This window comes from Citrobacter sp. MGH 55, assembly GCF_016906145.1.
Lineage (GTDB): Bacteria > Pseudomonadota > Gammaproteobacteria > Enterobacterales > Enterobacteriaceae > Citrobacter_A > Citrobacter_A amalonaticus.
The window spans coordinates 2,502,142-2,544,825 of the sequence record NZ_CP070239.1; the positions used below are offsets into that span (position 1 = coordinate 2,502,142).

General features: G+C 55.1%; 33 protein-coding genes, 1 other RNA gene and 1 other annotated feature. Of the genes, 15 read left to right on the forward strand and 19 right to left on the reverse strand.

Features of this window, described 5'->3' with window-relative positions; all coding sequences use genetic code 11:
- Position 1: 1 nt before the first annotated feature.
- The 6 genes from ssrA to smpB all read right to left on the reverse strand — a co-directional run bounded on the left by ssrA (position 2) and on the right by smpB (position 17,111).
- Positions 2–364: a transfer-messenger RNA gene (gene ssrA / locus JTI98_RS09985) on the reverse strand.
- A gap of 62 nt (positions 365–426) precedes the next feature.
- A complete protein-coding gene (locus JTI98_RS09990; RefSeq protein ID WP_044328264.1) occupies positions 427–1,617 on the reverse strand; it encodes an HlyD family efflux transporter periplasmic adaptor subunit in 1,191 nt (396 codons plus the stop codon).
- Positions 1,598–3,784: a type I secretion system permease/ATPase gene (locus tag JTI98_RS09995; RefSeq protein WP_216082209.1), complete on the reverse strand. Its 2,187-nt coding sequence runs from the start codon at positions 3,782–3,784 to the stop codon at positions 1,598–1,600. The genes JTI98_RS09990 and JTI98_RS09995 overlap by 20 nt, the downstream gene beginning before the upstream one ends.
- Positions 3,781–5,187, reverse strand: a complete 1,407-nt coding sequence (locus JTI98_RS10000; RefSeq protein ID WP_216082210.1) for a TolC family outer membrane protein — start codon at positions 5,185–5,187, stop codon at positions 3,781–3,783. The genes JTI98_RS09995 and JTI98_RS10000 overlap by 4 nt, the downstream gene beginning before the upstream one ends.
- A gap of 82 nt (positions 5,188–5,269) precedes the next feature.
- Positions 5,270–16,012, reverse strand: a complete 10,743-nt coding sequence (locus tag JTI98_RS10005) for a BapA/Bap/LapF family large adhesin (RefSeq protein ID WP_216082211.1) — start codon at positions 16,010–16,012, stop codon at positions 5,270–5,272.
- A 616-nt stretch (positions 16,013–16,628) separates the two neighbouring features.
- The gene (gene smpB / locus JTI98_RS10010; RefSeq protein WP_216082212.1) at positions 16,629–17,111 is read right to left on the reverse strand and encodes an SsrA-binding protein SmpB; all 483 of its coding nucleotides are present in this window, start codon (positions 17,109–17,111) and stop codon (positions 16,629–16,631) included.
- A 130-nt stretch (positions 17,112–17,241) separates the two neighbouring features.
- On the opposite strand from smpB, the gene JTI98_RS10015 reads away from it, so the two are divergent.
- A complete protein-coding gene (locus JTI98_RS10015; protein WP_042999680.1) occupies positions 17,242–17,718 on the forward strand; it encodes a type II toxin-antitoxin system RatA family toxin in 477 nt (158 codons plus the stop codon).
- The gene (locus tag JTI98_RS10020) at positions 17,708–17,998 is read left to right on the forward strand and encodes an RnfH family protein (RefSeq protein ID WP_216082213.1); all 291 of its coding nucleotides are present in this window, start codon (positions 17,708–17,710) and stop codon (positions 17,996–17,998) included. Before JTI98_RS10015 ends, JTI98_RS10020 begins: the two co-directional genes overlap by 11 nt.
- Positions 17,999–18,052: 54 nt before the next feature.
- On the opposite strand, the gene bamE is transcribed toward JTI98_RS10020, so the two are convergent.
- From bamE to nadK, 3 genes are all read right to left on the reverse strand, one after another.
- Entirely contained in the window at positions 18,053–18,397 is a 345-nt protein-coding gene (gene bamE, locus JTI98_RS10025; RefSeq protein WP_044255202.1) for an outer membrane protein assembly factor BamE, read from the reverse strand.
- A 149-nt stretch (positions 18,398–18,546) separates the two neighbouring features.
- The gene (recN, locus tag JTI98_RS10030) at positions 18,547–20,208 is read right to left on the reverse strand and encodes a DNA repair protein RecN (RefSeq protein WP_044326706.1); all 1,662 of its coding nucleotides are present in this window, start codon (positions 20,206–20,208) and stop codon (positions 18,547–18,549) included.
- An 85-nt stretch (positions 20,209–20,293) separates the two neighbouring features.
- Positions 20,294–21,172 carry an NAD(+) kinase gene (gene nadK, locus JTI98_RS10035; RefSeq protein ID WP_042325929.1) on the reverse strand — a complete coding sequence of 293 codons (879 nt, stop codon included), beginning with the start codon at positions 21,170–21,172 and terminating at the stop codon, positions 20,294–20,296.
- Positions 21,173–21,294: 122 nt separating this feature from the next.
- Between nadK and grpE the strand changes: the two genes are divergently transcribed.
- Complete coding sequence (gene grpE, locus JTI98_RS10040; RefSeq protein WP_042999685.1) at positions 21,295–21,888, forward strand: nucleotide exchange factor GrpE; 594 nt, start codon at positions 21,295–21,297, stop codon at positions 21,886–21,888.
- 81 nt (positions 21,889–21,969) lie between these two features.
- Here the strand turns inward: grpE and JTI98_RS10045 are convergent, their stop codons facing one another.
- Positions 21,970–23,256 carry an HlyC/CorC family transporter gene (locus JTI98_RS10045; protein WP_042999686.1) on the reverse strand — a complete coding sequence of 429 codons (1,287 nt, stop codon included), beginning with the start codon at positions 23,254–23,256 and terminating at the stop codon, positions 21,970–21,972.
- A 19-nt stretch (positions 23,257–23,275) separates the two neighbouring features.
- A complete protein-coding gene (locus JTI98_RS10050; protein ID WP_042999687.1) occupies positions 23,276–24,067 on the reverse strand; it encodes an inner membrane protein YpjD in 792 nt (263 codons plus the stop codon).
- A gap of 165 nt (positions 24,068–24,232) precedes the next feature.
- Between JTI98_RS10050 and ffh the strand changes: the two genes are divergently transcribed.
- The 7 genes from ffh (at position 24,233) to JTI98_RS10085 (ending at position 29,847) form a co-directional block, all read left to right on the forward strand.
- The gene (gene ffh / locus JTI98_RS10055) at positions 24,233–25,594 is read left to right on the forward strand and encodes a signal recognition particle protein (RefSeq protein WP_042325920.1); all 1,362 of its coding nucleotides are present in this window, start codon (positions 24,233–24,235) and stop codon (positions 25,592–25,594) included.
- Between the two features lie 270 nt (positions 25,595–25,864).
- Positions 25,865–26,113 (forward strand): 30S ribosomal protein S16, encoded by a 249-nt coding sequence (gene rpsP / locus JTI98_RS10060; protein WP_042325918.1) that lies wholly within the window; start codon positions 25,865–25,867, stop codon positions 26,111–26,113.
- Positions 26,114–26,131: 18 nt separating this feature from the next.
- Positions 26,132–26,680: a ribosome maturation factor RimM gene (gene rimM / locus JTI98_RS10065; RefSeq protein ID WP_042325915.1), complete on the forward strand. Its 549-nt coding sequence runs from the start codon at positions 26,132–26,134 to the stop codon at positions 26,678–26,680.
- Positions 26,681–26,724: 44 nt separating this feature from the next.
- Positions 26,725–27,492: a tRNA (guanosine(37)-N1)-methyltransferase TrmD gene (gene trmD / locus JTI98_RS10070; RefSeq protein ID WP_042999689.1), complete on the forward strand. Its 768-nt coding sequence runs from the start codon at positions 26,725–26,727 to the stop codon at positions 27,490–27,492.
- A 40-nt stretch (positions 27,493–27,532) separates the two neighbouring features.
- Positions 27,533–27,880: a 50S ribosomal protein L19 gene (gene rplS / locus JTI98_RS10075; protein ID WP_012134695.1), complete on the forward strand. Its 348-nt coding sequence runs from the start codon at positions 27,533–27,535 to the stop codon at positions 27,878–27,880.
- A gap of 135 nt (positions 27,881–28,015) precedes the next feature.
- Positions 28,016–28,432, forward strand: coding sequence for a DUF2946 domain-containing protein (locus JTI98_RS10080; RefSeq protein WP_058586975.1), 417 nt, complete (start codon positions 28,016–28,018; stop codon positions 28,430–28,432).
- 56 nt (positions 28,433–28,488) lie between these two features.
- The gene (locus JTI98_RS10085) at positions 28,489–29,847 is read left to right on the forward strand and encodes a PepSY domain-containing protein (RefSeq protein ID WP_216082214.1); all 1,359 of its coding nucleotides are present in this window, start codon (positions 28,489–28,491) and stop codon (positions 29,845–29,847) included.
- A 3-nt stretch (positions 29,848–29,850) separates the two neighbouring features.
- On the opposite strand, the gene JTI98_RS10090 is transcribed toward JTI98_RS10085, so the two are convergent.
- The 4 genes from JTI98_RS10090 to JTI98_RS10105 all read right to left on the reverse strand — a co-directional run bounded on the left by JTI98_RS10090 (position 29,851) and on the right by JTI98_RS10105 (position 32,598).
- Entirely contained in the window at positions 29,851–30,333 is a 483-nt protein-coding gene (locus JTI98_RS10090; RefSeq protein WP_042999692.1) for an OmpA family protein, read from the reverse strand.
- Positions 30,334–30,348: 15 nt separating this feature from the next.
- On the reverse strand, positions 30,349–31,572 hold the full coding sequence (dgcN, locus tag JTI98_RS10095; protein ID WP_042999693.1) for a diguanylate cyclase DgcN: 1,224 nt from the start codon (positions 31,570–31,572) through the stop codon (positions 30,349–30,351).
- Positions 31,565–32,083, reverse strand: a complete 519-nt coding sequence (locus tag JTI98_RS10100; RefSeq protein ID WP_044328073.1) for a YfiR family protein — start codon at positions 32,081–32,083, stop codon at positions 31,565–31,567. Before JTI98_RS10100 ends, dgcN begins: the two co-directional genes overlap by 8 nt.
- Before the next feature lie 140 nt (positions 32,084–32,223).
- Positions 32,224–32,598, reverse strand: a complete 375-nt coding sequence (locus tag JTI98_RS10105; RefSeq protein WP_200118870.1) for a DUF2799 domain-containing protein — start codon at positions 32,596–32,598, stop codon at positions 32,224–32,226.
- 213 nt (positions 32,599–32,811) lie between these two features.
- Between JTI98_RS10105 and aroF the strand changes: the two genes are divergently transcribed.
- A complete protein-coding gene (gene aroF / locus JTI98_RS10110) occupies positions 32,812–33,882 on the forward strand; it encodes a 3-deoxy-7-phosphoheptulonate synthase AroF (protein ID WP_042325901.1) in 1,071 nt (356 codons plus the stop codon).
- Positions 33,883–33,892: 10 nt separating this feature from the next.
- The gene (tyrA, locus tag JTI98_RS10115; RefSeq protein WP_044328071.1) at positions 33,893–35,014 is read left to right on the forward strand and encodes a bifunctional chorismate mutase/prephenate dehydrogenase; all 1,122 of its coding nucleotides are present in this window, start codon (positions 33,893–33,895) and stop codon (positions 35,012–35,014) included.
- A gap of 101 nt (positions 35,015–35,115) precedes the next feature.
- Here the strand turns inward: tyrA and pheA are convergent, their stop codons facing one another.
- From pheA to bamD, 4 genes are all read right to left on the reverse strand, one after another.
- Positions 35,116–36,276, reverse strand: a complete 1,161-nt coding sequence (pheA, locus tag JTI98_RS10120) for a bifunctional chorismate mutase/prephenate dehydratase (RefSeq protein ID WP_181627767.1) — start codon at positions 36,274–36,276, stop codon at positions 35,116–35,118.
- A gap of 22 nt (positions 36,277–36,298) precedes the next feature.
- Positions 36,299–36,423 (reverse strand) — a sequence feature (Phe leader region).
- A complete protein-coding gene (gene pheL / locus JTI98_RS10125) occupies positions 36,375–36,422 on the reverse strand; it encodes a pheA operon leader peptide PheL (RefSeq protein ID WP_001386991.1) in 48 nt (15 codons plus the stop codon). Its footprint overlaps the feature before it by 48 nt.
- A gap of 102 nt (positions 36,424–36,525) precedes the next feature.
- A complete protein-coding gene (gene raiA / locus JTI98_RS10130) occupies positions 36,526–36,864 on the reverse strand; it encodes a ribosome-associated translation inhibitor RaiA (protein ID WP_003031244.1) in 339 nt (112 codons plus the stop codon).
- A 270-nt stretch (positions 36,865–37,134) separates the two neighbouring features.
- Entirely contained in the window at positions 37,135–37,872 is a 738-nt protein-coding gene (gene bamD, locus JTI98_RS10135; RefSeq protein WP_216082215.1) for an outer membrane protein assembly factor BamD, read from the reverse strand.
- Between the two features lie 131 nt (positions 37,873–38,003).
- Here bamD and rluD point away from each other — a divergent pair, with 131 nt between their 5' ends.
- From rluD to clpB, 3 genes are all read left to right on the forward strand, one after another.
- A complete protein-coding gene (rluD, locus tag JTI98_RS10140; RefSeq protein WP_042999700.1) occupies positions 38,004–38,984 on the forward strand; it encodes a 23S rRNA pseudouridine(1911/1915/1917) synthase RluD in 981 nt (326 codons plus the stop codon).
- Positions 38,981–39,712: a purine nucleoside phosphorylase YfiH gene (yfiH, locus tag JTI98_RS10145; RefSeq protein WP_042999701.1), complete on the forward strand. Its 732-nt coding sequence runs from the start codon at positions 38,981–38,983 to the stop codon at positions 39,710–39,712. The genes rluD and yfiH overlap by 4 nt, the downstream gene beginning before the upstream one ends.
- 129 nt (positions 39,713–39,841) lie before the next feature.
- Complete coding sequence (gene clpB / locus JTI98_RS10150; RefSeq protein WP_216082216.1) at positions 39,842–42,415, forward strand: ATP-dependent chaperone ClpB; 2,574 nt, start codon at positions 39,842–39,844, stop codon at positions 42,413–42,415.
- The last annotated feature ends 269 nt before the right edge of the window (positions 42,416–42,684 follow it).

A 42,684-nucleotide genomic window follows, 5' to 3' on the forward strand; every position in this document is an offset into this window, starting at 1 on the left:
TTGGTGGAGCTGGCGGGAGTTGAACCCGCGTCCGAAATTCCTACATCCTCGGTACTACATGCTTAGTCAGTCTTTACATTCGCCTGGCACCTGCGGATTGACACGCCACTACCAGACTAGCCTGATTAGTTTTAACGCTTCAACCCCAGGCAGGGCATCCACGCGATCTCTTTTGGGTTTGACCTCTCTTTGATCCCCGTCTTAAGAGCGGAAGCTAGGGAGAGAGGGCTCAGAGCAGGTTATTAAGCTGCTAAAGCGTAGTTTTCGTCGTTTGCGACTATTTTTTGCGGCTTTTTACGAGGCCAACCGCCCCTCGGCATGCACCTTGGGTTTCGCAAATCCCGTCGAATCCAGAATCAGCCCCAATGTGTTAAGACAAGTATAACAGACTTGTGACAGCCCTTGCCACCCCCAATCATCAGGCATTTACCGCTCGCGCAGCGCTTCTTTGGCTCGGTTGAACGGTTTGATTAAATAGTCGACGATGCTTTTTTCACCTGTTTTTATATCCACTGTCGCGATCATGCCCGGTACGATGGAAAAACGGCGTCCCAGCTTGTTTTGCAGATAGTCCTGATGGGTACGAATGAAAACGCGGTAGTAGAAGATTTCCGGCTTCACTTTGTCCTGAATGGTATCCGGCGAAATGGTTTCGACAACGCCTTCCAGTCCGCCGTAAATGGCGTAATCGTAGGCGGTGATTTTCACCAGCGCGCGCTGGCCGGGGTGGATAAAAGCGATGTCGCGCGGCGACAGACGCGTTTCAATCAGCAGATGATCGTCAACCGGTACGATCTCCATCATCTCGCCGTTTGGCGGGATCACACCGCCGATGGTCGTGACCTGAATGTTCTTCACAATGCCGCGAACCGGTGAGCGAACGGTCAGGCGGGTCACCGAATCTTCGCGTCCCTTAATGATCGCGGAGAGCATTGCCACTTCGGCGTTGGCTTTAGACAGCGCCTCGCGCGCCTGGACGTAATATTGCGAGCGCAGATCGGTGAGTTTAAGGCCAATATCGCTTTTTTGCCGTTGCAAACGTAGCACCTCGACGTGGCTCGCAGCACCGCTTTTTGCCAGCCGTTCGGTAATTGCCAGCTCTTTATTCACCAGCGCCAGCGCCTCGTTCAGTTCGGATTGCGCGTCGGCGAGTTGCGCGCGGCGACTGGTATAAAGTCGCGTTTCCGAGGCGACCAGATCTGGCCAGGCGTTCAGTTCGTCAGAGAAGACCAGCGGCTTGTCGCTAACCTCAGCCGTCAGGCGCTGACTGGAGGCCAGCGAGGCGCGATAGCGGGCGGCGCTTTCGCCGACGTTAGACTCCGAGCGCGTCGGGTCCAGTCGCGCCAGTACCTGTCCCGCCTGGACCTGATCGCCTTCATGCACCATCAGTTCGGCGAGGATCCCCCCGTCGAGCGACTGCAATACCTGCTCGCGCGAACTAGGGATCACCTTGCCGGTGCCCGTCGAGACCTCATCAAGAATGCCGAACCACGCCCACACCGCGAGGATCAGACACAAGATCCCGGTGAGCCAGATGATGCGGCTGGCACCTGAGAATTCTCGCTCGCGGCTGTCGTCGAGCGCGTCGTGGGTCGCGTCAGGCTGACTGGTTTTCATTTTTCCACTCCCGTGTGTTGGCCTGCGCGGCCATTCGACTTTGTCCCAGCGCCTGCGCTTTCGGCGCGTCCATCACCAGTTGCCCCTCTTTAAGCACCACCACCCGTTCGACCAGCTCCAGTACCGGTACGCGATGGGTGGCGACGATCAGAGTGCGGTTGCCGAGCCACTGTCCCAGTCGTTGAATAAACTCGCGTTCGGAATGCTCATCCAGCGAGGCGGTGGGCTCATCGAGCAGGACGATATTGGGGGCGCGCAGCAGCATGCGGGCGAGCATGATGGACTGTCGCTGACCGCCGGATAACCCGCTGCCGCCTTCCATAATCGGATGATCGAGCCCTTTCGGCAGCCGTTTCACGAAGTTGGCCGCACCGCAAATCTCCAGCACGGTAAATATCTCGTCGTCGCTGGCGTGCGGGGCGCCGAGCGTCAGGTTCTCGCGCAGGGTGCCAAAAAACAGGCGCGCGTTCTGGCTCAGTAGACCGACGTTGCGGCGCAAATCGGCCATATCGATGTGCGGCAGGCTGAGGTTATCGAGACGGGCGTCGCCCTCGACCAGATCCACGCCGCCTGCCAGCGCCTGCAACAGCGTGGATTTGCCCGCGCCGTTGCGCCCGAGCACTGCGATGCGTTCGCCGGCGGCGATCTCCATTCGGTTAATGCGCAGTGGCACCCGCTGGTCTTCACTGTGATAACGAAACTGTGCGTTCTCGAACAGATAATGACCGTGAAAGATCTCCTGATGCACCCGCGTTTCGTCACGCTGGGTCTCAGTGGGAAGTTCCATAATGCTGTCCAGCCCCTTTTTAGCGGCTTTCACCTGCTGCCAGCGTGCCAGCACGCCGCACAGATTACCCATCGGGGCGATCATCCTTGAGCCAAGCATGGAGGCAGCAACCACCGAGCCGGTCGTCAGCGTGCCTTCAATCACCAGCGGAGCGCCAAACATCACCATTGCCGCATAAACCAGCCCCTGGACGGTCACCCCCCAGTTGATTAGCCCTTGCGACAGTTCGCGGGTGCGCAGTCCGGACTCGGCGGTGATGCGGATATAGCTGTTCCACTGTTGCAGAAACCGGTTCTCCGCCTGCATCAGCTTGATGTCCTCCAGCCCCTGAACGCTTTCGACCAGCACGGCGTTACGCAGCGTGGCCTCGTGCGCTGACTGATTCGCCAGCTCCGCGAGCTTTTTTTGCAACAGTAGACCGGGAAGGATCATCAGCAGCGCGGCGACCGGGGCGATCCAGGCGAGCGGCGGGGCGATGATCGCCAGCACCACGATGAACAGAAAAAAGAAGGGCAGATCCACAATGGTGGAGATCGTGGAAGAGGTCACCATCTCGCGGATCTGTTCCAGCTCGCGTAGCTGCGAAATAAAGCTGCCGGTGGAGCGCGGGATCGCGCTATTACGCAGGCGCAGAGCGTGGCTGAACACGCGATCCGACACCCGCATATCGGCGCGCTTACCCAACAGATCCATCACATGACCACGGGCGAGTCGCAGCAGAAAACCAAACAACATGGCGATCAAAACGCCGACGGCGAGGACATACAGCGACGGCCACGATTGCGCGGGGATCACCCGGTCATACACCTGCATCGAGAAGACGATCCCGGAAAGCGACAGGATGTTGATCAGCAATGCTGCCAGCATCACCGGGCCGTAAGGACGTAGATCTTTCAGCACCAGGCTTTTCAGCCAGTCGGGTTTGAAACGCGAGATATAGGTATCCACCCGGCGGTCTTTCACGGCGGAAAGCGGACGTAACGCGATAATGAAACGGACCGTCGGCAGCAGGTCGCGCAGGGCGATCCGGTTGCGCTGGAGTTCGCCGTTGATAAAACAGACGTCAAGCTGGTCTTCGCCGTCGAACTGTTCAACCAGTACCAGTTCACCCTCCTGGAGCTGGATCACCACCGGCAGACGCCAGCGGGTGAGCGACTGTTCGCTGGGAGCCAGCGGCTGAAAAGAGAGTCCGGCCTGGCGGGCCAGTTGGCTGAGCGCCTGCGGCATCGGTTTATCCTGGAACCACGGGGCGCTGGCCTGCAACGCGCCGGGAGAACAGGCAATACGATAATGGGTGGCGATATGGCTCATTGCCCGCGCCCAGTTGGCCAGCGCCGGTGCGGTGATGCGCTCGTCGCCAGGAATGTCGGCGTGAGTCATGGCTGAATCTCCACTGACTGAATGGTGCGGTTTTCCAGACCAAAGGCCTGGCGCATCTGACCGGTGTTGTACAGGCAGTTAAGCTGCAGTTGATGCAACTGACTCTCTGTCTGTAACTGTGCGAAGCGCGCCTGATAGACCTCCTGTTCAGCGTTAAGCACATCGAGAAGCGGTCGGGAACCAAGGTCGAGATACTGTTGCTGGTACAGCTCGCGCGTCCGTTCACTCAACGTCTCCTGACGCTTCTGGATCTGCAAGGAGGTCACCAGGTTCATCGCTTCACTGCGATCCGCAAGCAGCTTCTTGCGCACGTCCAGCCGGGTGCGCTGGATGGCTGACTGGGCGGATTCCACCGCGTGGCTGGCGGCGTTGCGCCGGGCGGTTAAGCCGCCGCCCTGATAAATGGGCATCTCCACTTTGACCCACGCCGAATACTGAGTGCGGTCAACTGACTCATGCCCGGCATAATTATCATTGAGGTAGTGGCGAACCTCCGGCTCCAGCGAAACCGTCGGCGTCATCTGCGCGTTGGCGTAGTCGAGATTAGCCTGGGCGACGTTGGCCTGCGCCCAGGCGGCAAGAACGGCGGGTACCAGCTTGTCATCCGGTTTTGCCCGTTCGCAACTGCGGCCCAGCTTTTGCGGGAAGTCGTTGCTGATGGTGTTAAGGTTTTTCCAGCCCAGCCAGGTCATGAGCGTCGCCTGCGAGCTCTCAAGATTGGCCTGATACTGTACGAGTTGGGAGCGGGCGCCCTCAATGCGCGCATCGGTCTGCACCACGTCCGACAGCGAGCTGGCGCCTTCATCATTGCGCTGATTCGCCAGCCTGCCAATGGCGCTCAGGGCATCCAGTTGCTCCTTTGCCACCGCCACCATCTGCTGCCAGGTCTGCACTTGTACAATAGCGGTCGCCGTTTCATGGCTGACGGTATCAATGCTGAGCAGTACGTTGGCCTGCTCCTGCGCCACGCCGGCGTTTTCTGCCCGCACCTGGCTTGCGACTTTTCCAAAGTCATAGAGCATTTGCGACAGTGACAGTACCAGTGACGGGCTGAATCCGCTGTCGGAATAGCTGTTGGTATAGCCGTTATTCATCCCGGCGTTAACCTGCGGATAGTATTTGGCTTTTGCAACATCGACCTGCTGAATTTGGGCATACAGTTTACCGACCACTTCCGCGATCGATGGATGCCAGGTGACGGCGCGATTGACCGCCTGAGAGAGAGTCAGTTCGCCGGGCGCGGCGCTGTCGCCGCTCTGCGGCATCGGGCCATCAAGCGCGGGCAGTTCCTGCCGTTCAACCCACAGCTGCGGGGCGATGCGGGGCATTTCCACGGCAGCGATAGCGGGCGCAGCGCACAGATTGCCCGCCAGCCACCAGAATGTAAGCTGTCGTTTTCCCATTTTCTTCCCTAATTGAGCGTTGTTTTTTGCCCCGGGCGAGCGTGCGCCCGGGGTCGTTGTGTTGTCGTGCTACTGGCCTTTATCAGGTCACAATATGGTTTTGTTCGATAAGCTCCGTCAGCGTGGTTTGTACATTCTCCAGGGTTACCAGTTGCGTGGAGTGGTAAGTGCTGCCCGCCCCGTCACGGTCAATAGAGAGAGTGGTATTGCCGCCGCTGGTGCTGACGCTGAGATAGTTGCCCAGCGAGGCGGTTTGCCCGTTCCAGCCCACCAGCAAATCGGCGATGTCAATTTTGTCGCCCTGCGCCAGCGAGAAGTTTCTCCATGTGTCAGTCCCGTTGCCGCCCGTGGCATCGCTGGCGTTGAGTAGGTTGTAGATCAGCGTGTCGCCATATACCGATCCCACCAGCACGTCGCTTTGCACGGTACTGCTTACCTGCGGGGCGATATCCACCGTCAGCGTGGCGGTATCGGTATGACCGTGGGTGTCATTGAGCGTGTAAGTGAATGTCTCCTTCGTGGTGATGGACGAGAGCGCCACACCGTTGTTGAGCGTGTAGGTGTACGAACCGTCGGTGCGAATTTGCAGAGAACCGTAGTGGCCCTGAATGGTTGTAGTGGCGCTGGAGTAAGGATCCAGCGTGGCGGTACTGCCGTTGTAACCGGTAATGGTCAGGCGCGTATCGACGGTATTCAACTGGTCCATCGCACCGCCGGAGTCGCTGCCGTCAAAGATATTGCCGCTGACGGTGTGCGTGCCAGAGGTTTCGAAGTTATCCAGATCGACCGTCGTCCCGGTGATTTTCGGCGTAATGGTCGCTGCGCCCGCCAGGGTGTTATTGCCGGTGAAGTTCAGCGTGTAGGTGCCGCCATCCAGCTCCAGCCCGCTCAGATTGACGGTCACGGTGGCACCGCCGAGCGTGATATTGGCGACCGGCACGGTGCCGGAGCGAACGACCACGCCGTTTTCCAGTATTGACCAGCTAATGGTCAGATTGCCCAGCGTCACCAGCGTCGAGACATCAAAGACGATGGACGCGCCTTTCAGAATGGTGCCTGCCGCGACGTCAAAGGTTCCGCTGCCGCTACCGGTTCTGCCAAGGACTCCCCAACTGGCACTCCCGACGGTGGAATCCAGATAACTCGTGGTGTCCTGTACGGACGGGGCCAACAGGGTATCGCTGACATCGTTCACGGCATACAGCGGACGGGCAGTCGGCTGGATATTGAGCGAGGCGGTATCGGTATCCCCGTTTGGCGCTTTCACCGTGTAGATGAAGCTGTCCGGTGTTTTGGTGCCGTCCGCGCCTACGCCGCTTTTCAGGGTGTAGGTGTAGTTCCCTTTCGCATCAATGGCTAACGTGCCGTAGGTGCCGACAATAGTCGTCGTGCCGGTAGCGGCAACCACCACACCGTTTACCTGGGTGACCAGCGTGCCGGCGGGGGCAATATCGTCGCTCAACACATTGCCCTGGGTGCTGGTGGTCAGGCTGTCAACGCTGTAAACATGATCCTCCAGCACGTTCAGGGTATAGCCGGTTAACGCCGTGACGCCAAATGCCGGGTTCAGCAGGAACAGGTATTCGCCGCCCGGCAGATTCAGCGTCAGCTTGTCGGACTGACCGCCCAGCAGCGGTGCGTTCAACCAGTTTTTCTCCACTCGCCACTGTTCAAACTTCTGGGTGACGTCGTTGAAGCGATAGATGTACAGATCGAAGCTGGACGCCACCGCCACGCCGCCAATGGAGGATTGCAGCGTCATGGTGCGCGTAGAACCCTGCTCAACGTCGAAAATAATCGGGTTGCTCAGTTTGTCCAGTACGCCCAGATCCAGCACGTTGCCCAGACTGACGTTCACCACCGTAAAGCCGCCCTGCGAGGACGCCCCGTTGTTGATCGCCTCCACATGCGTGTCATAGGGCAGGGTGGCGACGTTATCGACGGCGGTCACGCTGCTGACCGGAGCGTCATTGCCCAGAGTAATCACCAGCTTCGCCGAGGCGCTGTTGCCGCCGCCGTTGATGGTGTAAGTGAAGCTCTCCGTGCGGCCAATCACTGAGGCCGGACTGTTCGGGTTCAGCGCATAGCTGTAGCTACCGTCCTGATTAATCGTCAGCGTGCCGTAGACGCCCTGAATGACGTTACTGCCAGCGTTAAGCGTAAAGACTTGTCCGTTGGCGTTAGTGACTGTGGTGACAAGGGTATCCTGCGGCGCGCTGTCGTTATTCAGCACGTTGCCGGTCTGCGGCGTGGTGGTAGTGATGGTACCGGCACTGGTCTCTTCGACGCTGACGTTCAGTGCGGTGTAAGAGCCGGTTGCCAGCAGCGCGGTGTTATAGGTCAGAACCCGATAAGTACCGCCCTCCAGTCCGGACACGTTCACCGTGACGCCGCTGCTGCCGAGCGTCAGTAAATTGGCAAACTGTGCCTGCGCGGTGTCGATGACCGTGGTCCACGAGTTAGTCGCGGCATCATATTTCTGGATCGCCACCTCCTGCGTATTCAGTAACGAGAGCACAACCCCGGTAGCGCTGGCGTCTATCACCAGACTGGCGCTGCCGCCGTCCTGAATGGTGAACTCCACGGCTGCCGTATCGTTACCTAACACGTTCGCCACGTTGCCCAGCGCGCCAACCAGCAGCAAACCATAGTCGCTCAGTTGCTCGGTTGTGACGGTGGCACTGGAGGTTAACTCCAGATTTTCAACGTTATCGCTGGCCGAGATGGGCAGCGTTGGCGCGGTGACCTGAGTCGGGGGCGAGGCGTTGCCGACGGCGTCCGTGGCGCTGACGCTGATGTTCTCGCCGCTGGTCTGTTTGCGATCGAAGGTATAGGTGTAATTGCCGCTGCTGTTGGCGGTTGTGGTCACCGTTAAGCCCGTGCTAAGCGTGATGCTCACCGTACTGCCCGCTTCAGCGGTGCCGCTGATGCTGGCGCCGTCGGCGCTCACGGTGCCCGTTGGCGCGGCCGTGACCGTATCCACCGTGACGGTATAACCGGATGACAGCGTACTGGTGCCGTTGGTGTTAGTGGCTGTGGCGGTGAGGATGTGCGTTCCGTCGGCGATGTTGGCCTGCGGGGTCAGTGACCAGTTACCTTGCGCATCCACGCTGGTGCTGCCAATAGAGACGCCGTCGCTGTACACCGTGATGGTGGAGAACGGCTGACCCGTCCCGTTTAACAACGGTCTGGCGTCATTGGTGGCCTGACCGTTGGCCACCAGGCCGGTGATAGAGCCCACATCGTCCGTCAACGAGGCGATCACCGGGGCACCAGGCAGACCACTGAACGGCGCAATGACGCTGCCGGAGGTCCCGGTATTACCCGCTTTGTCCTGGGCGACTACCTGCAACGTCTCTCCACCGACCTGCGCAGGGGTAATCAGAATGTTAAAGCTGCCAGTGGTGCCGTCCGCAACGCCGGTACCCAGCACCGTGCCATTGCTGCTGGTAATAGTGACTGTGCTGCCGGCCTCTGCCGTACCGGTGACGTGACTGCCGTTGGTGACCACCGCCAGATTGGTCGGCGTGCCGGGCGGCGTGGTATCCACCACGATGGTCGATGTCGCCGACGATGCGCTGACATTGCCCGCGGCGTCGGTGGCTTTGGCGGTAAAGGTATGCGTACCCTCCGTCAGTGCGGTGGTAGGCGTAAAGCTCCACGCGCCGTTGGCATCCGCCTGAATCGGGGTTGGCGTGAGTAACGTTGCGCCGTCATAGAGTGTGATGAATGCGCCCGGCTCGCTGGTGCCACGCAGCTCTGGCAGGGTGTCATTGGTGCTTTGTCCGCTGCCGACGGGACCGATGATATTGCTGACATCATCAAGAATGGTGGTAATCACCGGCGCGGTTGGCGCCAGCGTATCCACCGTGACGGCGAAACTGGCCGCCGGACCGACGTTGCCCGCGGCGTCAGTCGCGGTCACAGCAAGGGTATGCGCGCCGTTAGTCAGGGCGGTGGTTGGTGTGAAGGTCCAGTTGCCGTCCGTACCGACAACGAGGCTGCCAATGACCGTGCCGTTATCGGTAAAGGTTAGCGTGGTGCCTGGCTCTGCCGTGCCGTTAAGCGTTGGGCGAGTGTCATTGGTGCTCTGATTGGGCGACAGATTGCCGGTTTGCGGCGCGCTGTCATCGACCACAGAAGTGATTACCGGTGCCAGCGGCGCGGCGGTATCTACCGTGACGGTGAAGCTGGCAGAAGGACCGACGTTACCAGCGGCATCCGTTGGGGTGAAGGTTAACGGATGATTCCCCTGGCCCAGATCGCTGGTGGGGGTAAAGGTCCAGCTCCCGTTCGCCTCAACCGTCACGCTGGCGAGGGGAACGCCGTTGTCTGCGATGCTGATTGTGGTCCCCGGTTCACCGGTGCCGGTGAAAACAGGACGCGCATCGTTGGTGGTTTGACCGCTGCTCAGACTGCCGGTGACCGGGCCAACGTCATCCTGCACATTACTGATTATTGGCGCGCCAGGCGAAACGGTATCGACCGTCAGCGTAAAATTCGCTGATGCCGGGCCGGTATTGCCCGCGCTGTCGGTGGCGGTGACCCTCAGCGAGTGGGCCCCCTGGGACAATCCGTCCGGTCGGTAGCTCCAGCTCCCGCCTTCGGTCACGGTGGCGGTGCCAAGCAGAACGTTGCCATCGTAGACGTTAATGGTGCTACCGGGTTCACCGGTTCCGGTCATGAGCGGGCGGGTATCATTGGTGCTTTGCCCGCTGGTGAGCGCACCGGTTCCTGGCGTCACGTTATCGGTGACGCTGACGATGGTGGGAGCCGGAGGGGAAACCGTATCGACGACCACAGTAAAGGTAGCGCCAGGGCTGACGTTACCGGCCGCGTCTGTGGCGGTTACGTTGAACGTGTGTGAGCCATTACCCAGTGTGGTTGCGGGCGTAAAGGTCCATGTGCCTGTACCGTTGGCCTGCACGGTGCCTAGCAGCGTGGTGCCGTCAAAAATGCTGACGGTGCTGTTCGCTTCGGCGGTTCCGGTCAGCGTTGGCCGCGTGTCGTTGGTGCTTTGTCCGTTGTTCAGCGAACCACTATTCGGGGCGACATCATCAGTGACGGAACTGATGACAGGAGCCGATGGCGCCTGTGTGTCCACGGTCAGAGTGAACGCGGCGGACGGGCCTTCGTTGCCTGCCGCGTCCGTGGCCGTGACGGTCAGATTGTGTGGGCCGCTGCCTAATGGGGTATCCGGTGAGAGCGACCAGCTTCCATCGGTGCCCACCACCACGCTGCCCACGGCGAGTCCGCCGTCATACAGCGTAACAGTGGCGCCCGGCTCCGCCGTTCCCTGGAAGGTTGGCTGAGTATCATTGGTGCTTTGTCCGTTCGCCAGTACGCCGGTTGACGGGGTGGTGTCATCGGTGACGCTTTGAATCACCGGTACCCGTGGCGCGGTGGTATCGATGTTCACCGTGTACGCAGTGGAAGGCGCGCTGACGTTACCCATCGCATCGGTGGCGGTGACGGTAATCGCATGTGAGCCTGTGGCAAGCGTCGGAGAGGTAAAACTCCAGCTACCGTTGGTGACCTGCGTGGTGCCGATTTTCACGCCATTGTCATAGAGAGTAATCGTACTGCCTTCTTCACCGCTGCCGGTAAAGGCGGGTGTGGTGTCATTGGTGCTGCCACCGTTACTGATGACGCCTGTTTGCGGCTCGCTGTTATCCGTGGCGCTGGTAAGGGTTGGCGTTACTGGCGGCGTGGTATCCACCACCATGACAAATGCTTCCGACGCGACGCTGGTATTCCCTGCCGCATCGGTGGCAGTGATGGTCAGATTGTGGCTGCCTTCCCCCAGACCGGTGGGAGGCGTAAAACTCCACGTGCCGTTGACGACCTGTACCTGACCGATTGGCGTATTGCCATCGTAAATCGTGATGGTTTCGCCGTTGGTGCCGCTGCCGCTCAGGGTGGGACGGGTATCGTTGGTCGTCTGCCCGCTGGTCAGCGTTCCCGTACCTGGGGCGACATCATCTGTCACGCTGCCAATCGACGGTTGTGCCGGTGGAGTGAGATCGACGGTGATGTTGACCACGGCTGACGCTTTGCTGCCATCCACAGTATCGATAACCTCGAAGGTGTGCAGGCCTTCGGCTAACGTGGCGGTGGATGTCCAGTTCCAGTTGCCGTTCTCGTCAACCGGGACGTTTGATGCGACAACGATGCCGTCGACCAGAATATCGACGGTTGAGTTCGGTGTGGAAACGCCGCGCAGCCCCGGTTGCGTATCGTCAGTGGTTTGTCCGCTCTTCAGATCGCCCTGAATGGTGCCGGTGTCATCGACTATCGCGCTGATGACCGGCAACCCGGTGCCGGAGCCGGTAAAGTTAGTGGGATCGCTGGTGTTACCGGCGGCATCCTGCGCCGTAGCGGTCAGCGAATTGACGCCCGTTTGCGCTGGCGTGACCTGAATCTGGAACGTGCCGTCTGTTGCCACGCCCGTACCAATCACATTGCCGTCGGTATCGCGGATTGTCACCGTGCTGCCGGTTTCCGCCGTGCCGCTGACCGTCGCGCCATCGGCTGTGATCGTTACCTCCTCCGGGGACGCCGGTTTAGTCAGATCGACGTTCAGCGAGATGGAGGCGGAAGGTGTGCTGACGTTCCCCGCCGGATCGGTGGCCGTTGCCGTCAACGTGTAATTGCCTTCGGTGAGCGGCGAATCCGGGGTGATCGTCCAGTTTCCTGCGGAATCGACTTCAGCCGTGCCAATCACCGTGCTGCCATTCGACAGGGTGATGGTGCTGCCGGGTTCGCCGGTACCGCTAATGGGTAACCCTGGCTGATTGGTGACTGCCGGACTGCCCAGCGAGGTGATAAACGGCGCGTCGGGTGCCTGGGTATCAATGATGATGCCAGTCGCCTCCGACGGCTGACTGGTGTTACCTGCGGCATCTTTTGCCGTCACGCTAAAGTTGTAATGGCCTTCGACCAGGGCGCTATCCGGGGTAAAGCTCCAGACGCCATCAATGACCTCGGCAGTGCCAATCTCCACGCCGTTATTCAGAATGGTGACAATGCTACCCGTCTCGCCCGTCCCACTCAGCGTTGGGGTGGTATCGTTGGTTTGCGCTCCGGCGTTCAACGCCCCGTCATCATCGCTCACAGCCAGCGTTGGCGTGCCAGGCGCCTGGGTATCCACGCGAACAATGCGATCCGGCGAGGTGCTGCTGTTACCGGCGGGATCGGTCGCGGTGACCTTGATGATATGGTCGCCCTGCGTCAGCAGTGGCGACGGGACGCTCCAGTTCCCGGAATTGTCAATCACCAGCGATGGCAGCGCGACGCCATCCAGCGTGATAGTGATAGTGATCGTGTCGCCTGGCGTACCGTTTCCGCTCAGCAGCGGTCGCGTATCATCGGTGTACTGACCGTTATCGAGAGTGCCGGTCTGATTGCCGACGCGGTCAGTGACGGTCAGGTTGGGCACGGCGGGTGGGGTGGTATCTACCAGAATGCCGATCGGCGCGGAGGGTTCACTGATATTGCCCGCCGGATCGGTGCTGGTGAGGGTAAAAACATGGTCGCCTTCATCAAGGGCATCCGACGTGTAGCTCCAGACGCCGTTAGTCACCGTGACGGTGGTAACCAGATCGCCATTGTCGTAAATGCTGATGATATCGCCATCTGTTCCCGTACCGCTCAGAACCGGCTGGGTTTCCCGGGTCGCCTGACCGTCGGTGAGTGGGCCATTTGCGCCATCCGTCAGCGTCAGCGCCGGAGTGTCGGGGGCGGTGGTATCCACCGTAATGGTTATCGGGGAGGATTTCTCGCTGGTGTTGCCCAGAGGATCGCTGGCGGTGACGCGCAGCGTATGGTCGCCTTCGCCCAGCGCGGGAGTCGGGGTAAAGCTCCAGCTCCCGTTTTCCGCAACTTTTGTCGTGCCAATGATCGCCGTTCCGTCATACACCGTAATGGTGTCTCCGGCGGTGCCGCTTCCACTTAACACCGGTTGCGTGGCGTCGGTCACGTCGTTGTCCGTCAGTTCACCTACGTTGCTGCCAGTGTTGTCAGTCAGGGTCACGATCGGAACGACTGGCGGCGTGGTATCGACGGTAATCGTGATGGGTGCAGAAGGTGTGCTGGTCTGGTTTTCCGCATCGGTCGCGGTGACGGTGAAGGTATGGTCGCCGTCGCCCAGCACCGGTGTGGTGAGCGTCCAGTTGCCGTTGCTGTCCACGGTGGCGGTTCCCGCAAGCGGGGTCCCTCCGTCCAGAATGGTGATGGTTGCGCCGGGTTCACCGGTACCGTTGAAGGTCAACGTGTTGTCGTCCGTGCGCTGGCTATCACTCAGATTGCCTTTCTGCGCGCCGGCATCATCGATAATCGCACTGACGACGGGGGCGTCTGGCGCTGTGATATCCGGGGCCGTAACGTCAGTTGGCTGGCTGGTATTGCTCGCGGCATCGGTGGCGGTGACGCTCAGCGTTTCACCGTTGGCCTGCGGCGGGTTAAGGGGGATCACCAGCGTTCCGCTCTCCGGTACCGGACCGGTTTCCGCCAGCGTATTGCCGTCACTGTCTTTAATCGTAATCGTACTGCCGGGTTCGGCGGTGGCGGTCAGGGTGGTGCCGTCTGTTGAAATAACCGCCGTAGGTGGCTGCGGCGCGGTGGTATCCGGCGCGGTAACGTTGGCTGGCGTGCTGTTCTGATTTGCCGGATCGGTCACTGTGGCAGTAAGCGTTTCACCATTGGTTTGTGGCGTGTCCAGCGTGACGGTGAAATTCCCCTCGCCGTCGGTTTGACCCTGGCCAATCGGGTTACCGTCCGGATCGCGAATCGTCACCGTGCTGCCGGGTTCTGCTGTCCCCGTTACGGTGGCGCCATCATCCGAGACATCCAGGTTTCCGGCGGGCTGCGGCGGGGTCGTGTCGGGGGCGAGAGCGGTCGCCGGAGGACTGGTCAGACTCGCCGGATCCTTGACGATGGCAGTTAAAATTTCTCCGTTGGTTTGTGGTGGGTTCAGTGTGACGGTAAATGAGCCGTCGGGTTGAACCTGTTCAGATCCCAGCGGGGTGTTGTCGCTGCCGTAAATGGTCACCGTCGTGCCTGGCTCGGCGGTACCGGTTACGGTTGTCCCATCGTCAGAAACATCCAGATCACCGGCCGCCTGCGGAGGCGTGATATCAGGAGCGGTTGCGTTGGCAGGCGAGCTGTCATTTCCCGCTTTATCCGTGGCGATGGCGGTCAGAACTTCCCCGTTTACCCGTGGCGGATTGAGCGGGAAGCTGAATTTCCCTTCGCTGTCTGTGGTCACGGTGCCGAGCGTGGTGCCGCTGGCGTCAGCAATGGTGACTTTACTTCCCGCCTCGGCGTTGCCGGTCAGCACGGTTCCGTTTTGCGAGACGCGCAGATCGACGGGAGCCTCCGGTGGGGTAGTATCCACGGTGACCGCAAATTCTATCGTATTGCCGCTGACGCCGTCCTCTGTGGTCTGCGTGGCCGTGTAGTTGTGCAACCCTTCAGGCACATCTGTCAGATCGAACGTCCACGTGCCATCGTTGGCACTCGCCGTGCCGATCGCGATACCATTTTCATAAATGGTCACGACTGCGCCAGGCAACGCGGTACCTGTAAGGGTGGGGGTAGTGTCCTTGGTAAACTGACCGCTGCCTAACGTCACCGCGGTGGGTTGCGTGTCATCAATGATGCCGGTAATGGTGGGGGCATCAGGAAAACCTGAGTCGGAACCGAGAAAGGCGGCTTCGTCACCTTCGTTACCCGCAGCGTCAGAAATATCGGCATACAGCTGTTCGGAATCGGTTTGCGCCGAAGTGAGGCGAACGGTAAACCGGCCAGTGTCATCGACCTGAACCGCGGCCAGGACATTGTGCTGGTTGTCGAAAATCGTGACGACACAACCCGCTTCTGCGATCCCTGAAACCCAGAGCCCATCTTCAGAAATCGCTAACCCGGAGACCTCATCAGGGGCAATCGTGTCGACGGTAAAGGTGAAATCACCGGAGATGGCGCTGGTATTACCGTTTTCGTCCGTCGCGGTCGCGGTCAGTACGTGTTCGCCTTCGGAAAGCGGGAGGTCGGGTTTATAGCTCCAGTTTCCTTGTTCATCGACGATAACGGTCCCCATGACCTGCCCATTGTCATAGAGGGTGACGACGGAGCCAGCTTCACCTGTACCGGCAATCATCGGCTGGCTGTCGTTGGTGCTCTGGTTTTCCTGAATCGCCCCCGTAATGGCGGAGACGGCATCTGTTGCGCTGGTAATCACAGGGGCCGTCGGTGGTGTGGAATTTTCCCCGCCCGGAAGGTTTGTGTTGTTATCGCCGCCGCTGTTATTTCCACTTCCGTTATTTCCGCCCGCATCCCCCGGCGTGCCGCCGTTCCCGGAACCATCATCAGGATTACCATTGTCGTTATCATGATGGTGACTGCCGCCACCTCCCGAGGATGCGATGGCCACGATTCCACCGGCAGCAACCGCGCCACCCAGAAGCCATGGCCAGAGTGCTCCGCCTTCGTGAGATTCGCCGGCAGTAACCAGTAAATCGTCAATGGTTGAAATTTGTTCAAAATGCAGACCGTTTTCCGGGTTTTCCACCCACCACAGAGCACCGTGACTGTCTTCCAGCACCAGTTGGCTGGCCCCCTGGTCGTTCGCAACATAGAAATTTTTAACGGTCAGTTTTTCACCGGACGTAAAGGTGATCACCAGATCCTGATTCACGCGAGCCAGTTGGCTGATGTCGCTACGCTCTGCGGATAATTTCACAATGGAAGGAGCATTAAGTGTGACTTCAGAGGCTTCAACATTGGTGGAAACGCCCGTCAACCTGGATATAACGGCGAGATGACGCATATGATCACTCCTGATGGTTAACTCTGTGCATAAATTCGTTAAAACTACCGGGCAGGGAAAAGTACAGACGAGCGATCCCGTTCATCATATGGATGAATTCTTGCCGGTGATGACAATGTTATGGCCGTGCAGATGATGGTTTCTGTTGCGTTGAATAACCCTTTGTTTTTTTGATCCACTGGTACTTTCGTATTAGATGATATAGTCAGAAAGAACTCGTTCTGCAAATTAACGTATATTTGCGATTTGTTTAGTGGCGGTAAAATATATACAGTTTTGTACCGGTTGGCGACGTGAAACGATACGGTGCGGAAAGCGTTTGTGATTTATCTGATTGTATTTAAAATGGTTTTGTGATTTTTTCTAGCCGGGTGGGTATTGATTTCTCACACAAGTTGTACTGGTATTTTTGGCTATTAAAATGTCAAAAAAATTTATTTGAAGTATTAGATTATTGGGCTACGTACGTAATATAAATAGGGTTGAAGATATATTCTTATCAGTATTACGTTTTGGGAAAATAGAAATAATAAAGGAGAGAATATATTTTTGGAGATTCAACAGGTAAATAATGATGACCTACCCCAAATGCGAGGCAGGTCACATAATAACACCGTTAGCGTCCGGCATTTTTCATAATGCGTGCTTTATCCAGTTGCCATTCACGTTCTTTCAGATCGGAACGTTTGTCGTGCTGTTTCTTACCCTTCGCTACGCCAATTTTGACCTTGCACCAGGCATTCTTCCAGTACAGAGAAAGGGCGACAACAGTGTAGCCTTCACGATTCACGCGACCATACAGGGAATCAAGTTCACGCTGATTCAACAGCAGTTTACGGGTGCGAGTGGGATCGCACACCACGTGCGTGGAGGCCACCGCCATCGGCGTAAAGTTAGCGCCGAACAGGTACGCTTCGCCGTCTTTCAGGATCACATAGCTGTCGCCGATGTTGGCTTTACCGGTGCGCAGGGATTTCACTTCCCACCCTTGCAGAGCGAGTCCCGCTTCGAACTCTTCTTCGATAAAGTATTCGTGTCGCGCGCGCTTGTTGAGCGCGATGGTGGCTGAGCCAGGTTTGTGTGCTTTTTTCTTCGTCATAGTGCCGCTCAGTATAGGTAATCTGGAATCGAAAAACACCCCATTTCATCCTTTGGGGCGCAAGGAGATATCTTAACATGAACGAGGTTGTACCCTGTTGTGGGATAGCGTTTTTTTTACCTTGTGATAAATGGTATTATTTGTTCGATTTTTGTTGATGGAAAGAGCTATGCCGCAGATTAGTCGAACCGCGTTAGTCCCTTACAGTGCGGAACAGATGTATCAGTTAGTGAATGATGTTCAGTCCTATCCCCAGTTTTTACCGGGTTGCACCGGCAGCCGTGTTCTCGAGTCTACGCCAGGACAGATGACGGCCGCAGTGGATGTCTCTAAGGCGGGGATCAGCAAGACGTTCACCACGCGAAATCAGTTAACCAGTAACCAGAGTATCTTGATGCATCTGGTCGACGGTCCGTTCAAAAAACTGATTGGTGGCTGGAAATTTACGCCGCTGAGTACGGATGCCTGCCGCATTGAGTTTCATCTCGATTTCGAGTTTACCAATAAGCTGATCGAGCTGGCGTTTGGCCGTATCTTCAAAGAGCTGGCATCCAATATGGTGCAGGCTTTTACGGTTCGAGCCAAAGAGGTCTACCGTGTCGCCTAAGATTGTCGTTGAGGTGGCCTATGCGCTGCCTGAGAAACAGTACCTGCAACCGGTGACGTTGCAGCCGGGGGCAACGGTCGAAGAGGCTATCCGCGCGTCGGGGCTGCTGGAACTGCGAACCGATATCGACCTGACGAAAAACAAAGTCGGTATTTACAGCCGTCCGGTCAAGCTGGCGGATGTATTACAGGATGGCGATCGGGTAGAAATTTACCGACCACTGATTGCCGATCCGAAAGAGTTGCGCAGACAGCGGGCAGAGAAAACGGCAAAAAAATAGCAGATAACAAAAAAGGTGCTCTGAGAGCACCTTTTTTGTTATCTGCAGACAAGCTTACGGGTTGTTGGTCAACGAAGGCTTGTTATCGATATTGGTCAATACGCCGCTGCTGTTGAAGGTCAACGTCAGCGTTTGCTGCGTAACACCTTCATGGCCCGGCTGTTGACGGAACACATAGAACCAGGTGTTGGTGCCAAACGGATCGGACATCATCGGCGTACCCAGCGCATAGGCAACCTGTTGTTGCGTCATGCCCACACGAATTTTGGCTACATCGTTCGCGGTCAGATAGTTCCCCTGGTTGATATCAGGGCGGTAAACCACTCGCTCCAGAGTGGAACAGCCTGCGGTCAACATCAATAATACTGCTGCGGCAGCAGTCAGCGTTTTACAGCGCATAGTGATTTGATTCCTTTTCGGGCCCGAGCAGTACGTGGCTCATATGTAATATGCCGATGATAATAGACCTTTCACCACTTTAAAACCTTTTGCTTACGGGTCCGACGGCGTTTTTGTTGTCTACTCTGACCGTTAAGGTGCAAAAAAGTTTACGCTGCCAGCAGTTCTTTCGCATTTGCTAGGGTGTTGCGCGTTACTTCGCTGCCGCCCAGCAGGCGCGCCAGCTCCTGCAACCGTGCGCGTTTATCCAGTGGTTGCATGTGCGTTTCGGTCATTTCGCCGTCGGTCTCTTTACTGACAAAAAAGTGCTGATGACCGCATCCCGCCACTTGTGGAAGGTGCGTGACGCACATCACTTGTGTTGACTCACCGAGCTGACGCAGCAATTTCCCGACCACTGCGGCTGTTGGACCACTGATGCCGACATCGACTTCATCGAAAATCAGCGCCGGGGTTTCCATCTTACGTGCGGTAATCACCTGAATGGCGAGAGCAATACGCGACAGTTCCCCACCGGAGGCCACTTTGGCAATCGGCTGCATCGGCTGGCCTGGGTTAGTTGTCACTTTAAACTCGACGCGGTCTGCGCCGTCCTGGCTCAGATGGTGCTCATCAAACGCCACGTCGATAGTGAAACGGCCGTGTGGCATAGAGAGTGAGTGCATACTCTCGGTAATGAGGGTACTCAGTTCCTGGGCATAGTGCTGACGTTGCTCATGCAGCGCTTTCGCTGCTTCCAGCGCCTGCTGGCGGTGTTTGTTCACGGCCAGAGTCAACGTTTCCAGCGAGTCGGCCTGATCGTCGAGCTGCTGTTGTTCCTCCAGTAACGACTGGTAATACTGTGGCAGCGCTTCCGGACTGACGTGGTGTTTACGGGCCAGCGAAATTTGCTTCGAGATACGCTGTTCCAGTTCGAACAGGCGATTAGGGTCTAAATCCAGGCGATCGCAATAGTGGCGCAGCTCGTCACTGGCTTCCGTGAGTTGAATCGTTGCCTCTTCCAGCATATCAAGAATGCCCGAGAGCTTACTGTCCATACCGACCAGTTCACTAACCAGTTGCTTTGCGGTATAGAGCTGACTTTGTAGGTTAACGTCTTCACCGTCTGCCATCAGCGACAGCGCATTCTGGCTGGTGGAGAGAAGCTGGCCGCTGTTGGCCAGGCGCTTGTACTCTTCATCAATCTGTTCAAATTCACCCGGCTGCGGGTTAAATTCATTCAGTTCTTTAAGCTGATACTGCAGCAGTTCCGCACGAGCGGCACGTTCCTGACTCAGCTGCTGGTGATGTGCTAAATCACGGCAGCTCTGGTGCCAGAGTTGGTAACGCGCAGCCATATCCTGCACCCGCACGGATTCATTCGCGTAGCCATCAAGCAAGGATTTTTGGTGTTCAGCTTTGGTCAGCAACTGATGCGCGTGCTGGCCATGAATTTGAATGAGCAGTTGTCCCAGTTCGCGAAGCTGAGAGAGGGGAACCGCAGTCCCGTTGATAAAACCACGGGAGCGCCCGTCGCTGCTGATCACGCGGCGAAGTAAACACTCACGTCCTTCTTCAAGCTGGTTTTCTTCCAGCCAGCGCAGGGCGGCAGGGGTATCCTTCAGCGAAAAACGGGCGCACAGGTCAGCACGGCTGGCGCCGGCCCGGACCATGTCGGCTTCAGCACGGCCACCAAGGCACAAGCCGAGCGCATCAATTGCAATAGATTTACCCGCCCCGGTTTCACCGGTGATGACGGTCATTCCGCTCTGAAAATCGATCTCAAGTTCACGAACGATAGCAAAATTGCTGATGGTCAGTTGTGCCAACATAATTGTTTTCCTGTATGAAAAACCATAACTGTAATTACATACAGTATAAACTGGTTTTTTATACAGTAAAGAGGTTGGTGTTAAATTAGAATAATTTTTTTGACCAGCCTAATTTGGTACTTAATGTATTGAAATAACTATAATCTTTAGGGTGGATGAGATTCAGGTGATAGTCACAGCGGCGGATCAGTACATCTTCACCTTCCTGGATCGGCAACGCGATCTGACTATCACAACTGATTTCGAGATCGTTACGGCGGTGCGAGAAGCGCAACCGAATAGTGCTGCTGCTGTTGATGACCAGCGGGCGCGCAGAAAGGGTGTGCGGGAACATCGGCACCAGCGTGATGGCATCAAGCGACGGGGTCAGAATCGGCCCGCCGGCGGAGAGGGAATAGGCGGTGGAACCGGTAGGCGTTGAGATGATCAGGCCATCGGAACGCTGAGAGAAGGCAAAGCTTTCGTCAATATAGACTTCAAACTCAATCATATGCGCGACTTTGCCGGGATGCAGCACCACTTCGTTAATGGCGGTACTGATACGCTTCTGGCAGTCCTTCTGACACACCTGTGCTTCCAGCAGAAAGCGTTTTTCCGCGACGTAATGACCTTCCAGCACGTCGGCGAGCTGTTGCTGCGCGTTATCGGGGTCAAGGTCAGTCAGAAAGCCGAGATTGCCACGGTTGATACCGATCACTTTGATATCGTATCGCGCCAGCGTTCGCGCCGCGCCCAGCATATTGCCATCACCGCCTACAACCACCGCGAGGTCTGCCTGCTGGCCAATCTCCGCCAGGGTGCCAATTTTCACATTCTTCAACTGCAACTCGTGAGCGATTTGTTGCTCAACAATGACCTCATACCCTTTCGTGCATAACCAGCGGTAGAGCATTTCATGTGTCGTGAGTGCCGTGGGGTGACGAGGGTGTCCCACAATGCCGATACACTTGAAATGATTATTCATTTTTTCGAGGTCCTTGTGACGAAGATTGATGACAATGTGAGTGCTTCCCTTGAAACCCTGAATCTGATCCCCATAATAAGCGAAGTTAGCGAGATGAATGCGAAAAAAACGCGGAGAAATTCATGAGTAGTAAAGAACAGAAAACGCCTGAGGGGCAAGCCCCGGAAGAAATTATCATGGATCAGCACGAAGAAGTTGAGGCGGTTGAATCAGACGCTTCTGCTGAGCAGGTGGATCCGCGCGATGAAAAAATTGCGAATCTGGAAGCGCAGCTTACTGAAGCTCAGACCCGTGAACGTGATGCGGTGCTGCGCATAAAAGCGGAAATGGAAAACCTGCGTCGCCGTACCGAACTGGACGTTGAGAAGGCGCACAAGTTCGCGCTGGAGAAATTCGTCAATGAACTGCTGCCGGTGATTGATAGCCTGGATCGCGCGCTGGAAGTGGCGGATAAAGCCAATCCGGATATGAAGCCTATGGTGGAAGGGATCGAACTGACCCTGAAATCGATGCTGGATGTGGTGCGCAAGTTTGGCGTTGAAGTGATTGCTGAGACGAACGTTGCGCTGGATCCGAACGTGCATCAGGCGATTGCGATGGTCGAGTCTGAAGACATCGCGCCGGGCAACGTGCTGGGTATTATGCAGAAAGGCTATACGTTAAACGGTCGTACGATCCGCGCGGCGATGGTGACCGTTGCGAAAGCGAAAGGTTAATCTTTCGGCTATTTATATTGCCGGATGGCGCTGATGTTTATCCGGCCTACGGCCCACTGGAAAACCAGCGGGCCGTTTTCATTACTCCGCGACACTCTCCCGCAGCGGTTTAACGGGCAACACTTTGACCTGTTTAATCATATTCTCCTGGACGTCGAGAATATCGATATCATATTGACCGATGCGCACGCGAGTGCCCGCAATCGGGATCTCTTCCAGTGCTTCCAGAATCACGCCATTTACCGTACGCGCGTCGTCTTCCGGCAGATGCCAGTTAAACGCTTTGTTAATTTCCCGCACGTTGGCGCTGCCATCGATAATCACCGAACCGTCATTTTGCGGCGTCACTTCCTCAGCCAGCGTAGGTGACATCGAGGTGGTAAAGTCGCCGACAATCTCTTCAAGAATATCTTCCACCGTGACCAGCCCCTGAATATCGCCATATTCATTGACCACCAGGCCGACTTTCTTTTTATTGCGCTGAAATTTGATGAGCTGTGTGCTGAGCGGCGTGCCCTCCGGGACGAAGTAAATCTCATCGGCGGCGCGCAGCATGGTCTCTTTGGTGAACTCTTTCTTTTCCGACATTAACCGCCAGGCTTCGCGAACGCGCAGCATGCTGATAGCGTCATCCAGCGAGTCACGGTACAACACAATACGCCCGTGCGGCGAGTGCGATAGCTGACGCACGATGGACTTCCAGTCGTCATTGATATCAATTCCCATAATTTCACTGCGCGGCACCATGATGTCATCCACGCTGACCTTTTCCAGATCGAGCACTGACAGCAGCATGTCCTGGTTGCGCCGGGAAATTTGCGAGCGGGATTCATTCACGAGGGTTCGTAACTCATCTTTACTCAACGAACCGCTGATGACGATATCGGTTTTAATACCCATCATGCGCATCAGTAATCGGGTGATGGTGTTGAGCAACCAGACCAACGGCATCATCAGAATCTGTAACGGCGCCAACAGGAAGCTGCTGGGATAGGCCACCTTTTCCGGGTACAGCGCCGCAATGGTTTTTGGCAGAACTTCGGCAAACACCAGCACGACGAAGGTCAGCACGCCGGTGGCGATGGCAACGCCCGCATCGCCATACAAACGCATACCGACAATGGTGCCGATGGCCGAAGCAAGAATATTGACCAGGTTATTACCAATTAGTACCAGGCTTATCAGGCGATCGGGCTTACGCAGCAGCTTTTCAACGCGCTTTGCCGGACGGTTCCCTTGTTTGGCAAGGTGGCGTAAGCGATAGCGATTCAGGGTCATCATTCCGGTTTCGGAACCGGAAAAATAAGCGGAGATAACCACCATGACGATCAATGTGACGATCAGCGTGGTGGTGGAGATGTGTTCCAGGGGGCGCCTCCTTTAAGGCTTAGCTGACAAACTGCTGCAATATCCGGCTACCGAAATAAGCCAGCGTCAGGATCCCGGCGCCTGCGACGTTAAACCACACAACACGACGACCGCGCCAGCCTTCATGATAATGTCCCCACAACAGAACAATATAGACAAACCATGCGATGATCGAGAGCACCGCTTTGTCGATATTTTCCATGCTGAACAGATTGTGCATGTAAAACAGGCCGGTACACAGGGTGAGCGTCAGCAGGACCACGCCAATCTGCGTGATGTGGAACATCTTGCGTTCGATGCTCATCAGCGGCGGCATTTCATTATTGAACGCCAGCTTTTTGTTTTTAAGCTGATAGTCGATCCACGCCAGTTGCAGCGCGTACAGTGCGGCGATAATGAGTGTCGCATAAGAGAACAGCGACAACCCGATGTGGACCATCATTCCCGGCGTGGCTTCAAGGTGGGTGATGAACTCGTTCGGCATAAAGGTCGCGAAGGCCAGATTGATCAGCGCGAAGGCATACACCACCGGCAACAGCAGCCAGCCACGGTTGCGCGAGGCGACAATCGTCATCACCGTACAGATCATCAGGCTGACCAGCGAACCGACGTTCAGCAGGCTCAGGTTTTGTCCGCTATCACCACCCGGCAGAATGCGGGCTTCAAGCGCAATGGCGTGACACACCAGCGCGACAACCGCAGAAAGAATGGCCATACGCCGCCAGCCGCTGTTTTTTTGCAGCAGAGCGGGGACGATCAGCGCGAGGCTGACGGAATAGGCGACAAGGGCGAGCAAAGCAAAAACGGGCATAGTGGTGTCGACAGTTGGCCAGTGAGAAAGAGAAGCAGTATAGCGTTACGTGACCGCGGCTCCAACCGTTGCATAACAACAAAGACGGCTTCATGTTATACTGCGACAAAATTCTGTTCATGTGTCGCTTGAGCGACCAACCGTTTCCACCCCAGGCGAGAGACAATGTTTGATAATTTAACCGATCGTTTGTCGCGCACGCTGCGCAATATCAGTGGCCGCGGACGCCTTACTGAAGACAACGTTAAAGAGACGCTGCGCGAAGTGCGCATGGCGCTGCTGGAGGCTGACGTTGCGCTGCCGGTAGTGCGAGAGTTTATCAATCGCGTAAAAGAGAAAGCGGTTGGGCATGAAGTTAACAAGAGCCTGACGCCAGGGCAGGAGTTCGTCAAGATTGTCCGTAACGAACTCGTGGCGGCGATGGGCGAAGAGAACCAGAGCCTGAATCTGGCTGCGCAGCCGCCAGCCGTGGTGCTGATGGCGGGCTTGCAGGGTGCGGGTAAAACCACCAGCGTCGGTAAGCTGGGTAAGTTCCTGCGCGAAAAGCACAAGAAGAAAGTGCTGGTCGTCTCCGCTGACGTATATCGCCCTGCGGCGATCAAACAGCTGGAAACGCTGGCCGAGCAGGTTGGCGTTGATTTCTTCCCGTCGGATGTCGGCCAGAAGCCGGTCGATATCGTTAACGCGGCGCTGAAAGAAGCCAAACTCAAATTCTACGACGTGCTGCTGGTGGATACCGCCGGTCGTCTGCACGTTGATGAAGCGATGATGGACGAAATCAAGCAGGTCCATGCTTCTATCAATCCGGTAGAAACCCTGTTTGTGGTCGATGCGATGACCGGTCAGGATGCGGCGAATACCGCGAAGGCGTTCAATGAAGCGCTGCCGCTGACCGGCGTGGTGCTGACCAAAGTTGATGGTGACGCCCGTGGCGGTGCTGCGCTCTCTATTCGTCACATCACCGGCAAGCCGATCAAATTCCTCGGCGTTGGCGAGAAAACCGAGGCGCTGGAGCCGTTCCATCCGGATCGTATCGCGTCACGTATTCTCGGTATGGGCGACGTGCTGTCGCTGATCGAAGATATCGAAAGCAAAGTTGACCGCGCGCAGGCTGAGAAGCTGGCGACGAAACTGAAAAAGGGCGACGGTTTTGATCTGACCGACTTCCTGGAACAGTTGCGCCAGATGAAGAACATGGGCGGCATGGCGAGCCTGATGGGCAAGCTGCCGGGCATGGGGCAGATCCCGGACAACGTGAAGTCACAGATGGATGACAAAGTGCTGGTGCGCATGGAGGCGATCATCAACTCGATGACGCTGAAAGAGCGCGCGAAGCCGGAAATCATCAAAGGGTCCCGTAAACGCCGTATCGCACAAGGCTGCGGTATGCAGGTGCAGGACGTTAACCGCCTTCTGAAACAGTTCGACGACATGCAGCGCATGATGAAGAAGATGAAGAAGGGCGGGATGGCCAAAATGATGCGCAGTATGAAAGGGATGATGCCGCCAGGATTCCCTGGTCGCTAAAAACAAGGGTATAGGGCTATCTTGTTTGCCATTTTAGTTCCGGGGTGTGCTCGAAATGCTCACGTACTACGTGTACGCTCCGCTTTCTGTGCTCACGCCGGAACGAAACTGGCTTCACCGATATACGCCTTCTATCCCTTGTTTACTGTCCAGCATCAAGATGCTGATTGCAATTTCCCCAGAAATCAGTAAAATTTTCGGGCTTTTAATATGACACCGGGCTCCGTTCCTCGATGGGGCCCGGTTGTTTTATTCACACAAGAGGATGTTATGGTAACTATTCGTTTAGCTCGTCACGGCGCTAAAAAGCGTCCGTTCTACCAGGTTGTTGTTACTGACAGCCGTAACGCACGTAACGGTCGCTTCATTGAGCGCGTTGGCTTCTTTAACCCAATCGCTAGCGAAAAAGAAGAAGGCACTCGCCTGGATCTGGATCGCATCGCTCACTGGGTTGGCCAGGGCGCGACCATTTCTGATCGCGTTGCTACGCTGATCAAAGAAGTAAGCAAAGCAGCTTAATCTGTCACGGTGGTCATGATGAGCAAGCAACTCACTGCGCAAGCACCCGTGGACCCGATTGTCTTAGGGAAAATGGGATCGTCTTACGGTATTCGTGGTTGGCTCAGAGTGTTTTCTTCCACTGAAGACGCCGAAAGCATTTTTGACTATCAGCCCTGGTTTATCCAGAAGGCGGGTCAGTGGCAGCAAGTACAGCTGGAAAGCTGGAAGCACCACAATCAGGATCTGATCATCAAGCTGAAAGGCGTTGAAGATCGGGATGCTGCGAATCTGTTGACCAATTGCGAAATTGTCGTGGATTCTACGCAACTGCCAAAACTGGAAGAAGGTGACTACTACTGGAAAGACCTGATGGGCTGCCAGGTAGTGACCACTGAAGGCTACGATCTCGGTAAAGTCGTCGACATGATGGAAACCGGATCGAATGACGTCATCGTCATTAAGGCAAACCTGAAAGATGCGTTTGGTATCAAGGAACGCCTCGTGCCGTTCCTCGATGGGCAGGTTATCAAGAAAGTCGATCTCACTACGCGGACTATCGAAGTAGATTGGGATCCTGGTTTTTAAACCACCGGATAAGCGGTAAATGACGGCGTGATGGGGATTGGCTTGTGTTTATAGGTATCGTTAGCCTGTTTCCAGAAATGTTTCGTGCAATTACCGATTACGGGGTAACTGGCCGGGCTGTTAAAAATGGCCTGCTGAACATCCAGAGCTGGAGTCCTCGTGACTTCACGCATGACCGGCACCGTACCGTGGACGATCGTCCTTACGGCGGCGGACCGGGGATGTTAATGATGGTACAACCCTTACGGGATGCCATTCATGCAGCAAAAAGCGCGGCGGGTGAAGGCGCTAAGGTGATTTATCTGTCACCTCAGGGACGCAAGCTTGATCAAGCAGGCGTCAGCGAACTGGCTACGAATCAAAAGCTGATTCTGGTCTGTGGTCGCTACGAAGGCATAGATGAGCGCGTGATCCAAACCGAAATTGACGAAGAATGGTCAATCGGCGATTACGTTCTCAGCGGTGGCGAGTTACCGGCAATGGTACTGATTGACTCCGTTTCCCGGTTTATTCCGGGGGTTCTGGGTCATGAGGCATCGGCAACGGAAGATTCCTTTGCGGATGGATTGCTGGACTGCCCGCACTATACCCGACCTGAAGTGTTAGAAGAGATGGACGTCCCGGCAGTGTTACTGTCAGGAAACCATGCTGAGATACGTCGCTGGCGCTTGAAACAGTCGCTGGGTCGCACCTGGCTTAGAAGACCTGAACTTCTGGAAAACCTGGCTCTGACTGAAGAGCAAGCAAGGTTGCTGGCGGAGTTCAAAACGGAACACGCGCAACAGCAACATAAACATGATGGGATGGCGTAAGCCCCCGATTATCAGTTTACCCAGGATAAGAGATTAAATTATGAGCAACATTATTAAGCAACTTGAACAAGAGCAGATGAAGCAGGACGTACCTTCCTTCCGTCCGGGTGATACCGTGGAAGTGAAAGTATGGGTTGTTGAAGGTTCCAAAAAACGTCTGCAGGCATTCGAGGGCGTGGTTATCGCTATTCGTAACCGCGGTCTGCACTCTGCATTCACTGTTCGTAAAATTTCCAACGGCGAAGGCGTTGAGCGTGTCTTCCAGACTCACTCTCCGGTTGTTGACAGCATTGCTGTTAAACGTCGTGGTGCCGTTCGTAAAGCTAAACTGTACTACCTGCGTGAGCGTACTGGTAAGGCAGCTCGTATCAAAGAGCGTCTTAACTAAGATATCGCTCAGGCGACATCCTGTTAGAGGGGCTGGCCAGTTGGCTGGCCCTTTTTTTATCTCCGTAATACTCACAACGTTAACCTTCAGTTCATAAATCATTTACAATGCCCCTCGTTCTCTGCGGGAGGGACAGTGAATAACGGTAAATTTCGTCAGTCAGGTTTTCAGCGGCACGCGGCATGTCTCGCGTTGTTTGCGATCCTGCTGATTGTCATTGCCCCGCTAATCTCCGTTGCACTGCAAAAAGATCCAATGAGCGCGATGCCGGGTATGCATCATGAGATGAGTTCGATGGCGAAGCACACCGGGCATCATGGTGATTCTCCTTCCATTCCGAGACCTGTCGATCACGGCGAAGCCTGTGGCTATTGTGTATTACTGGCTCATGTTCCAGGGCTTATCCTGGCGATGATGATTCTGCTCTGCGGCGTTCTGCTCAGAGTGCAATGTCAACCCACTCGTCCGACGGTAAAACACTGGTATTTCTTCCCCTGGCTGTATCCTGATACGCGCGCGCCGCCGCGCAGGTCCTCACTTTCCTGTTACTGAAAATAAGATTGACGCATAAGCGTCACGACACTCTTTTGCTTTTTCTGAGGAAAAGTATGACAACCTGCACACCGCGCGCGGCATGGATAACCCTGCTGCGACGCCTTCATTTCTACATCGGCCTGTTTGTCGGGCCATTTATCTTTGTTGCCGCACTGACCGGCACGTTGTATGTGGCGACGCCGCAGCTGGAAGAGGCCATTTACGCTCAGGCACTTAACGGGACGACGCAGGGAGAGCCGCAATCGCTGGCGGCACAGGTTGCGATCGCGCAGCAGGTGACCGGTTGGCACCTGCGCCTGCACGCCGTCCGCCCTGGACTGGAGCCGGGCGATACAACGCGCGTCATGTTTGCCGACCCTGCGCTGGCGGCTTCTGAACATCGGGCCATTTTTATCGATCCGGTAACCCTGGCCGTGAAAGGCGATATGCCGGTGTACGGCACCAGCGGTATCCTGCCGCTGCGGCAGTGGATTGATTATGCCCACCGTTCGCTATTGTTGGGGGAGGCCGGGCGTCTCTACAGTGAACTGGCGGCATCCTGGATGTGGGTGGCGGCGCTGGGCGGTATTACACTCTGGTCAGTAACGCGACCCCGGCGCCGGTTGAACAATCCGGTACAAAACCACCGTCGCTTGCACGTTACGCTGGGATGGCTGTTGTTAGTCGGAATGCTGTTATTTTCAGCAACCGGACTGACCTGGTCGCAGTGGGCTGGCGGCAATGTGGATAAAATGCGCGCCGCGTTTGGCTGGCTGACGCCACAGCTTAACGCTCAACTTCATGGTGCTCGCCCGCTTCATGATGAGCACGCAGACCACCATGGCGGCAGGGAGATGCCTGCTGTCCAGGTGAATATCCGTCAGTTCGATACCGTATTACAGACCGCGCAGACGGCTGGCCTCAATGCGCTTCGGCTGGAGATTCGCCCGCCGAAGGATGCGCAGCACGGGTGGACGGTAACGGAAATCGATCGCCGCTGGCCTACGCAGGTTGATGCCGTTGCTGTTGACCCGACGACGCTTCAGGTGACCGACCATACCCGATTTGCCGACTTCCCGCTGATGGCGAAGTTGACGCGCTGGGGCGTCGATTTTCATATGGGCATTCTGCTGGGATTGCCGAACCAATTACTGCTGATCGGTTTTGGCGTTGGCCTTTGCCTGATGATCGTGATTGGTTATCGGCTGTGGTGGATTCGCCGTCCTGCGGGCCCATCAGCCAGTCCGGCGCAGACGCTGGTTCAAAGCTGGCTCATGTTGAGCGTTTGGGGGCGTACAGGTGTTGGGTTACTGGCGATGACGCTCGGACTGGCAATGCCGGTGCTGGGGGGGAGTCTGCTGCTGTTTATGCTGGTCGACTGGCTGCGCTGGGTTCACGCGTCACGCGAGGTAATCGTGCAGCCAGCCGACTGAGGACTAAGGCGTGCTGATGACCACGGCGACACGGCGGTTTTCAGCGCGACCTTTCGCCGACTGGTTGCTGGCGATGGGGTATTTTTTCCCTAATCCCTGAGTGGTCAGATTGGTGCGCGGAATCTTCGCACCTTCTGACCACGCGTCCGCCACGACATTGGCGCGCTTGAGTGATAACGCCTCATTGTAGCTGTCCTCGCCATAGTTATCGGTATGCCCATCCATACGCGCATGATTCAGACCGACTGAAGCCAGACGAGCGGCCATCGACTGAATCTGCTGCTGGCTTTCCGCACGCAGTTTGTAGTCATTCTTATCAAACAGGATAGTGTCGGAAAGCCCCAGGGACCAGTCTCCCGCGGATTCAGTAAATCCGTACGATTGCATGGCTGCTATCTGCTCAGGGGTGAATTTGCCCTGTGGAGCCTGACAGCCTGCCAGCAGTAGCGTGGCAAGAATGAATGGAGATAAAAGACGCTTAAGCATGTGTGCATTCCTTTTTTATTTTATCGAGCGCACAGCGCGCTGATGTTTAGCCTGATACATATTACGATCGGCCAGCTCTTGTAATTTCTCGGCGGAAGCGTGCTCCCAGGTCAGCGCGTAACCCATACTCAGTGTCATACTGACTAAATGCCCGTTATGCAGGTCAAAAGGACGATTAAACTCTTGTGACAGCGCGGCGCTGATTCGCTGGACTTCATAGTCTGAATGGACGCCGTAAAGCACGACGGCAAACTCATCTCCGCCGAGGCGATAAGGAATATGGCGGTTGCCGCCAAATTCAGCCAGTCGTCTGGCGACTTCAATCAGCACACGATCGCCTGCGGCATGTCCCCAGGTATCATTTATAAATTTGAAGTTATCGCCATCAAGAAACAGAAGCGCTGAGCTGCTACGGGCAGAATTGTCGTTCATCAGGGCGCTGATGCTGCTCCGGAACGCCGCCCGGTTTGCCAGCCCGGTCAGCGGATCGTGCAGCGCCGTTCGCAATAATTGTGCATTTTTGGCCTGCAAACGCAGCTGCCACTCTTCCATTTCATCCAGCAGGCTGTTGAAGTCCTGGGCAAAATTGTGGAACTCTTCAATCCGCTCTTCAGAGACGCGGCGGGAGAAGTTACGGTTGGTACGCACATCGTGCACCACCTCGGTGATATTTTGCAGCGCCTCAACCACACCACGGTGCAGGTGACGCGTCAGCAAAATGGCAATACCGGAGGCCAGCAGAATCGACCCGGTAAGTACCGCCAGAGAAAGCCAGATGAAGTGGCTGATTAAGCTGTCGCGTGCGGTAAGTCGAACTTCACCGATAATTTCACCACTGTGCCAGACGGGCTGGGCGACGGGGAAGGGAAAGAGCCAGTGACTAATAAAATCCCCTAGCTTATCGTCGTTCTCCAGCGCGTTGTAGCGCCAGGAGGCAATGACATTCTGATTATTGTCGCGAACCTCAGCGGCGGAAAATTGCCCCTGTTGGCCGAGCGCGGCCAACGTTTCTGCGGCGGCGGCATCATCGGCGAATACCAGCGCAGCTTCCAGACTATGGGTCATTGTCGCCGCCGTGAGCTCGAGGTTCCTTTGCGCATACTGTTTTAACGTCAGCACCGAGGCCACACATAGCAGCAGCCAGATCAACGTCATGGTCACGATCACGCTGGTGATGTTGATGCGTCGCAACGCTCGCTTAAATGTGGGACGGGGGGTTAGGGAAAGATCCTTATCCATTTTTATTATTCCGTGCGAGCATCAATACATCCGGATTGACTCTTACGCCACTGCGTGACAAGGAATCCAGATTAACGGCGAATCTGACATCATTATTGTTAATAATCAGACAAAAGGCGCTGCCAATAATGCATTCGGCATTCTGTTCTGCAATTAATAACAACGCCTTAGACGGATATTTATTCGCTAATTCAACCTGAGCGGTGGGAGATTCGCTGCCGAAATAAACACCATCACAACGCGCAGTTAATGCTTCTTGTTCGGTGTAAATAATAACAGGTTGATAAGGCAGCGACGTATCACTGCTGTCTCCCAGGACGTTGACGAACCGGGAAGACGAGAAAATACACAGTCTGGGTGGCCCTGAGAGGGCAGGCCAGCGCGTATAGCTGACAATGCCAGAGACCATGGTGCGAACGTTCTTCGCCGCATCAGGGATGTCATTTGCAAAAACTGGCGATCCTGCCAGTAAGAGCACCAGCAGCATCAGGCATCGGTGAGAAGCGGACATAACGATTTCCTCACCAGCATCTTTTATCAGTCATCAAAATACATCCATGTTTTGTTTAAAGCAAAATAACATTATTTTTGCGGAGCGTCATTATACCTTGTAGATTAACGTATACGCTTTAAGCTAAATCTGACTAAATATTAATTCAGACGTATTGAGCCAGCATTTTCATCGGCACCTTGTTGCCATGCTTCACGCAACTGGCTGGCATTTTCTACGGTATCGCAACTGGCAGGGAAGGTTTTCCCCGTTACGCCTCTGGCATAGACAAAATTTTGCTGACAGGTTTTACGCTGACCTTCTGCATAACCGTTGAGGTATTGCGAACGATCCACCTCCGGGTCGTTAAAGCTATCGGCCAGCGTTTCATTATCTTTAACCGCAACGCCGGAAATTGCATCTTCGATACCGGCGTCATACCAGTTGGTACTGGTCCATGTTGGCGCGTGGGTGTAAGGATCGATCTGGCAGCCACTGAGCAGAAAAATGATTGCGATACTGACTCTTCTCGTCATTGCTCGTTCTCCTGTTTTTCAAAGCATAGCGGACCGTACAATAACCGTGTGTAAATTATTATGTACGGTATGATGGGCTTTAAATCGAACAAATGTCGATTCTGTAACGCAATGTTTACGTATTTTGGATTGATATCTTTACTCGTTGTGTTATCGTTACGTCATCCTCATTGAGGAAAACTATCGCAAACGAGCTAAAACAGGATCGCCATCATGCAAAAAGACGCGCTGAACAACGTACATATTACCGACGAACAGGTTCTGATGACCCCGGAACAACTTAAAGCGGAATTCCCGCTGAGCCTGGCGCAAGAGGCGCAAATCGCCCAGTCGCGCAAAACCATTTCTGACATCATTGCCGGTCGCGATCCGCGTCTGTTAGTGGTGTGCGGTCCGTGCTCCATTCACGATCCTGAAACGGCCCTGGAATATGCTCGTCGATTTAAAGCCCTTGCCGCAGAGGTCAGCGATAGCCTCTATCTGGTGATGCGCGTCTATTTTGAAAAACCCCGTACTACCGTTGGCTGGAAAGGGTTAATTAACGATCCTCATATGGATGGCTCTTTTGACGTTGAAGCCGGTCTGAAAATTGCGCGTCAACTGTTGCTTGAACTGGTCAACATGGGACTGCCGCTAGCGACGGAAGCGCTGGATCCGAACAGCCCGCAGTACCTGGGCGATCTGTTTAGCTGGTCTGCGATTGGCGCGCGAACCACGGAATCGCAAACGCACCGTGAAATGGCATCGGGTCTGTCGATGCCGGTGGGCTTCAAAAACGGCACCGACGGCAGCCTGGCGACGGCGATCAACGCCATGCGCGCGGCGGCGCAATCGCACCGTTTTGTCGGTATTAACCAGGCAGGTCAGGTTGCGCTGTTGCAAACCCAGGGCAACCCGGACGGGCATGTGATCCTGCGCGGCGGCAAAGCGCCTAACTACAGCCCGGCAGATGTCGCCCAGTGCGAAAAAGAGATGGAGCAGGCGGGACTGCGGCCGTCACTGATGGTAGATTGCAGTCATGGTAATTCCAATAAAGATTACCGTCGTCAGCCTGCCGTGGCGGAGTCGGTGGTTGCGCAAATTAAAGATGGCAACCGCTCAATCATCGGCCTGATGATTGAAAGTAATATTCACGAAGGCAACCAGTCCTCCGAGCAACCGCGCAGCGAAATGAAGTACGGCGTGTCCGTTACCGATGCCTGCATCAGTTGGGAAATGACGGACGCGTTACTGCGTGAAATTAACAAAGACTTGAACGGCCAGTTGGCGGCGCGCCAGGCTTAAGAGGTTCGTTATGGTTGCTGAATTGACCGCGTTACGCGATCAAATTGATGAAGTAGACAAGGCGCTGCTGGATTTGCTGGCGCGCCGTCTGGAACTGGTGGCAGAGGTCGGGGAAGTCAAAAGCCGCTTTGGCCTGCCGATTTATGTACCGGAACGCGAAGCCTCAATGCTGGCTTCGCGCCGAGCCGAAGCGGAAGCGCTCGGCGTACCGCCAGATCTGATTGAAGACGTATTGCGTCGAGTGATGCGTGAATCCTATTCCAGTGAGAACGATAAAGGGTTTAAGACGCTGTGTCCTTCGCTGCGCCCGGTGGTGATTGTCGGCGGTGGCGGTCAGATGGGACGGTTGTTCGAGAAAATGCTCACCCTGTCGGGTTATCAGGTGCGGATCCTCGAACAGCATGACTGGGATCGCGCGCAGGAGATCGTCGCGGATGCCGGCATGGTGATCGTGAGTGTCCCGATCCATCTGACGGAACAGGTGATCGCAACATTACCGCCGTTGCCCGCCGACTGTATCCTGGTCGATCTGGCGTCGGTGAAAAACGGTCCTTTACAGGCAATGCTGGCGGCGCACGACGGGCCGGTACTCGGTCTGCACCCGATGTTTGGCCCGGACAGCGGCAGCCTGGCAAAGCAGGTGGTGGTCTGGTGCGATGGACGTCATCCGGAAGCTTATCAGTGGTTCCTGGAGCAGATTCAGGTCTGGGGCGCGCGGCTGCACCGTATTAGCGCCGTCGAGCACGATCAGAACATGGCGTTCATTCAGGCGCTTCGTCACTTTGCGACCTTTGCTTATGGTCTACATCTGGCAGAAGAAAACGTGCAGCTTGAACAGTTGCTGGCGCTCTCTTCTCCGATTTATCGCCTTGAACTGGCGATGGTGGGGCGGCTGTTTGCTCAGGACCCACAGCTTTACGCCGATATCATTATGGCGTCGGAGAGCAATCTGGCACTGATTAAGCGCTATTACAAACGTTTTGGCGAAGCGATCAGTCTGCTGGAGCAGGGAGATAAACAGGCGTTTATCGACAGCTTCCGCAAAGTGGAGCACTGGTTCGGTGACTACGCGAAGCGCTTCCAGAGCGAAAGTCGTACGCTGTTACGCCAGGCGAATGACAGTCGACAGTAATGGCAGGATTATGCCGGATAGCGCCGCTAAAGTGCCTTATCCAGCCTATGCAACATAAACAACAGGCCGGACAGGCATACGCCCTCCGGCCTTGTTGCACGTTAGCTCGGATCGACTGGCACCACGTTCTCACTGGGATAGCAACCCAACACCTTCATGGAGCGAGTAATCTCGCCCAACTCTTTGAGCGCCTTCTGCATCTGTGGGGATTCCAGATTGGCCTGGATGTCGAGATAAAACATCTCTTCCCACGGATTGCCGTGTATGGGGCGGGATTCCAGTTTGGTCATGATCAGATTGTGGTTACGCATCACCAGTAGCGCTTCCACCAGCGCGCCCGCCTGTTGTCCTGTCGCCATCAGCAGCGTTGTTTTGGCTGGCACCTGGTCAGAAACATTGATCGCTTTACGCGCCAGCACGATGAAACGCGTGATATTTTGCGTCTGATTTGCCTCGATACGTTCAAGAACCTGTAAACCATGCAGCACGCCACCGGCTTCGCTTCCGAGCGCAGCAACGCGCGGAGAATTCGCCTGAGCGACCTTTTCCATTGCGGCGGATGTGCTTTCGGTGTATTCAATTTTCCAGTGCGGATAACGACTGAGGAACTTGCTGCACTGCTGGAACGGCTGCGGGTGGCTGTACACCGTCTCAATGGTGTCGAGGTCCGTGGTACCGGAAACCAGCACGCAGTGATCGATAGTCACCGTCATCTCACCCACAATGGAGAGACTGGTGTGCTGGAGCAGATCGTAGACATCGTTAATCCCACCCGAACTGGTGTTTTCAATCGGTACAACTGCGTAATCGGCCTGGCCGGTTTCAACCTGATTAAAGATATCGGCAAACTTTGTACAACCGCTCTCAATAAACTGCTCAAAGTGACGTGCAGCGTACTGGCGTGCCGCAAGATGTGAGTATGAGCCTTTTGGTCCCAGGAACGCCACGCGCGCAGAATGCGGGTTGATCTTATTCAGATGTTGCTGGAGCAGCGCCTGCTGGGTGAGAACGGAGTCTTCGATGATGAGTTGAAAAAGGCGGGTGATGTAGTGCGCATCCAGATGATGGGTTTTGCCAAGCGTAATCAATCTGTCCAGGAGATCGCGCTCGCGGTCGATATCCCGTACCGGGCGATGGGATTCAAGCTTGGCTTTGCCGACTTCAACTGCCAGCCCACGTCGCTCGGCCAGTAACGCCAGTAATTTTGCATCCAGCGCGCTGATTTTATCGCGCAGCGCCAGTAATGGGTTTTCCGATGTCATAGTGTTGCCTTTATTGTTATCAATAAAAAAGGCCCCCCGGTGTGGGAGGCCTTATTGTTCGTCTTCGCATTCTTTTTCACACGACGAAAGCCTCCCATTCAGGGGAAGGTAAAAAAGAATGCGAAGAAGAACGGAGTGTGTTTCATATCAGTTTCCTTAAGTGATGTCAGTAAAGTACCCGTACTGTTTTCACCCTGTCAACAAAAAACGCGCCCGAAGGCGCGTTGGCGATACACTCAATGTAAGGGACTACTCTTCTTCTGCTTCGACGAAGTTGGCGTCTTTTACTGAAGTTGTTGCACGACGGGCTTCGCCTTTGTGCTGCACTTTATTGAGCTGCCGTTCCAGCTTGTTGATCAAATCGTTAATAGCGGTATACATATCTTCGTGTTTTGCGCTGGCGACCAGATGTCCGTTCGGTGTATTGATGGTGGCATCAGCAATGAAACCCTGTGGCTCCTTGGACAGAATGATATGTGGATTAATGAGATGGGTTTGCCATTTTTCAAGTTTGGCGAGACGGTCTGCGACATGTTGGCGAATTGCCGGAGTAATTTCCATTTGTTTACTGGTAATGTTCATTGTCATAAATTTTACCTCTTGTCTTTCCCGTCTTGGTGATTCCAGCATACCGTTCCTAATGTCAAAATGTGTGATTTAAATCACATTATTTTGTCACTTTTTGTCAAGGGTACCTTTTTGTGAGTTATCGCAGGAAGAGGTGATTTTTAACTTGAGGAAAGCCAGAAAGCAGGCCATATTTGATGAGTTGCGTTACGCAAAAGTCATCAGCGCCACGACGCGAAACGGATAAAAAAACGGCAGCTCAGCGCTGCCGTTTTTGCATCTGAAAATCGATCAGGTGTTGCTGCTGTTAGCGGCGATAATCTTCGCCACTTTGTCAGCCTGCGCCGTCATCTGCATTTCGCGATAGGCATTTTCCATCAACGGCAGGGCATCACGCGTTGCCTGCGTATCCGGGAAATCGCGCAGCATACCTTCCACACGGTTAACCACGGCAACCCATGCACCGCGCTGAGTGTAATAATCCGCAACGGAGTACTCATATTTCGCCAGACGATCTTTCAGGAACACCAGACGTTTGGTGGCGTCGGTGGTGTACTGGCTGTTCGGATAACCGCGAACCAGTTTCGAAAAGTCATTGAACGCAGCTCGCGCATGCTGAGGGTCACGGTCGCTACGATCAACACCAAAGAACCCTTGTAATGCGCTGTCATCTAACGCCATATTGGTCAGGCCACGCATATACATGACATAATCAATGTTAGGATGAGTTGGATTCAGGCGGATAAAGCGATCGATGGCAGCCTGAGCAAGCGGCAGATCGGCGTTTTTGTAGTAGGCGAAGATGAGATCTAACTGCACCTGCTGAGAATAAGGACCAAATGGATAGCGGTTATCCAACGCTTCCAATTGCGTTATTGCCTGTTTCCAGTTACCGTCCTGCAGCTTTTGCTGAGCAGTCGCGTAGATTTCATTAGGCGGATTATCGGGCACCTCTTCCTTTGAACCAGAGCAACCCGCCAAAAACAGGCTCAACGTGGCTGCTGCCACCAGATATTTCATGCGCGTCATGACGTTTTGACTTTCCTCAAAATGTTTTACGGGAGATTCTCTGTTCCTGCTCCCGGTTAAGACCAGCTACAATAGCACACTATATTAAACGGCAAAGCCGTAAAACCCAACGTTAAACGAAGAAGCTGTATATGGCACAACGAGTACAACTCACCGCAACGGTATCCGAAAATCAACTCGGTCAACGCTTAGATCAAGCTTTGGCCGAAATGTTCCCTGATTATTCGCGATCGCGCATAAAAGATTGGATTCTTGATCGGCGCGTGCTGGTCAACGGTAAACTTTGCGACAAACCAAAAGAAAAAGTGTTAGGCGGAGAACGGGTCGCCATCGATGCTGAAATCGATGAAGAAATCCGCTTCGAGCCTCAGGATATCCCACTGGATATCGTTTATGAAGATGATGACATCATTGTTATCAACAAGCCACGCGATCTGGTTGTTCATCCTGGCGCGGGCAACCCGGACGGCACGGTTCTGAATGCATTACTGCATTATTATCCGCCAATTGCTGATGTTCCACGCGCAGGTATTGTCCATCGCCTGGATAAAGACACCACCGGGCTGATGGTGGTTGCGAAAACCGTTCCGGCGCAAACGCGGCTGGTGGAAGCGCTGCAACTGCGTGAGATTACCCGTGAATACGAAGCGGTAGCGATCGGTCATATGACGGCTGGCGGCACGGTGGAAGAACCTATCAGCCGTCACCCGACGAAGCGTACTCATATGGCGGTGCATCCGATGGGTAAACCAGCGGTCACGCACTATCGCATCATGGAACACTTCCGTGTGCACACGCGTCTGCGCTTGCGTCTGGAGACCGGACGTACGCACCAGATCCGCGTGCATATGGCGCATATTACCCATCCGCTGGTGGGCGATCAGGTATACGGTGGCCGTCCGCGTCCGCCGAAAGGCGCGTCGGAGGCATTTATCTCGACATTGCGTAAATTCGACCGTCAAGCGCTACATGCCACCATGCTGCGTCTGTATCACCCGATTTCCGGTATCGAAATGGAATGGCATGCGCCGATCCCACAGGATATGGTGGAACTGATTGACGCGATGCGTGCGGATTTCGAAGAGCATAAGGATGATGTGGCCTGGCTATGAGTGAGCTTATTGTCCCGCAGTGGCCTCTGCCGAACGGTGTGGCGGCCTGCAGTTCGACCCGTACCGGTGGTGTGAGTTTGCCGCCGTATGATGCCTTAAACCTGGGCGCCCACTGTGGCGATAACCCGGAGCATGTCGAAGAGAACCGCAGACGCCTGTTTGCTGCGGGCAATCTGCCTTCAAAACCGGTCTGGCTGGAACAGGTGCATGGAAAAGACGTCCTGAAGCTGACCGGCGAGCCTTACGCCTCTAAACGGGCGGATGCGTCATACAGTAATACGCCGGGTACCGTTTGTGCGGTAATGACGGCAGACTGTCTGCCCGTACTCTTTTGTAATCGGGCAGGAACGGAGGTGGCGGCAGCCCATGCGGGCTGGCGTGGATTATGTGAAGGCGTACTGGAAGAGACGGTGGCCTGCTTTGCTGATAAGCCTGAAAATATTCTTGCCTGGTTAGGCCCGGCGATTGGTCCTGCGGCGTTTGAAGTCGGACCTGAGGTGCGCGAGGCGTTTATCGCCAAAGAGACTAATGCGCATGAAGCCTTTGAGCCTCACGGCGAAAAATATCTGGCGAATATTTATCAGCTTGCCCGTCAGCGCCTGGCAAATGTCGGCGTTGAGCAAATTTATGGCGGCGACCGCTGTACTTTTAGTGAAAATGAGACTTTCTTCTCTTATCGTCGCGACAAGACCACGGGGCGTATGGCAAGTTTTATTTGGCTGATATAACCTAAAGAATCAAGACGATCCGGTACGTGTAATTTTCTTTTCACATAATTCAGGTCAATAACCTTGAATAATTGAGGGATGACCTCATTTAATCTCCAGTAGCAAATTTGACCTGTTATGGGAGGAGTTATGCGTCTGGATCGTCTTACTAACAAATTCCAGCTTGCTCTTGCCGATGCCCAGTCGCTCGCACTGGGGCACGACAACCAATTCATCGAACCTCTTCATTTAATGAGCGCCTTGCTGAATCAGGAAGGGGGATCGGTACGTCCTTTATTAACCTCTGCCGGTATTAATGCCGGACAGTTACGCACCGCCATCGATCAGGCGCTGAGTCGTTTACCGCAGGTGGAAGGCACTGGCGGCGACGTCCAGCCCTCTCAGGATCTGATGCGTGTTCTTAATCTTTGCGACAAGCTGGCGCAAAAGCGAGGGGACAATTTTATTTCGTCAGAACTGTTCGTTCTGGCGGCGCTTGAGTCGCGTGGCACACTGCCCGATTTACTGAAATCGGCTGGCGCAACGACCGCGAATATTACTCAGGCAATTGAACAAATGCGTGGAGGTGAAAGCGTGAACGACCAGGGGGCTGAAGACCAACGTCAGGCCTTGAAAAAATACACTGTCGATCTGACTGAGCGTGCCGAGCAGGGCAAACTTGACCCGGTTATTGGCCGTGATGAAGAGATCCGCCGGACCATTCAGGTTCTGCAGCGTCGTACAAAAAACAACCCGGTGTTAATCGGTGAGCCTGGCGTCGGTAAAACGGCGATTGTTGAAGGACTGGCACAGCGAATCATTAATGGTGAAGTCCCTGAAGGGTTAAAAGGCCGTCGCGTACTGGCGCTGGATATGGGCGCGCTGGTGGCAGGGGCAAAATACCGCGGTGAATTTGAAGAACGCTTAAAAGGCGTACTCAACGATCTTGCCAAACAGGAAGGGAATGTCATCCTGTTTATCGACGAATTGCACACCATGGTGGGCGCAGGTAAAGCGGATGGCGCAATGGATGCCGGGAACATGCTGAAACCGGCGCTGGCGCGTGGGGAACTGCACTGCGTAGGGGCGACTACGCTCGACGAGTATCGGCAGTACATCGAAAAAGATGCGGCGCTGGAACGTCGTTTCCAGAAAGTGTTCGTGGCTGAGCCGTCAGTGGAAGATACCATTGCGATACTGCGTGGTCTGAAAGAACGTTATGAACTGCATCACCATGTGCAGATTACTGACCCGGCAATCGTCGCGGCCGCCACGCTGTCTCATCGTTACATTGCCGATCGCCAGTTGCCGGATAAAGCCATCGACCTGATCGATGAAGCGGCATCCAGCATCCGTATGCAGATTGACTCTAAGCCGGAAGAACTGGACAGACTCGACCGCCGTATTATCCAGCTCAAACTAGAGCAGCAGGCGTTAATGAAAGAGTCTGATGAGGCGAGTAAAAAACGCCTCGATATGCTTAACGAAGAGCTGGATGACAAAGAACATCAGTACTCTGAATTAGAAGAAGAGTGGAAAGCGGAAAAAGCGTCGCTCTCCGGAACACAAACGATCAAAGCCGAGCTGGAACAGGCGAAGATTGCTATTGAACAGGCGCGTCGTGTTGGCGATCTGGCGCGGATGTCAGAACTGCAATACGGTAAAATTCCTGAGCTGGAAAAACAGCTGGAAGCCGCGACGCAGTCGGAAGGTAAAACCATGCGTCTGTTGCGTAATAAAGTGACGGATGCGGAAATTGCCGAAGTGCTGGCGCGCTGGACCGGTATTCCGGTCGCGAGAATGCTGGAAGGCGAGCGCGAAAAACTGTTGCGTATGGAGCAAGAGTTACATAGCCGCGTGATAGGGCAGAATGAAGCGGTCGAAGCCGTATCGAATGCGATTCGTCGTAGCCGTGCCGGTCTTGCCGATCCAAACCGCCCGATTGGCTCGTTCCTGTTCCTCGGCCCAACCGGGGTCGGTAAAACCGAGCTGTGTAAGGCGCTGGCAAACTTTATGTTTGACAGTGATGACGCGATGGTGCGGATCGACATGTCCGAGTTTATGGAGAAACACTCCGTATCACGTCTGGTGGGTGCGCCTCCGGGATATGTCGGTTATGAAGAGGGTGGCTACCTGACAGAAGCGGTTCGTCGTCGTCCTTATTCCGTTATTCTGCTTGATGAAGTTGAGAAAGCGCATCCTGATGTGTTCAACATTCTTCTGCAGGTACTGGATGATGGTCGTCTGACCGATGGACAGGGGAGAACGGTCGACTTCCGTAATACGGTGGTCATTATGACCTCTAACCTGGGTTCCGATTTGATTCAGGAACGCTTCGGCGATCTCGACTACAGCCATATGAAAGATCTGGTGTTAGGCGTGGTGAGTCACAACTTCCGCCCGGAATTCATCAACCGTATAGATGAGGTTGTGGTATTCCATCCGTTGGGTGAACAACACATCGCGTCTATTGCGCAGATCCAACTGCAGCGTCTGTACAAACGTCTGGAAGAGCGTGGCTATGAAATCCACATCTCTGATGAAGCGCTGAAACTGCTGAGCGCAAATGGTTATGATCCGGTGTATGGGGCGCGTCCGTTGAAACGTGCAATCCAGCAGCAGATCGAAAACCCGCTGGCGCAGCAAATCCTGTCTGGAGAGTTAATTCCAGGTAAAACGATTCGTCTTGAGGTAAACGACGATCGGATTGTCGCAGTACAGTAATTCTTGATGAAATAATTAATGGGCTCTTCGGAGCCCATTTTTGTTTAAAAACCAGGCTAAAATGATGGTTTATAGAGTGGTTTGCCTGAAAAGTGAGCAGTTGATAAGTTTTTTGTATTTTTGACTTGTCAGCCCGAAATAACTCCCTATAATGCGCCTCCACTGACACGGAACAACGGCACACAAGCCGCCGGGTCAGCGGGGTTCTCCGGTGAAAACCAGTGATGAACACCGACAGAGAAAAGCGAAATAAATGCTTGACTCTGAAT

Bases quoted from the DNA above. Each gene is read 5' to 3' on its own strand.
- JTI98_RS09990 (WP_044328264.1), bottom strand. From the start codon at position 1,617: ATGAAAACCAGTCAGCCTGACGCGACCCACGACGCGCTCGACGACAGC.
- JTI98_RS09995 (WP_216082209.1), bottom strand. From the start codon at position 3,784: ATGACTCACGCCGACATTCCTGGCGACGAGCGCATCACCGCACCGGCG.
- JTI98_RS10000 (WP_216082210.1), bottom strand. From the start codon at position 5,187: ATGGGAAAACGACAGCTTACATTCTGGTGGCTGGCGGGCAATCTGTGC.
- JTI98_RS10005 (WP_216082211.1), bottom strand. From the start codon at position 16,012: ATGCGTCATCTCGCCGTTATATCCAGGTTGACGGGCGTTTCCACCAAT.
- smpB (WP_216082212.1), bottom strand. From the start codon at position 17,111: ATGACGAAGAAAAAAGCACACAAACCTGGCTCAGCCACCATCGCGCTC.
- JTI98_RS10015 (WP_042999680.1), top strand. From the start codon at position 17,242: ATGGTATTATTTGTTCGATTTTTGTTGATGGAAAGAGCTATGCCGCAG.
- bamE (WP_044255202.1), bottom strand. From the start codon at position 18,397: ATGCGCTGTAAAACGCTGACTGCTGCCGCAGCAGTATTATTGATGTTG.
- recN (WP_044326706.1), bottom strand. From the start codon at position 20,208: ATGTTGGCACAACTGACCATCAGCAATTTTGCTATCGTTCGTGAACTT.
- nadK (WP_042325929.1), bottom strand. From the start codon at position 21,172: ATGAATAATCATTTCAAGTGTATCGGCATTGTGGGACACCCTCGTCAC.
- grpE (WP_042999685.1), top strand. From the start codon at position 21,295: ATGAGTAGTAAAGAACAGAAAACGCCTGAGGGGCAAGCCCCGGAAGAA.
- JTI98_RS10050 (WP_042999687.1), bottom strand. From the start codon at position 24,067: ATGCCCGTTTTTGCTTTGCTCGCCCTTGTCGCCTATTCCGTCAGCCTC.
- ffh (WP_042325920.1), top strand. From the start codon at position 24,233: ATGTTTGATAATTTAACCGATCGTTTGTCGCGCACGCTGCGCAATATC.
- rpsP (WP_042325918.1), top strand. From the start codon at position 25,865: ATGGTAACTATTCGTTTAGCTCGTCACGGCGCTAAAAAGCGTCCGTTC.
- rimM (WP_042325915.1), top strand. From the start codon at position 26,132: ATGAGCAAGCAACTCACTGCGCAAGCACCCGTGGACCCGATTGTCTTA.
- rplS (WP_012134695.1), top strand. From the start codon at position 27,533: ATGAGCAACATTATTAAGCAACTTGAACAAGAGCAGATGAAGCAGGAC.
- JTI98_RS10085 (WP_216082214.1), top strand. From the start codon at position 28,489: ATGACAACCTGCACACCGCGCGCGGCATGGATAACCCTGCTGCGACGC.
- JTI98_RS10090 (WP_042999692.1), bottom strand. From the start codon at position 30,333: ATGCTTAAGCGTCTTTTATCTCCATTCATTCTTGCCACGCTACTGCTG.
- dgcN (WP_042999693.1), bottom strand. From the start codon at position 31,572: ATGGATAAGGATCTTTCCCTAACCCCCCGTCCCACATTTAAGCGAGCG.
- JTI98_RS10100 (WP_044328073.1), bottom strand. From the start codon at position 32,083: ATGTCCGCTTCTCACCGATGCCTGATGCTGCTGGTGCTCTTACTGGCA.
- JTI98_RS10105 (WP_200118870.1), bottom strand. From the start codon at position 32,598: ATGACGAGAAGAGTCAGTATCGCAATCATTTTTCTGCTCAGTGGCTGC.
- aroF (WP_042325901.1), top strand. From the start codon at position 32,812: ATGCAAAAAGACGCGCTGAACAACGTACATATTACCGACGAACAGGTT.
- tyrA (WP_044328071.1), top strand. From the start codon at position 33,893: ATGGTTGCTGAATTGACCGCGTTACGCGATCAAATTGATGAAGTAGAC.
- pheA (WP_181627767.1), bottom strand. From the start codon at position 36,276: ATGACATCGGAAAACCCATTACTGGCGCTGCGCGATAAAATCAGCGCG.
- raiA (WP_003031244.1), bottom strand. From the start codon at position 36,864: ATGACAATGAACATTACCAGTAAACAAATGGAAATTACTCCGGCAATT.
- bamD (WP_216082215.1), bottom strand. From the start codon at position 37,872: ATGACGCGCATGAAATATCTGGTGGCAGCAGCCACGTTGAGCCTGTTT.
- rluD (WP_042999700.1), top strand. From the start codon at position 38,004: ATGGCACAACGAGTACAACTCACCGCAACGGTATCCGAAAATCAACTC.
- yfiH (WP_042999701.1), top strand. From the start codon at position 38,981: ATGAGTGAGCTTATTGTCCCGCAGTGGCCTCTGCCGAACGGTGTGGCG.
- clpB (WP_216082216.1), top strand. From the start codon at position 39,842: ATGCGTCTGGATCGTCTTACTAACAAATTCCAGCTTGCTCTTGCCGAT.